The 56,690-nt window shown below is 62.5% G+C and carries 55 protein-coding genes (2 of these 55 running past the window's edge); 33 read left to right on the top strand and 22 right to left on the bottom strand.

The window, feature by feature from the left end; translation table 11 throughout:
• Positions 1 to 288, top strand: the 3' end of a protein-coding gene (locus tag ACOGXH_RS09015) for an amidohydrolase family protein (protein WP_419928776.1). 864 nt of this gene lie to the left of the window's left edge; the window shows 288 of its 1,152 coding nt (coding positions 865–1,152); its start codon lies beyond the left edge, outside the window; it ends in the stop codon at positions 286 to 288.
• Positions 289 to 362: 74 nt separating this feature from the next.
• Here ACOGXH_RS09015 and ACOGXH_RS09010 read toward each other — a convergent pair whose 3' ends face one another.
• On the bottom strand, positions 363 to 992 hold the full coding sequence (locus tag ACOGXH_RS09010; RefSeq protein ID WP_419928775.1) for a TetR/AcrR family transcriptional regulator: 630 nt from the start codon (positions 990 to 992) through the stop codon (positions 363 to 365).
• Positions 993 to 1,183: 191 nt separating this feature from the next.
• On the opposite strand from ACOGXH_RS09010, the gene ACOGXH_RS09005 reads away from it, so the two are divergent.
• The 3 genes from ACOGXH_RS09005 to ACOGXH_RS08995 are packed head-to-tail and all read left to right on the top strand — an operon-like array spanning position 1,184 to position 4,753.
• Positions 1,184 to 2,656 carry a family 20 glycosylhydrolase gene (locus ACOGXH_RS09005; RefSeq protein ID WP_419928774.1) on the top strand — a complete coding sequence of 491 codons (1,473 nt, stop codon included), beginning with the start codon at positions 1,184 to 1,186 and terminating at the stop codon, positions 2,654 to 2,656.
• A gap of 36 nt (positions 2,657 to 2,692) precedes the next feature.
• Positions 2,693 to 3,955, top strand: a complete 1,263-nt coding sequence (locus ACOGXH_RS09000) for a cytochrome P450 (RefSeq protein ID WP_419928773.1) — start codon at positions 2,693 to 2,695, stop codon at positions 3,953 to 3,955.
• A 12-nt stretch (positions 3,956 to 3,967) separates the two neighbouring features.
• Positions 3,968 to 4,753, top strand: coding sequence for a TauD/TfdA dioxygenase family protein (locus ACOGXH_RS08995; protein WP_419928772.1), 786 nt, complete (start codon positions 3,968 to 3,970; stop codon positions 4,751 to 4,753).
• Between the two features lies 1 nt (position 4,754).
• On the opposite strand, the gene ACOGXH_RS08990 is transcribed toward ACOGXH_RS08995, so the two are convergent.
• Positions 4,755 to 6,332, bottom strand: coding sequence for an acyl-CoA dehydrogenase family protein (locus ACOGXH_RS08990; protein ID WP_419928771.1), 1,578 nt, complete (start codon positions 6,330 to 6,332; stop codon positions 4,755 to 4,757).
• 24 nt (positions 6,333 to 6,356) lie between these two features.
• Positions 6,357 to 6,827: a Fur family transcriptional regulator gene (locus ACOGXH_RS08985; RefSeq protein ID WP_419928770.1), complete on the bottom strand. Its 471-nt coding sequence runs from the start codon at positions 6,825 to 6,827 to the stop codon at positions 6,357 to 6,359.
• A 317-nt stretch (positions 6,828 to 7,144) separates the two neighbouring features.
• Between ACOGXH_RS08985 and ACOGXH_RS08980 the strand changes: the two genes are divergently transcribed.
• Both ACOGXH_RS08980 and ACOGXH_RS08975 read left to right on the top strand, forming a co-directional pair.
• A complete protein-coding gene (locus ACOGXH_RS08980) occupies positions 7,145 to 8,404 on the top strand; it encodes a metal ABC transporter substrate-binding protein (protein ID WP_419928769.1) in 1,260 nt (419 codons plus the stop codon).
• A 24-nt stretch (positions 8,405 to 8,428) separates the two neighbouring features.
• Positions 8,429 to 9,292, top strand: a complete 864-nt coding sequence (locus ACOGXH_RS08975; protein WP_419928768.1) for a metal ABC transporter permease — start codon at positions 8,429 to 8,431, stop codon at positions 9,290 to 9,292.
• Positions 9,293 to 9,299: 7 nt separating this feature from the next.
• On the opposite strand, the gene ACOGXH_RS08970 is transcribed toward ACOGXH_RS08975, so the two are convergent.
• The 3 genes from ACOGXH_RS08970 to ACOGXH_RS08960 are packed head-to-tail and all read right to left on the bottom strand — an operon-like array spanning position 9,300 to position 11,372.
• Positions 9,300 to 9,710 (bottom strand): MaoC/PaaZ C-terminal domain-containing protein, encoded by a 411-nt coding sequence (locus ACOGXH_RS08970; protein ID WP_419928767.1) that lies wholly within the window; start codon positions 9,708 to 9,710, stop codon positions 9,300 to 9,302.
• On the bottom strand, positions 9,710 to 10,165 hold the full coding sequence (locus ACOGXH_RS08965) for a hypothetical protein (protein ID WP_419928766.1): 456 nt from the start codon (positions 10,163 to 10,165) through the stop codon (positions 9,710 to 9,712). Before ACOGXH_RS08965 ends, ACOGXH_RS08970 begins: the two co-directional genes overlap by 1 nt.
• A gap of 4 nt (positions 10,166 to 10,169) precedes the next feature.
• Positions 10,170 to 11,372 (bottom strand): LLM class flavin-dependent oxidoreductase, encoded by a 1,203-nt coding sequence (locus ACOGXH_RS08960; protein ID WP_419928765.1) that lies wholly within the window; start codon positions 11,370 to 11,372, stop codon positions 10,170 to 10,172.
• On the opposite strand from ACOGXH_RS08960, the gene ACOGXH_RS08955 reads away from it, so the two are divergent.
• The gene (locus ACOGXH_RS08955) at positions 11,365 to 12,132 is read left to right on the top strand and encodes an enoyl-CoA hydratase family protein (RefSeq protein WP_419928764.1); all 768 of its coding nucleotides are present in this window, start codon (positions 11,365 to 11,367) and stop codon (positions 12,130 to 12,132) included. The two genes, ACOGXH_RS08960 and ACOGXH_RS08955, sit on opposite strands and share 8 nt — an antisense overlap.
• Complete coding sequence (locus ACOGXH_RS08950) at positions 12,132 to 13,634, top strand: GMC family oxidoreductase (RefSeq protein WP_419928763.1); 1,503 nt, start codon at positions 12,132 to 12,134, stop codon at positions 13,632 to 13,634. Before ACOGXH_RS08955 ends, ACOGXH_RS08950 begins: the two co-directional genes overlap by 1 nt.
• A 13-nt stretch (positions 13,635 to 13,647) precedes the next feature.
• Here ACOGXH_RS08950 and ald read toward each other — a convergent pair whose 3' ends face one another.
• Positions 13,648 to 14,781: an alanine dehydrogenase gene (gene ald, locus ACOGXH_RS08945; RefSeq protein ID WP_419928762.1), complete on the bottom strand. Its 1,134-nt coding sequence runs from the start codon at positions 14,779 to 14,781 to the stop codon at positions 13,648 to 13,650.
• 185 nt (positions 14,782 to 14,966) lie between these two features.
• Here ald and ACOGXH_RS08940 point away from each other — a divergent pair, with 185 nt between their 5' ends.
• The 3 genes from ACOGXH_RS08940 to ACOGXH_RS08930 are packed head-to-tail and all read left to right on the top strand — an operon-like array spanning position 14,967 to position 16,994.
• The gene (locus tag ACOGXH_RS08940; RefSeq protein ID WP_419928761.1) at positions 14,967 to 15,428 is read left to right on the top strand and encodes an Lrp/AsnC family transcriptional regulator; all 462 of its coding nucleotides are present in this window, start codon (positions 14,967 to 14,969) and stop codon (positions 15,426 to 15,428) included.
• 9 nt (positions 15,429 to 15,437) lie between these two features.
• The gene (locus ACOGXH_RS08935) at positions 15,438 to 16,421 is read left to right on the top strand and encodes a hypothetical protein (RefSeq protein WP_419928760.1); all 984 of its coding nucleotides are present in this window, start codon (positions 15,438 to 15,440) and stop codon (positions 16,419 to 16,421) included.
• Between the two features lie 24 nt (positions 16,422 to 16,445).
• Entirely contained in the window at positions 16,446 to 16,994 is a 549-nt protein-coding gene (locus ACOGXH_RS08930; RefSeq protein WP_419928759.1) for a UGSC family (seleno)protein, read from the top strand.
• 12 nt (positions 16,995 to 17,006) lie between these two features.
• Here the strand turns inward: ACOGXH_RS08930 and ACOGXH_RS08925 are convergent, their stop codons facing one another.
• Together ACOGXH_RS08925 and ACOGXH_RS08920 are read right to left on the bottom strand one after the other, a co-directional pair.
• A complete protein-coding gene (locus ACOGXH_RS08925; protein ID WP_419928758.1) occupies positions 17,007 to 18,314 on the bottom strand; it encodes an MFS transporter in 1,308 nt (435 codons plus the stop codon).
• A 56-nt stretch (positions 18,315 to 18,370) separates the two neighbouring features.
• A complete protein-coding gene (locus tag ACOGXH_RS08920; RefSeq protein WP_419928757.1) occupies positions 18,371 to 18,691 on the bottom strand; it encodes a hypothetical protein in 321 nt (106 codons plus the stop codon).
• 22 nt (positions 18,692 to 18,713) lie between these two features.
• Between ACOGXH_RS08920 and ACOGXH_RS08915 the strand changes: the two genes are divergently transcribed.
• Entirely contained in the window at positions 18,714 to 19,493 is a 780-nt protein-coding gene (locus ACOGXH_RS08915) for a class I SAM-dependent methyltransferase (RefSeq protein WP_419928756.1), read from the top strand.
• Positions 19,494 to 19,513: 20 nt separating this feature from the next.
• Positions 19,514 to 20,872: a phosphotransferase family protein gene (locus ACOGXH_RS08910; RefSeq protein ID WP_419928755.1), complete on the top strand. Its 1,359-nt coding sequence runs from the start codon at positions 19,514 to 19,516 to the stop codon at positions 20,870 to 20,872.
• Here ACOGXH_RS08910 and ACOGXH_RS08905 read toward each other — a convergent pair.
• The 3 genes from ACOGXH_RS08905 to ACOGXH_RS08895 are packed head-to-tail and all read right to left on the bottom strand — an operon-like array spanning position 20,869 to position 23,290.
• Positions 20,869 to 21,666: an SDR family NAD(P)-dependent oxidoreductase gene (locus ACOGXH_RS08905; protein WP_419928754.1), complete on the bottom strand. Its 798-nt coding sequence runs from the start codon at positions 21,664 to 21,666 to the stop codon at positions 20,869 to 20,871. The genes ACOGXH_RS08910 and ACOGXH_RS08905 overlap by 4 nt on opposite strands.
• Complete coding sequence (locus tag ACOGXH_RS08900) at positions 21,663 to 22,409, bottom strand: SDR family NAD(P)-dependent oxidoreductase (protein ID WP_419928753.1); 747 nt, start codon at positions 22,407 to 22,409, stop codon at positions 21,663 to 21,665. The genes ACOGXH_RS08905 and ACOGXH_RS08900 overlap by 4 nt, the downstream gene beginning before the upstream one ends.
• A 29-nt stretch (positions 22,410 to 22,438) precedes the next feature.
• Entirely contained in the window at positions 22,439 to 23,290 is an 852-nt protein-coding gene (locus ACOGXH_RS08895; protein ID WP_419928752.1) for an SMP-30/gluconolactonase/LRE family protein, read from the bottom strand.
• Positions 23,291 to 23,310: 20 nt separating this feature from the next.
• On the opposite strand from ACOGXH_RS08895, the gene ACOGXH_RS08890 reads away from it, so the two are divergent.
• Together ACOGXH_RS08890 and ACOGXH_RS08885 are read left to right on the top strand one after the other, a co-directional pair.
• Positions 23,311 to 24,492, top strand: coding sequence for a cytochrome P450 (locus tag ACOGXH_RS08890; protein ID WP_419928751.1), 1,182 nt, complete (start codon positions 23,311 to 23,313; stop codon positions 24,490 to 24,492).
• Positions 24,493 to 24,529: 37 nt separating this feature from the next.
• The gene (locus ACOGXH_RS08885; RefSeq protein WP_419928750.1) at positions 24,530 to 25,417 is read left to right on the top strand and encodes an oxygenase MpaB family protein; all 888 of its coding nucleotides are present in this window, start codon (positions 24,530 to 24,532) and stop codon (positions 25,415 to 25,417) included.
• A 31-nt stretch (positions 25,418 to 25,448) separates the two neighbouring features.
• Here ACOGXH_RS08885 and ACOGXH_RS08880 read toward each other — a convergent pair whose 3' ends face one another.
• Positions 25,449 to 26,639, bottom strand: coding sequence for an amidohydrolase family protein (locus ACOGXH_RS08880; RefSeq protein WP_419928749.1), 1,191 nt, complete (start codon positions 26,637 to 26,639; stop codon positions 25,449 to 25,451).
• An 82-nt stretch (positions 26,640 to 26,721) separates the two neighbouring features.
• On the opposite strand from ACOGXH_RS08880, the gene ACOGXH_RS08875 reads away from it, so the two are divergent.
• Genes ACOGXH_RS08875 through ACOGXH_RS08865 form a run of 3 tightly spaced genes read left to right on the top strand, consistent with a single transcriptional unit; the run spans position 26,722 to position 29,327 of the window.
• A complete protein-coding gene (locus ACOGXH_RS08875) occupies positions 26,722 to 27,519 on the top strand; it encodes a glucose 1-dehydrogenase (RefSeq protein WP_419928748.1) in 798 nt (265 codons plus the stop codon).
• Positions 27,520 to 27,540: 21 nt separating this feature from the next.
• A complete protein-coding gene (locus ACOGXH_RS08870) occupies positions 27,541 to 28,248 on the top strand; it encodes a PaaI family thioesterase (RefSeq protein WP_419928747.1) in 708 nt (235 codons plus the stop codon).
• Positions 28,245 to 29,327, top strand: a complete 1,083-nt coding sequence (locus tag ACOGXH_RS08865; protein WP_419928746.1) for a DUF1214 domain-containing protein — start codon at positions 28,245 to 28,247, stop codon at positions 29,325 to 29,327. Before ACOGXH_RS08870 ends, ACOGXH_RS08865 begins: the two co-directional genes overlap by 4 nt.
• Here ACOGXH_RS08865 and ACOGXH_RS08860 read toward each other — a convergent pair.
• Positions 29,324 to 30,583, bottom strand: a complete 1,260-nt coding sequence (locus tag ACOGXH_RS08860) for a sulfotransferase family protein (protein ID WP_419928745.1) — start codon at positions 30,581 to 30,583, stop codon at positions 29,324 to 29,326. The two genes, ACOGXH_RS08865 and ACOGXH_RS08860, sit on opposite strands and share 4 nt — an antisense overlap.
• 23 nt (positions 30,584 to 30,606) lie before the next feature.
• Here ACOGXH_RS08860 and ACOGXH_RS08855 point away from each other — a divergent pair, with 23 nt between their 5' ends.
• Positions 30,607 to 31,332, top strand: coding sequence for a hypothetical protein (locus tag ACOGXH_RS08855; protein ID WP_419928744.1), 726 nt, complete (start codon positions 30,607 to 30,609; stop codon positions 31,330 to 31,332).
• Positions 31,333 to 31,799: 467 nt separating this feature from the next.
• Complete coding sequence (locus ACOGXH_RS08850) at positions 31,800 to 34,142, top strand: DUF2339 domain-containing protein (RefSeq protein WP_419928743.1); 2,343 nt, start codon at positions 31,800 to 31,802, stop codon at positions 34,140 to 34,142.
• Between the two features lie 36 nt (positions 34,143 to 34,178).
• Here the strand turns inward: ACOGXH_RS08850 and ACOGXH_RS08845 are convergent, their stop codons facing one another.
• A complete protein-coding gene (locus ACOGXH_RS08845; protein WP_419930349.1) occupies positions 34,179 to 36,344 on the bottom strand; it encodes a malate synthase G in 2,166 nt (721 codons plus the stop codon).
• Positions 36,345 to 36,470: 126 nt separating this feature from the next.
• Between ACOGXH_RS08845 and ACOGXH_RS08840 the strand changes: the two genes are divergently transcribed.
• The gene (locus tag ACOGXH_RS08840; protein WP_419930348.1) at positions 36,471 to 38,756 is read left to right on the top strand and encodes an isocitrate lyase/phosphoenolpyruvate mutase family protein; all 2,286 of its coding nucleotides are present in this window, start codon (positions 36,471 to 36,473) and stop codon (positions 38,754 to 38,756) included.
• Positions 38,757 to 38,759: 3 nt separating this feature from the next.
• Here the strand turns inward: ACOGXH_RS08840 and ACOGXH_RS08835 are convergent, their stop codons facing one another.
• Positions 38,760 to 39,986 carry a CynX/NimT family MFS transporter gene (locus ACOGXH_RS08835; protein WP_419928742.1) on the bottom strand — a complete coding sequence of 409 codons (1,227 nt, stop codon included), beginning with the start codon at positions 39,984 to 39,986 and terminating at the stop codon, positions 38,760 to 38,762.
• Between the two features lie 47 nt (positions 39,987 to 40,033).
• Here ACOGXH_RS08835 and ACOGXH_RS08830 point away from each other — a divergent pair, with 47 nt between their 5' ends.
• On the top strand, positions 40,034 to 40,747 hold the full coding sequence (locus ACOGXH_RS08830) for an SDR family NAD(P)-dependent oxidoreductase (protein ID WP_419928741.1): 714 nt from the start codon (positions 40,034 to 40,036) through the stop codon (positions 40,745 to 40,747).
• Positions 40,748 to 40,767: 20 nt separating this feature from the next.
• Here the strand turns inward: ACOGXH_RS08830 and ACOGXH_RS08825 are convergent, their stop codons facing one another.
• From ACOGXH_RS08825 to ACOGXH_RS08815, 3 genes are all read right to left on the bottom strand, one after another.
• Complete coding sequence (locus ACOGXH_RS08825; protein WP_419928740.1) at positions 40,768 to 43,251, bottom strand: efflux RND transporter permease subunit; 2,484 nt, start codon at positions 43,249 to 43,251, stop codon at positions 40,768 to 40,770.
• 38 nt (positions 43,252 to 43,289) lie between these two features.
• Positions 43,290 to 44,405 (bottom strand): oxygenase MpaB family protein, encoded by a 1,116-nt coding sequence (locus tag ACOGXH_RS08820; RefSeq protein ID WP_419928739.1) that lies wholly within the window; start codon positions 44,403 to 44,405, stop codon positions 43,290 to 43,292.
• Between the two features lie 207 nt (positions 44,406 to 44,612).
• Positions 44,613 to 45,521 (bottom strand): MBL fold metallo-hydrolase, encoded by a 909-nt coding sequence (locus ACOGXH_RS08815; protein ID WP_419928738.1) that lies wholly within the window; start codon positions 45,519 to 45,521, stop codon positions 44,613 to 44,615.
• A 664-nt stretch (positions 45,522 to 46,185) separates the two neighbouring features.
• On the opposite strand from ACOGXH_RS08815, the gene ACOGXH_RS08810 reads away from it, so the two are divergent.
• The 11 genes from ACOGXH_RS08810 (at position 46,186) to ACOGXH_RS08760 (ending at position 55,138) form a co-directional block, all read left to right on the top strand.
• Entirely contained in the window at positions 46,186 to 46,971 is a 786-nt protein-coding gene (locus ACOGXH_RS08810; RefSeq protein ID WP_419928737.1) for a hypothetical protein, read from the top strand.
• A 650-nt stretch (positions 46,972 to 47,621) separates the two neighbouring features.
• Positions 47,622 to 48,350: a hypothetical protein gene (locus tag ACOGXH_RS08805; RefSeq protein WP_419928736.1), complete on the top strand. Its 729-nt coding sequence runs from the start codon at positions 47,622 to 47,624 to the stop codon at positions 48,348 to 48,350.
• A gap of 41 nt (positions 48,351 to 48,391) precedes the next feature.
• Entirely contained in the window at positions 48,392 to 49,006 is a 615-nt protein-coding gene (locus ACOGXH_RS08800) for an SAF domain-containing protein (RefSeq protein WP_419928735.1), read from the top strand.
• Positions 49,006 to 50,550, top strand: coding sequence for an ATPase, T2SS/T4P/T4SS family (locus ACOGXH_RS08795; protein ID WP_419928734.1), 1,545 nt, complete (start codon positions 49,006 to 49,008; stop codon positions 50,548 to 50,550). Before ACOGXH_RS08800 ends, ACOGXH_RS08795 begins: the two co-directional genes overlap by 1 nt.
• Entirely contained in the window at positions 50,547 to 51,362 is an 816-nt protein-coding gene (locus tag ACOGXH_RS08790) for a hypothetical protein (protein WP_419928733.1), read from the top strand. Before ACOGXH_RS08795 ends, ACOGXH_RS08790 begins: the two co-directional genes overlap by 4 nt.
• A 182-nt stretch (positions 51,363 to 51,544) precedes the next feature.
• A complete protein-coding gene (locus ACOGXH_RS08785) occupies positions 51,545 to 52,072 on the top strand; it encodes a type II secretion system F family protein (protein ID WP_419928732.1) in 528 nt (175 codons plus the stop codon).
• A gap of 36 nt (positions 52,073 to 52,108) precedes the next feature.
• Positions 52,109 to 52,318 (top strand): hypothetical protein, encoded by a 210-nt coding sequence (locus ACOGXH_RS08780; RefSeq protein WP_419928731.1) that lies wholly within the window; start codon positions 52,109 to 52,111, stop codon positions 52,316 to 52,318.
• Between the two features lie 6 nt (positions 52,319 to 52,324).
• Positions 52,325 to 52,726 (top strand): hypothetical protein, encoded by a 402-nt coding sequence (locus ACOGXH_RS08775; protein ID WP_419928730.1) that lies wholly within the window; start codon positions 52,325 to 52,327, stop codon positions 52,724 to 52,726.
• Between the two features lie 10 nt (positions 52,727 to 52,736).
• Positions 52,737 to 53,156 (top strand): hypothetical protein, encoded by a 420-nt coding sequence (locus ACOGXH_RS08770; protein WP_419928729.1) that lies wholly within the window; start codon positions 52,737 to 52,739, stop codon positions 53,154 to 53,156.
• Positions 53,157 to 53,160: 4 nt separating this feature from the next.
• Positions 53,161 to 53,532: a hypothetical protein gene (locus tag ACOGXH_RS08765; protein WP_419928728.1), complete on the top strand. Its 372-nt coding sequence runs from the start codon at positions 53,161 to 53,163 to the stop codon at positions 53,530 to 53,532.
• A 79-nt stretch (positions 53,533 to 53,611) separates the two neighbouring features.
• A complete protein-coding gene (locus tag ACOGXH_RS08760) occupies positions 53,612 to 55,138 on the top strand; it encodes a hypothetical protein (protein ID WP_419928727.1) in 1,527 nt (508 codons plus the stop codon).
• Here ACOGXH_RS08760 and ACOGXH_RS08755 read toward each other — a convergent pair.
• The 3 genes from ACOGXH_RS08755 to ACOGXH_RS08745 all read right to left on the bottom strand — a co-directional run.
• Positions 55,135 to 55,536 carry an NUDIX hydrolase gene (locus ACOGXH_RS08755; RefSeq protein ID WP_419928726.1) on the bottom strand — a complete coding sequence of 134 codons (402 nt, stop codon included), beginning with the start codon at positions 55,534 to 55,536 and terminating at the stop codon, positions 55,135 to 55,137. The genes ACOGXH_RS08760 and ACOGXH_RS08755 overlap by 4 nt on opposite strands.
• Positions 55,533 to 56,033, bottom strand: coding sequence for an N-acetyltransferase family protein (locus ACOGXH_RS08750; protein ID WP_419928725.1), 501 nt, complete (start codon positions 56,031 to 56,033; stop codon positions 55,533 to 55,535). Before ACOGXH_RS08750 ends, ACOGXH_RS08755 begins: the two co-directional genes overlap by 4 nt.
• Before the next feature lie 233 nt (positions 56,034 to 56,266).
• Positions 56,267 to 56,690: the 3' portion of a hypothetical protein gene (locus ACOGXH_RS08745; protein ID WP_419928724.1), read on the bottom strand. 68 nt of this gene lie beyond the right edge of the window; the window shows 424 of its 492 coding nt (coding positions 69–492); the start codon falls outside the window, past its right edge; it ends in the stop codon at positions 56,267 to 56,269.

Raw genomic sequence — 56,690 nt, 5'->3', positions numbered from 1 at the left:
GAATGCGGGGGGCTCGAAAGGGCAGCGAATTTTGAAATGATGCCCAGCGAGTACTTCCGCCGCCAGGTGTACGCGTGCTACTGGTTCGAGGAGACTGCGCCTCAGCGGCTGCTCGACAAGATCGGCGTTGACAACGTGTTGTTTGAGACCGACTTTCCTCATCCGACTTGTCTCTATGGAAACGTTCGCGAGCGGATTGAAGTTTCGCTTGCCGGTCAATCGGAAGGTACTCGCCGAAAGCTGCTGTGGGACAACGCCGCCGCTCTCTACCGGATCGAAGGCCCTTGACTGTCGCCCCAGGCCCTTAGGCCGCCTGTCTTGCCTGCCCGGCCTAGGCCACGGAGAACGGCGTCGTGCTTTGGCTAGGCGTCCAGGATTCCGACGAGGAAGTCCTTGAGATTGTTCAACCGACCTTGAGCCTCGGCCTTGCTGAGCGAATGAGTGCTGACTGCCAGACTGCACAATCCGCTTGCCGCCGCGTCGGTGACCGCCATCAGGCGACTTGAAGTCTCCGGATCAATTTGAGCACCGAAGAACTGGGCACAAGCATCAGAGAGTCCACGGAACTCCCGAGCGGCGTACCACTCCGCCAGCTCATCGGATCGCTCTTCGGTTGCATAGTAGGTACTGAAGGCGGCGCAGAATCGAAAGGCGGCTTCCTGTTCGGGATAAGCCCCAAAAAGAGCATTCAGACAGTGCTGGGCTGCATCAAGGCCTCTGACGCCCGCAGGCACCTCGACACGGGTTGCCTCGAGTATCGACTCGAGCATCCGGTTGTATACCTCGAACGCAATGGCACCACACTCGGGGAAATGCCGGTACACGGTGACTCGGCTGACTCCTGCCTGCTCAGCGATTTCTCCCATAGTCGTGGAAGCGATTCCCTGCTCCAAGAACAAGATCTGCCCCGCCTCGATGATTGCAGAGCGGCTGTGGGTATTCAGGTCTTCATGGTCGGAGCGGTATTTTCTGAGCTTGCTGGACTCTCCCATCAGACCAAGTTTACCCATGGAGAATCAGCTTGTCGCTTTCTGAGTAGGCTATTTCCACCCACTAATCCAATATCAGGAGCGATACTGCTTAGGTTTTTGCATGAACTAACTGTGGTCTAGTCGACAAGAGATCATGCCAAATTGTTTCTGATATAACCTCGACTGTTGGCTTCAAAAGTTGTAGGAGAAATATGTTCGAACGACGAGCCTATATGTTGGATGTCTCAAGGGATCGCGTTCCAACCCTGGAAACCCTGGAGTGGTTGGTGGACGTGTTGGCAATGCTGGGATTCAATGAACTCCAACTATACGTTGAACATACATTTGCCTACTCGGGGCATGAAGAGGCATGGAGAGAGTCCTCTGCGTTCACTGCTGAGGACATGCAATGGCTTAACCACATATGCCATATGAAGGGCATCGAACTTGTCGGCAACATGAATTGTTTCGGCCATATGGAAAGGTGGTTGGCCCACGAGCGATATCGGGAGATGGCCGAATGCCCTGATGGCGCGCCGAGCCCATTCGGCGAAGGGAACATGGAGCCGACGTGTCTAGCGCCCACCGCCGAGAACGCCCGCTTCGGGGTTTCGCTCGCCCGAGAGATGGCCAAGGCGATCCCACACCCGAGAATCCATATCGGCGGGGACGAACCGTTCGAACTCGGGGACGGTGTCTCGTCAGACCTCGTTGCCGAAAGGGGGCGCCAGTCCGTCTATGTGGAGCACTTGAACAGAATCATCGAGCCCCTCGTGGCCGACGGGCATGACGTGATGTTCTGGGCGGACCAGTTCCGCCGAGACCGATCCCTGCTGGACAAGATTCCCGCGGCGGTTACGCCGGTGGTGTGGAACTACGAGGCCCCTTCTGATCAAAGCTGGGGATCCTTCCTTCCCGCGAACTTGCTGGATCGGCTTGGGCTTCCCGATGACGCCCATTTGGGATTTGAGTCCCATGCCCGCTTGTTCATAGAAGCCGAAAGATCGTTTTGGGTAGCCCCTGGCACCGGCACCTGGAACACCCTCATTGGCCGCAACCGAAATGCCGCGGGCAACATCATGGATGCAGCGGAAGTGGGACGAGCCCACCAAGCTCCCGGATTCCTGCTGACCGATTGGGGAGACAACGGTCACTTCCAGCCGCTGCCGGTGTCGCTCCCATCCATGGTGCGCGCCGGTGCAGCAGCCACCAGGCGACCTGTTCCCGACCACCCTGAGGTGGGAGAGCAAATCGACGAAATTCTCGGCTGCCAAGTGGGTATCGGCGCGTTAATCGACCGCCTCGGCGACATTGGTGAGAGCCTTGGGCTGATCTCAATCAACGGAAGCCCGATCTTCTACGCGCTTTGCGCTACCGCATTTCGGAGCTTCGGCGAACTCGATCAAGGGAGCGTCACAAGAGGACTGGGTGTTCTGGCTGAGGCTGATGAGCGGTTCTCCGAGCCGATAGGAGGTGCACGAGGAGCCGTAGTCGCCGAGGAAATGCGCTCGGCCTGCCGATTGGCAGAGTTAGGTCTGCGCCGGCTCGCCGCTGAACACGAACTCGACGTGCAAGCACCGACACCTGATGAAGTGGCCGAGGCTGCAGATGCCCAACGCGCCGCCTGGCTGCTCTCCAGCCGTCCTGGCGGCCTCGACGACTCCATCAGCAAGCTGATCCTCTAGCCCATTGAGCGGGATACGCTGGCCTAAGGAGGGCTGATGGCGACTCTCGAAATTCCCGACCTCAGCAGCTACCAGACCTTTGTCCACGGGTTTCCCCACGAAGCCTTTATCCAGCTGCGCGAGCATGCCCCGGTTTGGTGGCATGAGCCCACCGACCGCACCCCCGACGGCGAGGGCTTCTGGTGTGTGAGCACGCACGAACTGGTGCTGGAAGTGTTCCGCAATCCCAAGGTCTATTCCAGCCATACCGGAGGGAACCGCCCCTTCGGTGGCACCACCATCAACGACATGGAGATGAGCGGGAAGCTCCTAAACATGATGGACGATCCCCGGCACCAGCGGATCCGACAGCTGGTGAACAAGGGCTTCACCCCCAAGATGATCGGCCGGATTCGCGACGACCTTGTAAGTCGAGCCCACCACATCCTCGACAGCGTGGCTCCCGCTCCCGGCGGACGGGGAGCTTGCGATTTGGTCATCGACGTTGCCGCGGAGCTTCCCCTCCAAGCCATCTGCATGCTGCTGGGAGTGCCCAACGATGACCGGCGCATGCTGTGCGAATGGGTGGACATAACCTCCGAAACTTTCACCATGGAGGAGATGCCCGACGGTCCCAGCGATGCCAGCATCAACATGTTCCTGTACGGACAGCGCCTCATCCAAGAGCGCACCGACAACCCAGGCGATGATCTCCTCTCGGTAGTCATCCACGGCGAGCTGCCCGACCAGGTACCCCCTCGCCTTGATGGCGACGAGGTGGCAATGTTCTGGGCGCTGCTGTTCACTGCCGGATCGGAGACCACCAGAAAGGCCATAGCCGGCGGGCTGTGGGAGCTGGTGAAGTCCTCCGATCAGATGGCCCGCCTCTGCGCTGATCGTTCTTTGATGGGACCGGCCATCGAGGAGATTGTTCGGTGGACGACGCCCTCTGTCTACAAGCGGCGCACGGCCACGGTGGACACCACGTTGGGCAACCAAGCCATCGGCGCGGGGGAAAAGGTGGTGGTCTGGGAGATGTCGGCCAACCGGGACACGGCGGTGTTCGACGACCCGTTCGAATTCCGCATCGATCGGAGCCCCAACAACCACATGGGGTTCGGCCACGGCCCCCATTTCTGTCTGGGCGCCAACTTGGCCCGGCTAGAGATCGATGTGATGCTAAACGCCATTCTGGATCGCTGGTTCGACATCGAGATCGTCGGCGACGCCACCTGGACTCGGACCAACCGATTGAGCGGTCTCAAGACGCTGCCCATTGAATTCAATGACCGGGCAGTTCGCCTGGGATCGACTGATTAGAGTTTCCCAGCCATGGAGATTCGGCAGCTGGCCGGGGCACTCGGCGCTGAAGTCATCGGGCTCGATCTGACCAGGGGAATCGAGGGATCTGAGTTCTCAGCGGTACGCGACGCTCTCCACAAGAGCGGTGTGATCTGCATTCGCGACCAGGGGGCCATGACCCCAGAAGACCAACTGGCCTTTGCCGGGAACTGGGGGGAGATTTCCATCCACCCTTACGTGCCCTCAATCGAGGGCTATCCGGGGATCATGAAGATCTACGACCCGAACCCCATCACCCAGACCTGGCATTCCGACTCCACCCATATGCGGCACCCCCATGCCTACACTCTGCTGTTGGCTCGGGTATTGCCCAAGGTGGGCGGGGACACCATGTTCGCTTCTGCCGTCAAGTCATTCGAATCGCTGTCCCCGGGGCTTCAGGAGGCACTCCGGGCGCTCTCCGCTGTGCATGAGGGAACCACCCTGGCCGCTGAAGCCGGGCTGGAGCACGAGGCGGTCGTCGCCGTCCACCCGGTGGTGCGGGCTCATCCTGACACCGGGGGAGAGGCGCTGTTCGTCAACGACAACTATGTGACCCGGATCGATGGGTGGACCCCTGAGGAGAGCCGCCCGCTTCTGGAGTTCCTCTATGGGGTAATCGGCCGCTACGAGAACACCTACCGACATCGCTGGCGCCACGGCGACCTGGTGATATGGGACAACCGATCTACCCAGCACGCCGTCGTGGGGGATGTCAGCGGCGAAGAGCGAGTCCTCCACCGGGTGACGATTGCCAGCAGCGCTGCTGATGGATGAGCTAGGCCGTCAGCCTGGCCAAGCGCTCTGAATGTTCGGCTGTGGTGCCGCCCCGGGATTGGGCAGACCATGCTCGAAGGGCGAAGGGCGCGAGGAAATGGTCCTCGTAGTACCCGTCGGCCCCGTGCAGTTGGTGAGCCCCCGCTATGACGTCCAATAGGGCTTCGTTCCCGGTCACTTTGGCTGCGGACACCAGATAGTCGCGGGCAACACCGGTAGGGGAGTGGGCGGCCTCGGCGGCGGTGAGCTCCATCGCCTCGACTGCGATGGCCATGTCCACGAAGCGATGGCGGGCGACCTGGAAGTCTTGTACTTGTCGGCCGTACAGCGGACGGCGCAGAGCGTGATGAGCGGTTCTGGCCAAGAGCTGGCGCGCATCAGCGGCCATTTCGACGCAGGCAGCGAGAACAGGATCGTCGGCGACATTTGGCAGGGGCGGGGACAAGGACAGATCGCTGTCCAGCAGGGCAGTGGCGATCATGTCCCGATGGGTCTCGTTGGCACCGACTGAGATGGAGGGATGGATAGCCTCGAGTGCGTCATAGGTGTACGTGGGCCCCTGCTCAAACATGGCAGTCCAGTCGGCTTCTTCTGGTCCCGCCCAAGATCGGGCTGTTCGGGCGATTCTTTGGAGAAGTTCGGTGGAAGCCACCTTCACTACCGAGGCCTGGTAGTCCACTGCCTGGCCCGTCTCCTCGTAGTCAATTAGCCGCTGGCAAAAGGCTCGGACTCGAGCCGCCGCGGCGTGCAGTCGAGCTCGTTCCCACGAGGGAACCCCGGCAGGCAGTCGTTGCAACCACAGCTCGGCCCATCCGTAGTGGGCCAGCGACCCCCGCTCCGCGGCCACCGCGGCCATCACCTGCGACCACCCTTGCCCCACCTCGCCCAATACGCTGTTTTCGCCCAGGCGAACCTGACCGAGGTTTATGTCACAGAGGGTCCAACGATTGATGGTGGGCCTGCGTTTCACCTCTACTCCGGGAGCATCTAGGGGAACGAGGAACATGGTCATCGAAGAACGAGCGCTCTTTTCTGGGTCGGTTACCGCCAACACCACGGCCAGGTCAGCCTTGTGAACCCCCGTAATGTGCGACTTGGTTCCCGACAGCTCCCAGCTATCAGAGCTGCGAACCCCAGTGGTGGTGATGGCTGCCAAGCTGTTGCCCGCGCCGGTCTCGCTATACGCGATTGCACCAAGCATCTCGCCGGAGACCATCGGGGCCAACCACCGGGACTTTTGGGCGGGCGTGCCGAATTGAGAGAGCACATAGCCGCACAGGGTCACTCCGGTGTCGATGGAAGGCGCACCGTGATAGGCAGCCTCCAAGTCGTACACGTGTTTCCAAGCCCGAGAGCGGCCGCCGCCCCCGTCGGCTCTCGGAAGTGAAACAGCCAGGAAGCCCCGACGAGCTGCCTCCCTCTGGTGTCGCAGCTCGAATTCCAGGTCGAGACCGGTTAGATCGGTGGGGTCGACATGGCCAGCCACCTGTTCGGGAGCCATATCCGCATCCAAGAATTCCCGGACCTCTTGGCGCCACTGTGACAGCTCGCCGACAAGCCGTAGTTCAGTTAGACGCACTTCCAACCTAGGCCGGATGCTGGGTCAGCAGTCGGCGCAATGTCCGTGGAGGTCGAGACTGTGGGTGGTGGGAGTGAATCCGGTTCGGGCTGATATTTCATTTAAACTTTTGTCCACCAGGCGTTCAATTTCACTGTCGAATTGAACGTCTTCAATGCTGCCACAGCTCAGGCATATGAGGTGGTGGTGGTGACCGAGTAGCGGTTCCGCCAACTCGAAGTAGGTGTGATCGCCCCCCGCGTTAATCCGCCGGATGACTTCGCAGCGAACCAAGACGTCCAAATTGCGATAGGCAGAACTCTGAGCCAACTTCGGATCTGCCTCCACGATGTCAGGCAGAATCATCGGTTGTCCGGAGACGACTAGGACCTCCACCAGTTTCCGTCGGCCGCTGGTGTACCGGTGGCCTTGCTGGGCCAGCCTGCCACCGATTTGAGCATGCAACTCGGAGAGGAACTCCCTGTCTTCAGCGCTCTGTCGTAGCTGCTCAGTCATTCCTGTTCTTTATCTTAGGGGCTCATTTCGGATGTACACCGCTCACGGCGGGCGCACCGTCGCTTCCAGCAGTACCGACAGCAATCGCACACCAACAGAGGGACAACGAAAACCACCCCCATGATCGCAAAGAGCTGGCCAATGATGTACAGCGCATGGACTATTGCCGTCATGGTCTTCCCTTCTTGCCCGAACGTCTCTCCGCAAAGTAAGCGTTGTCTGTTTGTCATCGACGCAGGTCGCAGAATACGTTTGCAGGAATGAGACTCATTATCAATTTAAAGCGAGTGATATTTGGTGCAGGGTGCTTGCTGGCTGTGTTGGCACTGGTCGCTGCCGGTTGCGGGAACGACGATGATGATGACGGAACTGGTGTACCGACAGTCATAGCCACGACGTCGATATGGGCTGATGTTGTGGCCAACGTGGCCTGCGACGGGTTGGCGGAAGTGGTAACCGTCATTCCCCCCGGTGGCGACCCTCATGCCTTTCAGCCCTCGTTGAGTGATCGCGAGAACATGGAAAACGCGGCGTTGATAGTGGCGAACGGCTTGTTCCTGGAGGAAGGCCTAGAGGACACCATTGATGCGGTCGAAGATGCGGGCACTCCAGTGTTTCGCGTGGCTGACCATGTCTCGGTAATCGAATTCGGCTCGGCGATGGGCCACGACGACCACGACGACCACGAGGGTCATGACCACGACGAGGACGACCACGACGAGGACGACCACGACGACCACGAGGGCCATGACCACGACGAGGACGAGCACGAGGACGACCACGACGAGGACGACCACGACGACCACGAGGGCCATGACCACGACGAGGACGAGCACGAAGACGACCACGAGGGCCATGACCACGACGAGGACGAGCACGAGGACGACCACGACGACCACGAGGGCCATGACCACGACGAGGACGAGCACGAAGACGACCACGAGGGTCATGACCACGACGAGGACGACCACGACGAGGACGACCACGACGAGGACGACCACGACGACCACGCCGAAGACGACGGCCACGGCCATGCGCATGCGCACGGAAGTGATGACCCCCATGTGTGGTTCGATCCCATTCGAGTTGCCGATGCGTTGCCCGCGCTCAGCCAAGCTCTGGCCACCCAGGCAGGACTCGATGCCGCGGCCCTAGACGAGTGTGTTGCGGCATATCGCGGCGAGCTCATTGCTTTGGACGCTGAGGTCGATGCCATCTTGTCCCCGCTGCATCCTGAGGATCGCCTGTTGGTCACCAACCACGATGCCCTTGGCTATTTCGCCGATCGCTACGGGTTCCAGGTGATCGGAACGGTCATTCCCAGCGGCTCCACTCTGGCCGCGGCTAGCCCCGCGGGGCTCCAGGAACTGGTTGAGCTGATCGACGAAACCGGTGTGGCCGCCATCTTCTCGGAGACGACACACAGTTCCGATGACACTGAAGCCTTGGGCCGAGAGGCCGGTGTCCAGGTAGTTTCCTTGAATACTGGATCGCTGGGTCCCGCTGATAGCAGTTCGGGCACCTACGTCGGGTTCATACGTACCAACGCACAGAAGATCGCCGAAGGCCTCGGTTGATGTTCCGCTAGCTAAATTGGACTAGTGGACTTTCTGACCAGTCCGTTCGACTGGTGGATCGAGCCCTTTTACGACAACGTCTTCATGCGGAATGCCCTGTGGTCAGGGCTGCTAGCGGTGCTGGCCACTTCTACGGTGGGAACGTGGGTGGTACTTCGGGGGATGAGCTTCTTCGGGGAGGCCTTAGGCCATGGGGTGTTGCCCGGAATAGCCATCGCCTTCATCCTCGGGGGCGACACCATGGTGGGCGCGGTCATAGCCGCTCTGGTCATGGTTTTCGGCGTCAACCTCATTCGGGCCCATTCGCCGTTGCCCGAAGACAGTTCGATCGGGCTGCTCTATGTGGGTTTCTTGGCCTTAGCGGTGGTAATTCTGTCCAGCAGTTCTGGGGCCTATTCCGGAGACATCACCCGATTCCTCTTCGGATCCATCACTGGGGTGACCGACAGCGACCTCCTTCGTCAGCTCATTATCGCCGGAATCACTTTGTTGGGAATAGTGGTGCTCCATCGGGCATTTCTGGTCATGACCTTCGACGAAGTGCAAGCCGAGCTGTTGGGGCTTCGGCCCCGAGTGGCCCATGCCGCATTGCTGGCGCTGTTGGCTATCGCCATTGTGGCGTCATTTCAGGCGGTCGGAAACTTGCTGGTATTTGCATTCTTGGTAGCCCCGCCGTCTACTGCGGCCATGTGCGTGCGGCGGGTCCCTGCCATCATGATCACCGCAGTCATGCTCGGTGCTGTCGCCGTTGTCGTTGGCCTGCTCATCAGCTACCACCACGACACCGCCGCCGGTGCCACTATGGCGCTGGGCACGGTCATCCTGTTCTTGATCGCTCTGCTGATTCGGTCTCTTTCTGGCACCTACAACGTGCGGCTCATCACCTAGTGGTCCGTCAACTCAACAGCAGGGTTGCGGTTCCGGCGAGCACCGGATGGGTGCCGTCGCGGGCCAGCCAAACATCGCATTCGACGGCACCATCATCGCCGACCGCGGTGACTGAGCCGCCGGCCTCCAACCGGTCGCCAGCGAAGACGTTGTCCAGAAAACGCACGCGGATCTTCTGGATGTGTTCGGCACCACCGGCCCAGTCGCCCAGCATGTTCATAACATAACCCAGATTGTTGGGACCTTGATTCACCGGCTGATCTCCCATGCCCAGTTCTCTCACGGTGTCGACATCCCAGTGGATGGGATTGGAATCGGCCAGCAGGGCAGCCATCGTCTTCATCTTTTCGGCGTCCACCGATTCGATGGCCATCCGAGGCAGCTCGTCACCTACTGATGGAATTGGCTTCTCGCTCACTAGGGCCTCCTGGGAAAGATGAACGAATTGGACACCACAGACGACACTTCGCCATCGGGGGCAACGACCTCCAGTTGGAACGCCACAATGTCAAAGGTCCCCGTGCGGGCCCCTTCTTTGCGGACCGCGCTGGTGATCTCCCCCCGCACGGTGTAGGTGGCACCGATCTCCAAAGGGCGCAGCTGCTGGATATCGCACTCGCCGAACATCGGGCCATCGTCGGCTGACCCATAGCAGAGGGTGAACATCTCGTCGATGGAGATGCCCAATCCGGCCATTGCCGCGTAGTAGCAGAACATGGGATGGGCGATGCCGTCGGTTCGCTGGGGCGCGCCGAGGACGTCGTTGGTCAGCCAGACCCTCCACGGTTCCACGGCGTAAGTTCCACCGGGGAATTGCCTTCCCACCAGGGATTCCAATTCCTCGATGGTCGGAGTCTCTGTCGCCGAAGTCATTGCCTCACCACCGGCAGGCCTCTGGTATGGCCGGATGGTCGGGAGCGGGATACTTGCGGTGCAATGGCTGCACCACCTCCTCGCCGAAGCGCTGGATCTGCTCGCGGGTCGCCTCGAAAGACGGACCGGTGACCATGCGGAATTGCACGGTGAAGTACTGCACGCCTAATTCCTCGTGATACTGCTCCAACCGTTCCCGGCATTGGGCGGGGGAGCCAACCACGATGTGCTCGCGGGCCGACTCGGTGGTGATCTTTTCCGGAGAGTCGAATTCGGGGTGGTGGGCCAGGATTCCCTGCTCGCAGTAGAACCGCATCTCGGGCACATAGTGGGACCCGTACTGCTCGGCGGCCTGTTCGAAGGTGTCGGCCACCCATGCTTTACGCATCAGGACGATAAAGGGCTCCTTGCCGTGTTCGATGGCCCTGGCCCGGTAGGCGCCTGCCTGTTGGTCCCAAACTTCCTTGAGGATGGGGAAGTCATCGCAAGTCCAAGACTCCGCGTAAACCCCACACCGCTCGATGGCCGCGGGCAGCTGTCCGCCGCCCCAGAATGGGAACCGGGGCTGCTGATAGGAATTGGGCGACAACAAGCCGTCGTTTACCTGGTAGAAATCTCCGTCCCAGCTGAATCGCTCCCCCTTGGATTGCAGGGCCTTGTCGATGATGGCCACATTCTCCAAGTAGCGGCCCAGCATCCGCTCATGCGGAACGCCGAACTGGCCCCAATAGCCGGCGTGGAAACCCCGACCCCAGGTCATGTACAGCCGACCCTTTGAGATGTTGTCGATGATGGCGCACTGCTCGGCCACCTCCATGGGGTGGTAGAGGGTGTTGACCAGGCAGTAGGAGCCAATAGCCACCCTGCTGGTCTCCCGGGCCAAGATCATCAACAGATTTAGCGGTGACCCGAAGTACGACTCGGTGCGGCCATGGCGGTCGGGGACTTGAATGGAGTGGAATCCCGATTGTTCAGCCAGGATGCCCTCTTCGATCATGGCATCAAGGACGTCGGCTGCGTTGGCGGGCTCGGGCAGGGGCTGGTCGTAGTAGCCATGGTTGGTGTCGATCAGATAACCGATGCGCAAGGTGGACTCGCTTTCTGAGATCGGGAAGTCTGTTTGGATAGAAGCTAGTAGCCGCCGCTGGGTAGGCGTACGCTGAGCCGCCGGGAACCAGCATCGGGCAAAGGAGCGCACTGTGGCCATTCACACCGAGATCGACGAGCAAGGCATTGCCGTCGTCACCATGGACAATCCGCCGGTGAACGCCCTCAACATCGCCGACACCTATCGGCTGGCTGAGATCTTCCGCGGCTACAAGCACGACTCTGATGTGAGAGTCGTTATCCTCACCGCCGTAGGTCGGGGATTCAACGCTGGCGTGGACATCAAGGAGATGCAGGCCATGGAGGGCTTCGAAGGGGTCTTGGGCACTGGAGATGCCTGCTATGAGGCCTTCGGGGCGGTGTACGACTGCGCGGTGCCGGTGGTCGCCGCGGTACAGGACTTTTGCCTAGGCTTGGGGATTGGCCTCGCAGGGAACTGCGACTTGGTGGTGGCTGCCGAAGGGGTCAAGTTCTCCATGCCCGAGGTGGACAACGGGGCCCTGGGGGCAGCCACTCACACCGCTCGGCTGGTTCCGGAGAAGGTGATGCGCTGGATGATGTACAGCTGCGAGCCGGTAGCCGCCGAAGACCTCCAGCGGTGGGGGACAGTGCTCAGCGTCGTACCGGGCGATCAGTTGATGGACGAGGCCCGCAGGGTGGCCGGGGTGATCGCATCCAAGCCACCGGGGGTGATTCGCAAAGCCAAGTGGTCGATCAATGGGATAGACCCGGTGGACGTCCACCGCAGTTATCGATTCGAGCAGGGGTTCACCTACGAGTTGAACCTCATGGGCGAAGGCGAAAAGGCCCGAGACGCCTTCATCCGAGGCGAGCGGGAGTCGAACAAAGCCGCCCAGTAGTGGTTGACACCGTCATTGTTGGGGGAGGTTCGGCGGGATCGGTCTTGGCGTCCCGGTTGTCGGAGGATCCAGCCCGCAGAATTCTGCTGTTGGAAGCCGGCCCAGACCATGGGGACCGCCTGCCCCCAGAATTGGCCGACATCACGGTCTCTTCTCATCCCCAGCATGACTGGGGCGATGCAGTGCGGCTACCCGGTGGGAGGACTCAGCACTATCCCCGGGGGCGAGTGCTGGGTGGTAGCTCGGCCGTCAACGGCGGGATAGCCGTGCGGGCCATGCCCGAAGATTTCGACTCCTGGGGCTTCTCCGAATGGCGATGGGAGGCGATGCTGGACAGCTTCAAACGACTGGAGGCCGACCTTGATGGAGAAGAGCAGTGGCACGGCCGCGATGGCCCTTTGCCCATTGTGCGCACTCCCGAGTCTGAGCTCAACCCGGTCCACGCGGTGTTCTACGAAGCGTGCGAAGCAGCTGGCTACCAGTACCTCGCCGACCACAACGCCCCAAATTCCTCCGGCTCTGGTCCTCTGCCCCGCAATCGACGAGGGCTGCAACGGGTATCGGCTGCTGATGCCTACTTGACCCCTGAAGTCCGAAGCCGCCCCAATCTGGAGGTACGAGGACAATGCGTGGCCACAGCAGTGCGATGGCGGGGCAACCGGGCCATCGGAGTGGACGTACTGTGCGACGGCCGAAATGAGTCCATCCCCGCCCGTGAGGTGATCGTGGCCGCCGGTGTGGTCCAATCGCCGATGTTGCTATGGCGTTCCGGTATCGGTCCGGCATCAGAGCTGACCGGATTGGGAGTCGAGATCGTGGCCGATCGCCCCGGGGTAGGGGGCAACTTCTCCGACCATCCGGCCATCTACTTGTTCGCGGCGCCCAAGCCGGGGATGGTGTCTTCTGACGATGTCACCATCCAGACCCTGCTGCGATTCACCAGTTCATCGGGACCGGCCAATGATCTCCAGCTGTTTCCCGTCGGGGTAATCGATCTCTCTTCCAGTCCCCGGCGTCGAGCCGAAGCCAGAGGTTTGGATGTGGTTTTTGCCTTCAACGCGGCTCTGCAACGGGTGGAGATCAGGGGATCAGTTCACCCAATGTCGCTTGATCCGTCCGAACCTCCGACAATCACCTATCCGTTCCTAGCTCACAAGCCCGATCTGGACCGGCTGGTCGAAGCCTTTGAGCTGGGTTTGGAGCTGTTGCTGTCACCCTCGTACCAGAAAGTGGCCGATGGCCCGCTGTTTATCCCGAATCGCCTGGCTCGCGATGATCTGCTGGCCCACGTATTCGCCCACCATGTGGCCTTCTACCACGGCGCGGGTACCTGCGCCATGGGCCCGTCTGACGATCCCGCCGCAGTAGTCGGCCCCGATGGCCGGGTTTGGGAGACCGAAGGGTTGAGGGTTTGCGATGCCTCGATCATGCCGGAAACCCCCAGAGCCAACACCAACCTGAATGTCATCGCCATGGCCGAGCGAATGGCTGAACTGATCTAACGGAGAATCGCCGTCACGCCGCGGTAAGGGCTAACCCCAGGATCTGTTCGGGAGACGTGAAGTCGAGGCCCAGTGATTGGGCTACCGCCGGCTCGGTTACCTGCCCCTGGCACACTGAGAGGCCGGCCCGGAGTCCGGCATCGACTCTCATGGCCTCCCTCGGGCCGAGATCGGCCAGCATGGTCATGTAGGGGAGAGTGGCGTGCTCTAGGGCGAATGTGGATGTGCGAGGGACGGCGCCGGGCATGTTGGCCACGCAGTAGTGGACCACGTCGTAGGCAAGATACGTGGGATTGGCGTGGGTCGTGGGCCGTGAGGTCTCAATGCAGCCACCTTGATCGATGGCCACGTCCACCACTGCCGACCGGGGCCGCATGTGCTTGACCATCTCCGTGGTGACCAGGTGCGGGGCGCGGGCGCCTCGAACCAAGACTGCCCCAATGACCAAATCGGCCCCCAGGACCGCTTCCTCGAGAGCGCCTCCGCTGGAGTGCAGAGTGTGCAGGGCCGAGCCGTATCGCGAGCTCAAGTCCTCCAAGACCACAACGTCCCGATCGATCACCGTCACGTCGGCGCCCAACCCGATGGCCATTTGCGTTGCGTTCCGGCCGACCACGCCCCCGCCAAGGATGACCACCTTGGCGGGGGCAACGCCGGGCACACCACCGAGAAGCACCCCACGTCCGCCTTGTGATGACTCCAGGCAATGGGCTCCAGCCTGGATCGACATCCGCCCGGCTACCTGGGACATTGGGGCCAGCAGCGGAAGTCCGCCGTTGGGGCCCACTACTGATTCGTAAGCGATGGCGGTCACACCCTGGTCAACCAGCTCGGCAGTCTGGACTGCGTCTGCGGCCAGATGCAGATAGGTGAAAAGAACTTGGTTCTCGTCGAGACGGGCCCGCTCCTCGGCCTGGGGTTCCTTCACCTTCACGATCATCTCGGCCCCGCTGAACACCTCTTCAGCGGAATCAGCGATGACCGCGCCGTGGGAGGAGTACTCCTCGTCGGTAAACCCCGCCCCTGAACCGCAGCCCCGCTCAACGAGGACTTGGTGACCGCGATTGACAAGTTCAGTGGCACCACCGGGCGTCAACGCCACTCTTCGCTCTTCGTTCTTGATTTCCTTGGGAACCCCGATGCGCATTGAATGCCTCCACCACAAATCGATGGTTACGAGGATATTTTACCCGCGATGGTGGTGAATAAATCTTGAATCTTTGCTGCGAAAGCGCCATGAGGCGAAACTTTTATTCGCAATAGCGCTTAAAGTCGCGTATTTTGTGTGTTACCTCATTTTGATTCACACGTAGCTTCTGAGGAGTAAGACCAGTGACGGAATTGGATCCAATCGATCGATCGATCCTCAACGAACTCCAGACCGATGCTCGCATGTCCAATGTCGAACTCGCGGAACGGGTGGGCCTATCGCCTTCGGCCTGCTATCGGAGGGTTCGCCGACTAGAAGCAAACGGGGTGATTGCCGGCTACGTGATGATCGTCAACCCTGAAGCCATCAACCGCTCTCTGGACGTATTCGTCGAGATCTCCTTGGTAAGCCAGAGCGAAACCAATCTGCGTCAATTCGAGAAGGAGGTCGTGGAATGCCCGGAGGTTATGTCCTGCCATCTGATGGCTGGCGATGCCGACTACCTCCTCCACCTGGCCGTGGCCGATCAGCGGGACTTTGAGCGGATCCACAACCAATACCTGTCGCGCTTCAGCGGAGTGGGACGTCTCCGGTCCAGCTTTGCCATCCGCTCTGTGTGGGAGACCACCCGCCACGAGCTCTAGCTTTGGGTCATGACGACGGCCGCCCAGCACACCTACGACTCCTACGAAGATTTGGTGGAGGACTACCTCGAGAGGGGCTGGACCGATGGGTTGCCCGTTATGCCCCCCACGCCCGACAAGGTGGCCGCATTTCTCGATAGCGCCGGGCTCTCCGGGGACGAAGTGCTGGGCACAGTTCCCACCCGGGAGGTGACATGCACCGCGGAGCAGGCGGCAGTGAATGCGGTTATGGCTGGCTGCCTCCCCGAGTATTTCCCAACAGTGGTGGCCGCAGTTCGGGCCCATCTCCATCCCAAGGGCAACTGCCACTCGACCACCGGGACGCTGTCAGGCGCCGCTCAGGCGGTCATCATTAACGGACCCGTCCGAAACGAGCTGGGCGTAGCCTCTGGAGCTGGCTGCTTCGGACCCGGATTCAGGGCCAATGCCACCATCGGTCGGGCGCTGCGCCTGGTGATCCGCAACGTGTGCCGGGGCATTCCCGGTTTCTTGGATCGGGCCAGTTTTTCCACCCCGGCTCGCTACACCTTCTGCTTCGGGGAGAACGAAGAGGTCTCCGACTGGGAGCCACTGCACGTTCAGCGGGGCCTGTCTCCCGAGCAAAGTGCGGTAACCGTCCACTCCCTGATGAAGATGGTCGAGGCCACCGATTTCACCAGCCGCACCGCCGAGGCAGTGTGCGAGACCCTGGTGCGCGACATCCGGGCCAATGGAGTCGCGGGCGATTCTTGGCTAGGAGAGGACGGCAACTTAGTCATCGTGATCGGCCATGAGCATCATCGGTTCTTTCTCGAAGAGGGATGGTCGAAGGCCGACATACAGCAATACCTATGGCCCCGGCTCAATGCCCCCGCCACCAGCGCCACCGACCGCATGGCCCGAATCGGCAAACCCGAGGGCATCCTCATCGTGGCTGCCGGTGGGGCCGGCATGGGGGCAAGCTGGCTCTTGCTACCCCACCTGGCCCTCGCCATCACCGAACCAATTCTGTGAAGAAGAACAGGCTAGGGTAAAGACATGACTGCCCTTATCGGCCTCGACCCCACTTCGGGCCCGTTCGACCGTACTGACGATCACGAATTCTCTCCCCGGCCAGCCAGTCTGGACGGAGCAGTGGTCGCTTTGGTAGCCAATGGCCTCGGCGAGGGGGAGATCTTCCTGGATGCCCTCTACGACGAGTTGACCAAGCTGAGCAATCCTCTAGCCCCGCTCAAGGTGGTCAAGAGCTCGGTCTCGATACCCCCTGATCCGGGTGATTGGAGCAGGCTCACCGAGGAGGCGACTGTTGCCATAACCGGCTTTGGCGGTTGAGGCAGCTGTAGTGCCCGCAGTTTGCGGGACGCAGTGGAGTTGGAATGGGCTGGCGTCCCCAGTGTCGCCATCGTCCACGAGGAGATGAGGGGCTCAGCCCAGGCAATCGCTCGAGTGAGCGGATGCCCAGACTATGAGTTCCTTGCTGCCGATTACCCGTGGACCCCAACCGCCATCTGGTCGAAAGAGGAGTGCCTCGAACTGGCCGAGATCATGGCCCCCAAGGTCCTGGCCGCATTGACCGGCCAGAGCTAGCCGCTACTCCGCTTAAGCGGAGTTCGCCGAGGAAATAGCAGCAGCACCAAATACACCGACGGCAGCAACAGCCGCGCCCAGCCAAAATGCGCTGGCAAAGGCAGCACCAGAGACGTTCTCTCCCACTGCCAACACCAGTACTTGGACGCCAGCAGCAGTACCCAGGCTGGTGAGTGTCTGGAACATTCCAGTTGCTGCTCCTAGGCGATCCATCGGCACTGCTCCCACGACCGAAACCTGATAGGCCGGCCCGGCCACCCCAAGTCCCCCGCCGGCCAGTGCTAGCCCCAGGATCACCAGCACTACGGCGTCGACCAGCGATCCCGCCGCAAAGGACACCATGGCCAAGACCACCAACGTGCTGCCCAAACAGGAAGTCCAACGTTCGCCCCGGGTCGCGGTTAGACGACCACCCACCGGCGAGCTGAGGCTGAAAAAGATCAGGCGGACTACCAGAAACACGGTGGCCGCAGTCAGGGTGTACCCGTAGCGCTCCTGCAATAGTTGGGGGGCGAGGATGAACCCGCCCATATAAGCCGCGTTGGCCGTGGCAGAGGCCACAACCGGCCCGGCATAGTTCCGGCGGCGGAACCACTCAAGCGGGACCATCGGGTGAGCCGTGCGTCGTTCGATGGTCACGAATGTCCAGATGGTTGCCGGCACGAGGGCCAATAACGCCAATGCCACCGGGTGCTCGAAACCCAAGTTTGCCCCTCGGTCTAGAGCCACCATCAATACAATTACCGCAGCCACCAAGCTGAGCGCCCCCGCCACGTCAACCGGCTTGGCTTCGCCCGCACGGGTTGGCCGGACTACGAAGATCGAGGCAATCAGGCCGATCGCGGCAATTGGGGTGTAGATGGCGAAGATGGCCCGCCAGCCCAGCGCGTCCACCAAGGCGCCACCGGTAACCAAGCCGATAGCCGGCCCTCCAACGGCCGCGAATTGGAACCAGCCCATGGCCCTAGCACGTTGATTGACCGGGAACGCAGCCATCATGATGGCCATCCCGTTGGGAATCATCATGGCCCCGCCCAGCCCTACCAACGCCCGGAACCCGATAAAGCTAAGGGCATCCCAGGCCAGCCCGCACACCCCGGTGGCCGCCGTGAACACCGTCAATCCGAGGATCAGCATCCGCCGGTGACCCCATAAGTCGCCCAGAGTGCCGAATACCGTCGTCCCTGCAGCTAAGCCGAGAAACGGGGCGGATACCGCCCACGACAGGGTGGCATTGGTGGTGCCCAGATTCTCCGAGATGTCTGACAGAGAGGCTCCGATGATGGTCATGGTGGAGCCGAACACCACCTGCCCGGCCAACAGGGTTACCAGCAGCCTCCAGGCGTAGGCCGCATCATGCGGAGTTGTTGAAGTGCTCAGTCTTTCAGCTCAATCAGGACTTCGTAATAAGGCTCGGTGCCGGTGTTTACTGCGGTCTCGATGCCGCCCTTGGATATGAACATGGACTGACCGGGAATCACGTCGCCCTCCACAAGACCGGAGAACTCACCCGTGGTGTCGGGTTCGAAGTCTCCCGCGACCTTGTCGCCGGTCACCTGGACCAGCACATAGTCGAGATCGTGCCGGTGAAGGTCAGACCGCTCGCCAGGGTCCAGGCGCATTTCCCAGATCCGAACCCGGTCGTTCTCCATCAGCAGTTTGGTAGCCACGTCTCCGAATACCCGTTCTTCGCTCATACCCGCATCGTAGGCTCACGACATGCCCAGTGCAGAGCCGCCTGGAGTGCGGTACGCCATGTCGGAGATCGACGCGGACGGAGAAGGACCGCGACTGGCCATGCTGGAGGCCATTCTCGACGGACCCACCTTTGCCAGGTTGGAACGAATCGGGGTGGGGAACGGCTGGCGGTGTGCCGATGTGGGGGCTGGTCGAGGATCAGTGTCGAAGTGGCTGCGAGATCGGGGGGCTGAAGTGATTTCGGCTGACATCATGCCCCGGTTCTTGAGCGGTCCCCATGTTCGCACTCACGACATCTGCGACGGCCCGGTCGAGGACTCAGCCTTCGACTTGGTGCACTGCCGGGCCCTGCTGGCCCACGTTGCCGACTTCGATGGCGCCGTCGACAATTTGGTGGCCTCGGCCCGCCCAGGAGGATGGGTCATGGTCGCTGAACCCGACTACGGGACCATGATGGAGTGCGAACCCGACCATCCCCGAGCCGAGGTGTTCCGCCGCTTCCGGGAACGGTCGACTGCTGGCACCAGGATGGACGCTTTTGTAGGCCGCCGCGTCCACGAGGTGCTCGGCGCCCGTTTGCAAGATGTGTCCTCAGAGGGGCTGACCGACTTTGTGTGTGGTGGATCATTGCGGGCCCGCTATCGCCGCTTCACCATGGAGGTCGCTCGGCCGCTCAGCGCTCGCCGTGACGACTACGACGAAGCTGAGTACAACGAACTGCTGGCCTGCTTCGATGATCCCAGCTTTCGCTACATCGACTGCCTCTGGGTTGCTGTTTGGGGAAAGCGACCTGAGGGTTAGTGGCGTGCTAAGCCATCGGGATGACTGAGGAGTTCAAACACGACCTGCCCGACGGTATGACGGACTGGATTGCCGAGGCAGGGGGCGGGGCCATCACTCGCTTAGAGCGCCACATCGCGCGACGGGAAGCGTGGGTGGTCGATGTGACCCGACCCGATGAGTCGGTGGCCGAGTACTTCTTGCGCTTGGATCGGGAAGGGGACGGCAGTGGGACGCACTCGGTGAAGAGCGAAGCCAAGGTTCAGACCGCGCTGGTCGAGACCGGCATGAAGGTTCCCGCCATTAGCGCGTGGAACGATGATCTTCAGGCTGCTTTGCACGAGAGGATGCCGGGACGGGCCGACTTGGATAACGCCGAACCCGAAGAGCAAGCCGCGGTGCTCGAGGACTTCATCCAGCAGTTGGTCCTGCTTCATTCGCTGGATCCCGACTCGCTGGGGCTCGACCACATGCCCATTCCCGCCACATCGGACGAGTGCGCGTTGGGCGAGATCGACTTCGTGGAGCAGTTCCTCGGCGGCATGGTGACTGACCCGCTGTATACGTATTCGCTTCAATGGATTCGGAACCATGTTCCCGAGCGCCTTGACCGAGTGAGCCTCTTGCAGGGCGATACCGGGCCAGCCAATTTCATGTTCCACGAAGGGCGGGTGAGCGCCATAGTCGACTGGGAGTGGGCCCACTTCGGAGATCCCATGGAGGACTTTGGCAATATCTGCACCCGGGAGTTCTACTGCCCTTCGACTCCCGATGAAGGTCTCGCTCCAATGTTTCGCCGGTACGAGGAGTTGTCCGGGTTTCCCGTTCACCTCGACTCGGTTCGCTACTACCGGGTGCAGCAGTTTGTACGGTCCATCGTGTCGCTGGCCCGCATTACCGCCATCAACGACCCCCAAATGCCCAATGCCATGAATTGGGCCTATCGCTACATCTGCGAGCGGGCTACCTGTGAAGCGCTGGCCGACGCCATGGGCATCGAGTTGGAGCGTCCCGAACTGCCCGAGAGCGCGACGGCCAGTTCTCTTGAAGGGGTGGTCATCCAAAACCTGCGCGATGAGGTGCTGCCCGCCGTCGACGGCGACTACCCCCGCCATCGGCTGGAGCACGCCACGCTGTTGGTGGAGTGCTTAGACCGCCAGAGGCAGTTCGGCGCCGAACTTGCCAACATCGAATTGGACGAGATCGCCGCGCTGACCGGCCGACGGGCCGGCAGCCTTGATGACGGATTGATGGGGCTAGACCACGCAATCCAGGGTTGGGGTAGAGAAAAGGAGTCTGAGGTGCTCCGCTATCTGGCTCGGCGGGCGTGGCGGCTGGAGTACTTGTGGAAGCCGGTGGTGGACCTGTTCCCCGACCGCAAATTCTCAAGAATCGACTAGCGCTGCCGCAGGCCCATCATCTTGATGGCTTCCACCAGATAGCCATTGGGGTCGGCTCGCTTGGCTTGGGCGGTCTCCTTCAGGGCAGGTGCGGCAAAACCCTCAAAGTCGTCATTTCCCAATTTGGCTATAAGCGCCTTGGCCACGTCGACCGGGTCCATGAACGCGCCAGGGGGCTGGGGGAATGGGTCGTCGTTTCCCGGCTTGGGGGTGGAGAATTCGGTGTCAGTGGAACCAGGGGTGAACAGATGGGCCCGAACGCCGGTTCCCACCAGATCAAAATAGAGTCCTTCGGTGAACAAGTTGAGCGCAGCCTTGGCCGCCCCATAGGCCCCGGTGCGAAAGGCCATCGACTGGGTTCCCATTGACGACACGTTGACGATTGCCCCCGAGTCCCGGTCCAGCATGTAGGGCAGTAGGGCCAAGGACAACCGAGCTGATCCGGTGAAGTTCACCGCCATGGTCTCGTCCAATTCCTCGGGGGTGAGTCGTTTCATCGACCGCCGACGGGGAGCGCCGGCGTTGTTCACCAGTACGTCGATGGGCCCCATTTCGGCCCAGGCTCGCTCCGCAAACGGGGCCACGCTTTCGAGGTCAGCCAGATCCAGCATCCACCAGCAGCCGTCTCCCCCGACATCTCGCACTTCGCCCAACACCTGTTCGAGGCGGTCGCCACGCCGGGCGGCTAGGCCAACAAAGGCCCCACCCCGCCCCAGCTCTACCGCCAACGCCGCGCCGATGCCCGATGAGGCACCGGTTACCAGCACTCGTTGGCCAGCCGGATCCCAGCTCATCCTGCGGTCAACCCGGCGTCGATACTCAACACTGCTCCATGTATTCGATGGGCTTCATCAGAGGCCAGATAGGCCACCGCGGAAGCGATGTCATCGGCCTGGGCCATGCCCCGCATACCCATGTATCGCCCCATCAGCTCCAAGTCGGGTTCGCTGGGAAAGCCGAAGGATGCCGCCAGATTGGTCTCCACTCCACCGGGTGCGATGGCGTTGATCCTTATGCCGGTCCTTGTCGTCTCCATGGCCATGGCCTTGGTGATCTGAATCACGGCCCCCTTGCTGGCGCAATAGGGCACGGTATAGGCCTGTCCCATCAGTCCAGCATTGGAGGCCATGTTCACGATGCAGCCGCTCGAAACCTCCAAGTGGGGGAGTGCGGCCTGGGACATCCAGAACACCCCTTCAACGTTCACGCCAAAGATCAAATCCCACACTTCCTGGTCGACGTCGCCCACCCGATGGCCCCGGGCCACTCCGGCGATGTTGCACAGCACATCGAGGCGACCGTGGTCGGCCACTACCGAGGCCACCAGTTCATGGCAAGCGTCCCGGGAGCGCACATCGGACACAACCGGGTGGAATACCGCCCCTTCGCCAACCATCGCTGCGGTTTTCTCCAGCCCGTCAGAACTGATATCGCTGCCCACCACGACGGCCCCTTCGTCGGCCAGACGTACCGATGTGGCCTGGCCGATGCCCGATCCCGCGCCGGTGACCACAGCCACCTTTCCCGAAAGTCTCACGAATTCTCTCCTCGCTAGCTCTATTGCTGCTAGGGCAATCCCGCGCCGGGGACTTCCACTGGTATGGCCTCAATCCGCCCCTGCCCGAGACCTTGCACCTCGTCCGGATGCGAGCCCGGAGCGGTGACGAGGAAGAGGGTACGGCGGTCATCGCCCCCCAACATCACCGCAAAGCAGTTGAGCTCCGTTTCGACTCGGTGGGTGATCTCGCCCCCCTCAACCACTCGTAGAGCGGCCCGGCCAATGGCATCGGCATACCAAATGCCCCCTTCAGCGTCGTAGCAGCAGCCGTCAGGGATGGTGCCGGGCACAGCGGCCCAAAGCCGGCGGTTCTCCAGCCGGCCCTCGGGCCCGAAATCGAACGCAGTGAACTGGCTGGCAAAGCTCTCGCCCACGATAAGCGTGGACCCATCAGGGGTGATCACCGCCCCGTTGGGGAACGCCAGCCCATCGGCCCCCGCTTCTGCCTTGCCGTCGGGTTGCACCAATCCCAGGGTGGCTGGGGCGAAGTCCTCTCCGCTGTGAAGGTCGAACCCAAAGTTGCCCACATAGGCCCGACCCTCGGCATCCACCGTCATGTCGTTGCAGAGCGAGGTAGCAATTCCCGAAAGGTCGGCATGCTCGTGGAGCGCCACCCCGTCATAGCGCATCACCCGGCGGTCCCTCATCGACACCACCAGCAGGTCGCCGTTGGGCATCCATCCCAGACCTGACGGTTGGCCGGGAACCTCAACAATCACCTCAACGGTGCCGTCCAACGAAGCGGCATTCACGGTGTACTGGTAGAAGTCCGAATACCAGAGTCGGCGGTCATGCCACCGGGGACCCTCGCCGAAATCGATTCCCCCTACGAAGGTCTCAGGGCTGGGAAGTATCTCCATGCCGGGGGACAATAGCGACTGTGGACGAACTCCCTGTTGTAGACCTGACCGATCCGGCGTTTTGGTCGAACCCCTATCCGGATCTCTCCGAGGCACTCAGCCGGCATCCTCTGGGGCGGGGGGCCGACGGAGGCCTGATCGCCTTGAGCTTCGACGCGGCTGAGATGGTGCTGCGAGATCCCCGGTTCTTGACCACCGACCTCTTGGCCCCCCGAGGCATCACCGAAGGTCCCATCGCCGAATGGTGGGGTCAGGTCATGTTCTCCGCCAACCCACCGGTCCACACCCGGCTGCGCCGTCTGGTCAGCCGGGCGTTTACCCCTCGAGCAGTGGAATCGCTGCGCCCCCGCGTGATTGAGATCACCGAGGAGTTGCTGGACGATTTCCACGGCGACACCGTGGATTTGGTGGCCGGATTTGCCCATGAGCTGCCCATCAGGGTGATGGGGGCCATGCTGGAGGTGCCTGCTGGTGACCACCACCACTTTGCCGCCTGGACCGCAGATCTCGGACTCGTCTTCTCCTCAATTCACACGCCCGAATTGCTGGATCGACTGGAATCGGCCATTACCGGCCTCAATGGCTATGTGGCCGAACTCATAGCCGACCGGCGGCGGCACCCTGGCGATGACCTTCTCAGCAAACTGATCGCTGCTGAATCCGACGGAGATGTTCTCACCGAACCCGAACTGATCGCCATGGTGGAAAACCTGCTCTTTGCCGGACACGACACCACCCGTTCGATGCTGATGATCGGCGCGGCGCTGCTGCTGTCCCATGCAGACCAACGAGCATTGCTGAACGGCAATCCTGGTTTGGCCGCCCAGGCGGTCGATGAGATCCTCCGCTTCGAAGCCCCGGTGCTGGGGTCGGGTAGAGATGCCGCTGAGCCCTTGGATTTGTTCGGTGTTCCGGTGGGGGCCGGGGAAACAGTCACGACAATGTCCCTGGCCGCAAACCGGGACTCGGCCGCCTTTGATGATCCCAACCGATTCAACATCCGCCGCCCGGGAGGCAAGCTGATGAGCTTCGGCCAGGGAATCCACTACTGCCTCGGAGCGGCCCTGGCCCGTCTAGAGGGTCAAGTGGCCTTCCCCATGCTCTTGGAACGCTTTCCCCGCATGGAGCTGGCCGCGGAACCCGCATGGGTGCCCTATGCCTCCATCCGCCGATTCGAAGAACTGCTGGTGACGACCTCCTGACCAGGTTCCACTCCGCCGAGGATAGGGTGATCGAGCCATGCTTCACTGGGCTAAGACTCGGGTGATCAACTCGGTGAGCGGAATGTTCGCCCACGCGGAGATGCCGTTGAAGCACACCGGAGACTTTCCGGGAGATCCAGGATTGTGCGGTCCTGATTCGATCAGCTGGCGGGTGATTAGCGATGTGAGTGTGTTCATTGGTGGAATCCGGGCACTGCTGATCCAAGCGGCCCATCCGGAAGTGGTCGCCGGAGTGGACGAGCACAGCCGTTATCGAGATGATCCCCTTGGCCGGCTCAGCCGGACATCCTTCTATGTCACCTCGGCCACCTTCGGCGCAATGCCCGAAGTGAAGGAGGCCGTAAACCTGGTCAATTCCGCCCATCAAGGAGTAAGCGGCACCTCCCACCGCGGCCAGGCGTATAGCGCCTCAACACCAGATCTGGCGGCGTGGGTCCACAACTCACTGACTGATTCCTTTCTGGAGGCTTATCAGCGCTTCGGCGGGCGCCTGAGCCATGCCCATGCTGACCAATTTGTGGTTGAGCAATCCAGGGTGGGGGAGATGCTGGGCGCCTCGCCTCTGCCCACAACCGCCGGCGAGCTGAGGGAGTGGATAACCGGGCATCCTGCGTTGGCACCGAGCCCGGGGATGCGAGCTGCCGTCAGGTTCCTTCAGAACCCTCCGATTCCTGCGGCCCAGAAAGCGGGGTACCAAATCCTGATGAACGGGGCCATCACCACGATCCCCCGAGAGATCACGTCGGTCCTAGGGCTGACCCCGATGCCGGGCGCCAAAGTCAGCAGCACGGGGATGGTTTTGGGTCTGCGGCGCATCATGAAGAACAGCCCTGCCTGGCAGGCCGCCCTTGAACGGTGCGGCGTGTCCTACGACCCGCGGCTGTTTCGCGAACAGCGGAGTTAGCCAGGACCCTGCCTGTCCCTGATAGGCGGAATTAGCTCGCCAACAGACCGGCCAGATTGTCTCGCATGATGAGACGAGTTTCGGTGGGGGAGAGGCTCGATAGGCCCTCCTCGAATTCCAGCGGCTCAGCGAGGCCCTCGGCATGGGGCCAGTCGGAACCGAACAGCACCTGGGAAACTCCGATGGTCCGGGCCAATTCGGCTACCGGCTCCTCATGATGGGGGGATACGAACACGTGGCGGCGGAACACGTCACTGGGCTTCTCGTTTAGCGGTCCTCTAAACCACGGTCCGTTGCGGCCCATTCGGTTCATCTTGTTCATAGCCGCCATCAGGTAATCCACCCAGAGGCTGCCGTTCTCCACGCTCATGACCCGAACGTTGGGAAAGGCCTCGAACAGGTTGGCGTAGATCAGCGCAGCCACTGTCTCCATGATCGGGCGGTCGCCGTAGAAGCATGTCCACTGCAATGCCGACTGCCGGTGCGACGGCGGATTGGGCTCTTCGCCCCAGTGCACCGACATCGACTGGTTGTAACCCGACTCGCCGATGTGGAATCCGACCACCGCGCCGGCCTCATTGATCCGAGCCCAAAAGGGATCGAAGACCGGGTCGGCGATGTTGCGGCCGGCCGCGGGCCCCGGACGAACCGACACCACCCGAGCCCCCCGCCCCAGAGCCCATTCCAACTCGTCCACGGCCTTGTCGGGATCGACCAGCGACAACAGGGGAGGGGCATGGATGCGGCCATCCCGGTTGAGGCCCCACTCGTCGTCCAGCCAGCGGTTGAAGGCAGACAGGTTGGCGTAGAGCAGATCGGGATCGTCAACCATGAAGTGCTCCACGCACACCGCCAGAGTGGGGAACAGCACCGCGCTCTCTATGCCTTGGTAGTCGAGCACCTTGACTCGGGCTGACCGCTCCACGTACTCGGGCCGGTGGGGCTCAGAAACCCGGGTGCCCTTGATGTTCCCCCCGTCGTCGCCCCGCTTCATGGCCTTCAACATCTCCCGCAGCATTCCCGGGCGAGGGGCGGTGTCGTAGTTGCGGTGCTCCAAAAAGGTGAATCGTCGGTTGCCGATGTATACCTCTTCAGTGCCGTTGGCTTCGGTAACCGGTCGCACCGCCTGATCGGCGTAGGCGGGATCGATGTAGCGGGTAAAGGCGTCTCGGGGCTCGTAGTAGTGGTTGTCGGCGTCGAACGCCCGATATCCCAGATCCATGCGCACAGGTTAGGGCCGCATACACAGGACGGGTAGTGTGACCCCCGCAAGTACCGCCTGATCGAAGAAGGAGCGCCGAAAAATGGGACGGCTGGACGGCAAGGTAGCGATCATCACTGGAGCAGCCCGAGGGCAAGGGGAGGCCGAAGCCCGGCTTTTTGCCTCCGAGGGAGCCAAAGTGGTGCTGGGAGACGTCCTTGACGCCGACGGTGAGCAGGTAGCCGCCAGTATCGGCGAAAACGCCCGCTACGTACACCTTGACGTGTCCCAAGAAGCCGACTGGGCCGCGGCAGTTGAGGCGGCTTCGGGGATGGGGTCGCTAAGGGCCCTCGTCAACAATGCCGCCATCATCAGGCCGGCAGCCATTGAGGAGACCTCTTTGGACGACTACATGGAGGTCATAAACGTCAATCAGGTAGGCACGTTCCTGGGTATGAAGGCCGTGCTCGAGCCCATGAAGATGGCCGGTGGGGGTTCCATCGTGAACATCAGCTCCATTGACGGCCTTCAGTCAAAGAACGGCCTCATCAGCTATTCTGCCTCCAAGTTCGCCATCCGGGGCATGACCAAGACTGCGGCCATTGAGTGGGGCCGGTTCGACATCAGGGTCAACTCCATCCATCCCGGTGGAGTCAACACGCCGATGGGCAACCCGACGAGCGATCCCCGCGCTGAGAAGGAGCCCTACACCTACCAGGCCATTCCCCGAATCGGTGAACCCATCGAGATTGCCTATGCCGCTCTCTTCCTGGCCAGCGACGAGGCCTCCTACATCTCCGGTGCCGAGCTGAGCGTTGACGGTGGCTGGAGAGCCGGCCTGATCACCCCCGGCCTTCCCGGTACCGATCACGTCGTCGAATACGGGTACACCCCAGGATGAGGCTCTGAACGCCTCACTCACTTGAGAGAACCACCACTCTGGGATGCCCCCAGCGCTGCCCCCAGCCCCGACTACGGTGCTGGCGTCGAACGGCTGGCCGTAGCCAGCGCCGCGCGCCGACTGCTGAACGCGGTGCGGGTAACCGCGGCAAGCGATGATGCCGTGTCCGAGGCCACCGAATTGCTCGAACAAGCAGCTGGACTGCTCGAAGCCGAGCAAATGAAGGGGCTCCAACGCCAAGGGGTGATGGGCGAACTCGAAACCGTATTCGAGTCCCGCGACCCGATGGCGTTCTTCCCCTACAGCCCAATCATCGGACGGCTGAACCCGGCATCGCCCCCTGCGGAGTTCTGGGCTGAGGGTATCGAGGTCCACGGCCGGATGAACCTGTCGGCGATTTATGCCGGGCCACCGGGGCTGGTACACGGCGGAATCATCGCAATGGTGTTCGACGAGCTCTTGGGCGTGGTCAACGTGGTCAACGGCAGAGGCGGCTACACGGGGACACTCAACGTGAAGTACCACCGACCGACCCCGCTGATGGAGGAGATCGCCCTGCGGGCGTGGCCATCGGGCAGCGAGGGCCGCAAGCTGTATGCCGCTGGGGAGATGGTCTACGACGGAACTGTTACGGCAACCGCCGAGGGTGTCTTTATTCGGGCCAATCGCCAGCTTGTTGACGACCTGAAGAAGCCATCGGAAACAGCAAGCTCAAAGGAGACCCCATGACGGACACCGGATTCGCAACCAGCGCCGCGGTTTACCAGCTGCTCGACACCATGAAGGGCATCGATCAGGAATTTCTCTCGGGACCCAAAGCCCTGGCCGACGACCAGGCAGTGCTAGAGGGCTACCGATGGATCTTCTCCATTACCCAGGTGGCACTGGAGGTGTACGTGTGGGCCGACACCAACCGACCTCGGTTTACCGAGATCGTGGGCCCGTACAAGAAATGGGGCGGCGACAACTCTGATGCCTTCTACTTCATAGCCCGGGTCGATCCCACCCGCACCTACCGGGTAACCGTGGACCCCGGCGATGCGGTGTATCTGTCGCTCACTGTGTACGGGGGCCCGGATGACGGCCGTTACTCCGAGCGCATCGTCGGAACGCTCAACACCACTCAGATGACTCCCAATCCCGACGGGACTTACGAGATGATCGTCAGCCCGAACGACCACGACGGCAACTTCCTGAAGCTTGCGCCCGATGCCGTGGTGGCCTGCACCCGCGACTACATGAACGACCCAGTAAACGGGGAGAAGGCGCGCTGGCGCATCGAGTGCCTAGACCCGGCGCCGCCCTGGAGCGAGGTGCATACCGATTCTGAGGTGGCCCAGCGCTTTCAGCATGCGACGACTTGGGTGAAGGAGCAGGCCGCCTTGGTACCCATACCACTGGGCACGCTCAACCACGTTGATGACCCCTTTCCGGTTCCCACCGAGACATTCGGCTGGGCCGCGGGCGACGCCTCCTACGCGATGGGAGCCTTCGAATTGGCCGATGACGAGGCGTTGGTGCTGAATGGGAGCTCACCGGAGTGCGCCTTCTGGAATATGTGCCTGTGGAATCAGTTCCTGCACTGCTTCAACTACGACTACGACGATGTCACCACCAACGGCTCCAAGGTGGAGCTCAATGACGACGGCTCGTGGACCATCGTTGTCGCGGCAACCGACCCTGGTGTGCCCAACTGGGTTTCTACCCAGGGGAGGCTCCACGGGCGCATCTGGTTCCGCTGGTTCTTGCCCGAGCGGACCCCCGACCCCATCAGCGCTGAGGTGATGAAGCTGGCTGAAGTTCGCTAGTGCTCTAGCTCCACCGCGAAGCGGTCGGTGTAGAAACTGAGTGCCTGACGGCGCTCCTCTGGAGTCATGCCGAAATCAGCCAGGTTGTAGATCACTCGGCCGTGCTTGCCGCGGGGATGTTCAGCCATGTAGTTGTCCATGGCACCCCTGACTTCTGCGGTGAACGGCTGGTCGGCCAGCCTGTAGATGCGCTCCACCATGGCCACGTCATCGGCCATGAACTCGTGGAACAGCACGTCGATGGACTGTTCAGGAGGCACCAGGTCGCGGTCGTCGGTACACGACTGGAGCATGTCCTGGATGAGCTGGGCCCACCATTGGCCAATGCCGTGAACATCAACCGGGTGGGGGGCGCTCATGCGGGCCGAGTAGCAGATCATGGTGGCGAACGAGGCGGTGATCGACACCGGGTCTCGGTGGGTGAACACCACCGTGGCGTCACCGAACACGTTCATGAGCGGCCCAATCTGCTCCAGATGCTGGGGCGACTTGAGGACCCAGCGCTCGCGAGGCGGGCGCTGATGAGCAAGAACCTTGAGGATCCGCTTGAGATACTGGTAATGCGGGGTTTGGTCGTGCTCCTTGTAGTACGACCGCCAGGAGGGCATAACGGCTGAGCAGTCGAACAGCATCGTGGAGAAGTCGATGGCCAGCAGGTGGATTTCCTCGTGGACGTGGTCCCAGGTCATTTCGTGCATTCGGTCGTAATGGGGCACGGCCTTGTTCATGATCACCAGCCCGTCTCTGGCCCGCTGAACGCGGCCCTCAATGGTGCCGGCCTCTTCGGTAGGGGGCACCGGCTCCAGAGATTCCCACCAGGGCAGCGAGCGCAACGCCGGATCGGCAGATATGAGGTTGTGCAAATGCGTGGTGCCGGTACGAGGCAGCCCGGCGATCACTATGGGACGATCGACAGGAACATCCAGGGCGTCGGGATGTTCCTTGATGTACTGCTCGATGCGCAGCCGATTGACCGCGAAGGCGGTGAGCTGGCTGAACTGGCTCAACTTTCCCATGGGGGAGAAGTCGGCCTCTGTGTCCATCGCCCGACACAGCACCTCCAATGGTTCCCGAAATTCGTCGGAGCCGAAATCGTTGAGGCCCGTCTGGGCGGTAGCCGCTCCCAGTACTGCCTCAGGACTCAGGTCGATCTGATCGGCCAGCGGCGCAGTCTGCTCCATCATTTCGATGATCTCCGGCGCAAGCACCGGATCGACGAGGTCCTCTATGCGGATGGGGGCAGGGCGGTCGCTCACGCCCGGCAGGATAATGTCACGCCATGCCCCAGCATGTACCCGAGATTCAGTGGACCGAGGACGCCCTTGAACTGCGGCAGTTCGTCTTCGACTACTGGGCGGACAACAAGCGAGCCCCCAATCTGGCCGCCATGCACGCGGGGACCGGCATCGAGCGGCGTCGCTTGCTGGAGGCGCTCAAGCTCCTACAACTGGGGATCGTGTTCGTGATTGACGAGACGTCGCCCAACTGCGACATCTTGAAGGCCCCGCCGTTCTCGGCGTTCCCCAGCCAGGTGGAGATGTACATCGACGGGGAGTTCCACAGCTATATCGGCTGCGCCCACGAGGGGATCGGGGTGTCGTGGACTCCGTACTTCCGGGACAAGGAGGTGGAGCTGCGGACCTACGACGCTCACACGCTGGAACCCATCACCCTCGTCTCCAAGGACTTCAAGCTCTTATCCGCGGAGCCCTCTGAGCCATTGATCCTGAGTACGGAGGTGATCTGGGACTGGGTGAACACCGACATGAAGCACATGTGCGACCACACCAACTTCGTGTTGAACCGCGAGAACGGGGCCGCCTACGAGGCGTCCATCGGCCGTCGGGGCATTTATTTCACCGTTGACCAGGTAGCTGAGTACATCGCGTTTGTGCTTAACATCCGCATCTACGACTACCACTGGCCGGCCATGACCATGGATCCACCCACAATCATCAACCGCCTCCGGGAATTGGACGTGGACCTAACCCCCTGGGGGATGTAACTGCATTACCCTCAATGCGGATGCCAGAGCCCCCGCAGCAGCCCACTGGGGACTCTATTCCGCCTCTGCCCCCGAGGGCGACCGAGTGGACCATTCTGCTGACCATCGTTGGAGCTGCGGTCGGCGCGCTGTTGGACCAACTAGCAGGCTTCTTCTTCGGCGGCCTTGTCGGCTACCTCTTGGGTCGGGATATTGAGTACCGGCGGCGGCTGGGAGCAGTGGAGAAAGCCCAAGCCAGAAGGGAACGAGCAGCCGCGCCCGATCCGACGCTTCCTCCGCCTCCGGTTGCACCACCAGCCCCGACGCTTCCTCCGCCTCCGGTTGCACCACCAGCCCCGACGCTTCCTCCGCCTCCGGTTGCACCACCAGCCCCGACGCTTCCTCCGCCTCCGGTTGCACCACCAGCCTCGACGCTTCCTCCGCCTCCGGTTGCACAACCAGCCTTGCCTGTGTACCGAGGGGCGAGGATGGCGACCGCCCTTAAGACTTGGGTGATCACCGGCAACTTGCCGGTGAAGGTCGGCGTGTTGGTGTCGATGGTTGGACTGGGACTACTGATCAGCGAGGCAAATCGGCGCGGCCTCATCACCGTGACGGTGGAGATGGTGTTGATTGCCGTGGCGGCCTTCGGCGCAGCGTTGCTAGTCGTGGGCTGGCATTTCCGGTACAAGCGGCCCATCTACGGATTAAGCCTCCTCGGCGGCGGTATCGCCGTGGAGTATCTGGCCATCTACGCCGCTTTCGCCGGATACGATGTCCTGGCCGCACCGCTGGCGTTTGTCTTTGTAGTGGCCATCACCGTGGGTGCGGGCGCCCTCGCTGTTACCCAGGATTCACGGTCGTTGGCAGTTCTTGGAATCATCGGCGGCTTTCTCGCTCCGGTGCTTTCGTATACCCAGCCCGAAGACCATGTGCTGGTGTTCACGTTCTACGCGATCTTGAACGCCGCGATTGTCGCGGTGGCCTGGTTCAAGGTCTGGCCAGAACTCACCCTTCTCGGCTTCGGATTCACGTTTGGGGTCACGTCATTCTGGCTTGCTGCTCGCCATCTGGAGGACGACTGGACCACCACAGTGCCGTTCGTCGCCTTGTTCCTTGTTGTCTACACAGCCATTCCCGTGCTCTTTGCCGCCAGAAGACCGCTGAGCGCCAGGAGCCTTGCAGACGGGGCATGGCTTATCCCTTTGGTGCTCGGCACGCCGATCGTCGGCTTGGTCATGCATCAGATCTTGTTGGGGCACACAGAGCACGGATCGGCGATCAGCACAACAGGAACGGCGCTGCTCTATGGCGGCGCTGCCGTCGCTACCCGCAAATTCAGCCGCCAAAACGTCGAGTTGGTGATCGCGTATGCGGCCCTCGGGGTGGTCTTCGCGGCGATTGCCATTCCGCTCGCTTTTGATGCCTATTACACCTCGATTGCCTGGACCGGTCAGGGCCTTCTGCTGCTCTGGGTTGGATGCCGCAAAGCAAAGTGGTTGGCGGTCGCCGCAGGAGGCGCCCTTCAGGTGCTTGGGGGGTTCAGCTTGGCTGTTTACTTGGAAGACTCGCTTCCCTATCCCGCCGGCGAGCATCCCATCGCCAACAAGTTCCTCTTGGGCACCGCGCTGCTTGCCGCCGCAGGCATCGTGTCTGGCCTGCTGCTTCATAAGGCGAGAAAGGACGCTGAGGTTGACTCCATCGCGGCATGGCTGGCGATGGCATGGGGTGCTGGCTGGTGGCTTGTCGCCGGCAGCTTGGAGATCGAATACCACGTCCCCTCGGCCCAGCTTTCTGCTTCCTTTGTGTTTGCGGCATTCTCGTTTTGGCTTGTCGCCTTCTCGGCTCAGAAGTTGCGGTGGCTGAACCTCGCCGGATGGGGAGCGCTGATTTTCCCCACCATGGCCGTGGTTCTGGCCGTTTCCCTGAGCACGCAGTCGTATCCGTTCGAGCACTACGGGTGGGCGGCATGGCCGCTAGTCATGGCCGCCAACTACTCCCTGCTGCACCGGTACTCGGGTTATCGCCCCCGATTCGAGCAGGCGCTTCATGCCGGGAGTGTCTGGGTGCTGACGGTACTAGTCAGCGCAGTGGTCCACTGGCAAGCTGACCAGGCGGCTAATGGGGTGTGGCCCATCGTCTCGGCTTGCCTGGCCGCACTGGTGCTGGTGGGCGCGATCCTCTGGGGATCAGGAGTGTTGAAGTGGCCGCTTCGACCGCATCGAACGGCGTACCTGGCGTTGGGCGCCGGGCCGGTGTTGGCGGCGGTGGCGATTGCGGTCGCGGTCTTGCTGTTCATCTCTGATGGCGATCCCACGCCCCTGCGCTATGTGCCGGTGCTCAACCCGCTGGAATTGACCGCAATAGTGCTGGCGGCGGTGGCGTTTATGTGGCGGCGAGAGGTTGCCGTCGAGGGGATCGGCAGGCTCAATGAGTGGGTTGACAGACTGTGGGTGCCATCGCTGGCCGCAGCTGGTGTTGCGTTTGCAACCATGGCGACGGTCAGGACCGTTCACCATTGGGGGGATGTGTCTTTCGATACCGACTCGATGTTCGACTCCACTGCCCTCCAGACCTCGCTGTCGATTCTCTGGACCCTGATCGGGCTGGCAACCATGGTCGAGGGGGTGCGCCGGGTGAACCGGTCGGCGTGGATGACCGGCGCCTCATTTATGGGCGCAGTGGTGCTCAAGTTGTTCCTCGTCGATCTCCGAAATCAGGCCACCGTGGGCCGGGTGGTGGCGTTTATCGCCGTCGGCATTCTCTTGTTGATCGTCGGCTACTTCGCCCCCGTCCCTCCATCGCAACCCGCCAACGGCACTCAGGATTGATCGGTAGAGGTCACCCGCCTTGCTGCCGAGGTGTATCTAGGTTGACTTTTTGCGGCGGCGGTGGGCTGTGAGGATCGGCTCGGTGTAGCCGTTGGGCTGATCGCGGCCTTCCAGCACCAAGGCCAGAGCCGCGCTGAACGGAATACTGGTCGCCAAGTCACTGCTCATGGGCTTGTAGGCAGGATCGGCGGCGTTCTGGCTGTCCACCACTGAGGCCATGCGCTGCATGGTCTCCACCACCTGCTCTTCCGACAGCAGCCCGTGGTGGAGCCAGTTGGCGATGTGCTGGGACGAGATCCGAAGGGTGGCCCGATCCTCCATTAGGGCGACATCGTCTATGTCTGGCACCTTGGAGCAGCCCACCCCCTGTCCAACCCACCGGGTGACGTAACCCAAGATGCCCTGGGCGTTGTTGTCCAGCTCCCGTTGGATTTCGGCGGGGGAGAGCTCTCGGTCCGGGGGCAGGACTGCGGGGGCGAGCATGGCTTGAACGGCCTTGGCGCGGTCTGGCGGCGAGATCGCAATCTCGGTCTGTCGAGCGGCAACGTCGGTTTCCAGATAGTGCAGTGCGTGCAAAGTGGCTGCGGTGGGGGAGGGGACCCACGCAGTGGTTGCTCCCGCTTGAGGATGGCCAATCTTCTCGTCCAGCATGGCAGCCATGTCGTCGGGCCGAGCCCACATTCCCTTGCCTATCTGGGCATGCCCCGGCAGACCCATAGCCAGCCCGACGGCCACATTGGCCTCCTCATAGGCGTTCAGCCAGCCCGACGCCTTGATCTCCGCTTTGGGGACCATGGCGCCGGCCTCCATGTTTGTATGGATGTCATCGCCGGTTCGGTCCAGAAAGCCGGTGTTGATGAACACCACCCGCTCTGAGGCCTCGGCAATGCAGGCGGCCAAATTGAGAGACGTCCGGCGCTCTTCGTCCATGATCCCCATTTTCAGCGTGTTGGGAGACAGGCCCAAGATGCCCTCAATCTCGGTGAACAATTCACGAACCAGAGCTGTTTCGCGGGGACCGTGCAGCTTGGGCATCACGATGTACACCGATCCGGTTTGGCTGTTGCGATGGGGGCCAGAGCCGGTCAGATTGTGGAGGGCACCCCAAGCTGCCACCGCCACGTCGACGATGGTCTCGGGAATCGGCTGGCCATTCAGGCGAACCATGTCGGTTTCCATGTGCAAACCCACACTGCGGATCAGCATTACGCTGCGCCGCCTGACCGTCATGGGTTTCCCCAACCGGTCGATCACGGTGGAGTCGGCATTGAGGCTGCGGGTTATGGCCTGGCCGCTCTTGGTGAATGAGGCAGTGAGGGTGCCCTGCATCAGCCCGAGCCAATTGGTATAGGCCCGTGTCTTGTCCTCCGCGTCCACCGCGGCCACCGAGTCCTCCAGGTCCATGATGGCTGTCAGAGCCGATTCCATCATCACATCGGCCACCCCGGCGGGGTCATCTCGGCCGATGGCGTGATCGCGGTCGATCAGCAGCTCGATGTGGAGGCCGTGCTTGCGCAACAGCACCGATTCCGGAGCCGAAGCCATGCCGGTGAAACCGGCGAACTGCTCAGGTTCGACCAACTGAGTACTTGAGCCGTCGGACAGGTCAACCCGCAGGCCATCGGCAGCTGCCGTGTAGGCCACCGCGTCTGCATGGGAGCCGGAGGACAACGGAACATGGTCGTCCAGCAGAGCCCGAACTCGATCGATTACCCGCTGGCCCCGCACCGGGTTGTATGGCCCACTCCGCTCGGCGCCCTCCGCCTCGTCGATTGCGTCGGTGCCGTAGAAGGCGTCGTACAGGCTGCCCCAGCGAGCGTTGGCTGCGTTAAGGGCATAGCGGGCGTTGTCCAGCGGGACGACAAGCTGCGGCCCGGCCAGCGATGCGATTTCGGGATCCACTCCCGCGGTGGTTACCGGCACTGGTCCGGGATCGTCGACCAGATACCCGATGGAGCGCAGAAAGTCGGCCGCCTCCTTGGGTTCCGAACCCCGGTCGAGGTACCAGGAGTCGATTCGAGCCTGTAGGTCGTCGCGCTCATCCAAGCTGGCTCGCACCCGCGGCGTGAAGCGTTCGACGACTTGCTCCAAGGACGACCAGAATTCTTCGACCCCCACAGCAGTGCCAGGAGCAAGCTGGTTGCGGACGAAGTCGGCCAGCGGGCTGGCCACTTCGAGCTTTCCAAGGGTCTCGCAGGTCATGGGCACGGCCACAGGGTAGAAGTTGTTTTGGCCGGTTTCTCAAGCAAGGTCATGTTTCCTGGAAATAAAGGTGCAGTTAGGCCTAGCGCGGTTGCTATCGTCGCCGGACAACCACCCTCACCAGACCTGAGAGGTATCAGCATGGCCGCCAACGTTGCCGGTTCATTCGATGCCGAGGTCCGATCCACACAGTCGTGGATGGCCTCGCCCCGCTTCGAAGGGATTACCCGCCTGTACTCGGCCCGGCAAGTAGTGGAGCAACGGGGGGCTCTCAATCAGGATCACACCGTGGCTCGATTGGCGTCCGAGCGGTTTTATGCCCGCTTGCGGGAGCTGTTTGAGCAAGATAGGTGCATCTCAACCTTCGGCCCCTACTCGCCGGGCCAGGCTGTGGCAATGAAGCGAGCCGGGATCGAGGGGATCTACCTGGGCGGATGGGCCACCTCCGCGAAGGGTTCTCTGCACGAGGATCCCGGTCCCGACTTGGCCAGCTACCCGCTGGGCATGGTTCCCGACGAGGCGGCGGGTTTGGTCCGAGCGCTGTTGACAGCCGATCGCAATCAGCGGTTTGCCCGGTCGCGGATGAGCATTGAAGAGCGCATGCGCACCCCGGAGGTGGACTTCACTCCGTCGATCATTGCCGATGCCGATACCGGCCACGGCGGTGACGCCCACGTCAGAAATCTGATCCGCCGATTCGTTGAGGCCGGAGTGCCGGGGTACCACATCGAGGACCAAAAGCCCGGCGTTAAGAAGTGCGGGCATCAGGGCGGCAAGGTGTTGGTGCCGTGCGACGAACAGATCAAGCGGCTCAATGCGGCCCGATTCCAGTTGGACGTGATGGGCGTTCCCGGCATCATCGTGGCCCGAACCGACGCCGAGGCGGCAAACCTGCTGGACGGCGGCACCGACGAGCGCGACCAGCCATTCATCATGGGGGCCACCCAGCAATCAGTCCCGTCGTACAAGGATGCCTATCTGGCGGTCTTGCGCCTGCTTGCCGAAGCTGGCGTGGAAGGGGTGAACGGTCATCTGCTGTATGCCGTGCCCGAGAACCGCTACAAGCGGGCCATCGCCTGGCTCGATCAAACCGGGGTCAACCAGATCATCGAGAAGGCCGCGGTCACCTACCACTCCTCACCCGACCCCCGGGCCGACGACGCAGTGGACAGAGCCTCCGATGCGCTGGCTGAAGCGTGGCACCGGGCGTCGGGGCTGGCCACGTATGCCCAGGCCGTGGCCGACCAGCTGTCGCTGCGGGCATCGGAGGGAGAGAGCTTCGGAATGGAAGTGGGGGAGTGGCTCGGCTTCGCTCGCACGGTCGACACCACAACCGCCCGAGGCCGGGCCGCAGAGATGGGCCTTGACGTGGCTTGGAACGCAGAGGTGGCCCGAACCACCGAGGGTTACTACCAGGTGCAGGGGGGCATCCCTTACGCAGTGGCCAAGTCATTGGCCGTGGCCCCGTACTGTGACCTGCTGTGGATGGAAACCAAGACTGCCGACCTCGACGACGCCCGGGAATTCGCCGAGGCTGTCCATGCCGTGCACCCCGAGAAGATGCTGGCCTACAACCTGTCGCCCTCCTTCAACTGGGACACCACCGGCATGACCGAAGACGAGATGCGCGAGTTTCCCGCCGAACTGGGTCGACTGGGATTCGTGTTCAACTTCATCACCTACGGGGGCCACCAGATCGACGGCATGGCCGGCGAGGAGTTCGCTGCCTCCCTTCAACAGGACGGCATGCTGGCTCTGGCGCGGCTTCAAAGGAAATTCCGCCTCGTCGACTCCCCGTACAAGACCCCTCAAACCCTGGTGGGGGGACCCCGGCTGGATGCCGCTCTCATGGCCAGCTCCGGCCGCACCGCCACCACCAGGGCCATGGGCAAGGGCTCGACCCAGTTTCAACACCTCGTCCAGACCGAGGTGCCCACACGGGAGCTCGAATGCTGGTTGGAGCGGTGGGCGTTGCACAACAACGTCGATGCCGAATTGAAAGTGCAATTGCGCCCCTACACCGCAGGGTCCGAGATCCTCGAACTCCTGGTTCGCAGCGGTGACAACGACCTGGCCAACGTGGTGTTCGGGGTGCTCCACGACCGGCGGCGTCGGGCCATACTTTCGGTACGCGACCAGAACACCCACAGTCCGGCACTGCGCCGCAAGCGGCTTATGACCTTGATGCACCTCTACCTGATCCGGCGCTACAACGCGGTATCGGTCCAGTATCTGACCCCGACCGAAGACAATTTCCGACAGGCCGCGGGTATGCGAGGAATGGGGTTCTACTCCTCGGTATCTGACGAGGTGGGGCAGATCACTGTGGCCGATGTCGACGAAGAAGTGGTTGTCAACTTGGTTACCGACGATGACTCCCTCCAGCAGCTCATCACCGGACGGGAGACGTAGCCCTCATTTCTTACCCGATTGCTGGGGGGCGCGGGGCATTTCCGTTCGGAGCAGGAGGGCGAGCAGTGCGGTGGTCGCTGCCACACCGGTTAGGAGCGTCAGCCCCGCAGTCGATCCGCCCACATCGGAGAGCACGCCGAAGAGAATCGGGCCTACCACCCCTCCAGCTTCCCCCGCCGTGAAGAACAATCCGCCAGCGGCGCCCATATTGCGGTGGGTGACGCCCGGCAACTGCATCATGACCACTAGCGATAGAGGGACAGCCAAACCTCTGATCGATCCCATGATGGCAAGCCCGACGAAAGCAGACGGCCTGCCTTCCACGTTGAGCAGAATCGTTGTCAACCCGAACAAGGCAAATACCACCGCCATGGTTGCGATGCGGTGCTTCTCAGGAATGAATCTGGGCCCAACCAAGGCACCTAGGATGCTCATGGCGGTGACCGAACCGGCCAGATAGCCCGCCGCCGAACTGGAAAATCCCCGGTCTTCAATGATGGTGGGCAGCCACCCGTTGAGGGCGTGGTTGAAGAAGAACATCCCCACTGCCATCGCCAGCATGGCCTGCACGGCGCGGTGGCCAAGGAGTTCCCAGGCGCCAGAGAAGCCCGGGGCAGAGTCGCTATCGCGGTCAACACCGGGCGCGACTCGCTCGGCTGCCGCTGCGGCAACCAGCCAAATTGCGATAATTGCCACACTGATTAGGGCGTACACAAATAGCGTCGCCCGCCAGCTCTGGTCGAATGCCGGCATCAGCACGCTATTGGCAGTGGCCAATGGAAGTACGCCGCCGATGGCCGGAGCGGTCATGGTGATTCCCATGGCCATTGCCCTCTCATCGTCGTCGAACCAGACGCTCACCAACTTGGGGGCGCCCACCGACACCAAGGGCCCGCCCAAGCCAAATACCGCTACCGCCCCGAACATGGCGATGAAACTTCCGGCCACTGGGCGCAAAAGTGCAGAGACCGAGATGAGGACGGTGGCGATGCCCAGCGAACGGCGCAGTCCTAGCCGGTCGACCAGCGCGCCGGATGGGAGCGCGGCCACCAAATACACCAACGGCCAAGCACCGAGCACCGTGCCCATGGCACCTTTGCTCATGTCGAGGTCTTCCCGGATGGTCTCCACCAGTGGCGCCATGGAGAACACCGCCAGCCCGAAGGAGAAGTACACCATCCACAGCGCGCCGAGTAGCACCCAGCGAAACTGATGGCGTTGATGGTGCACGCCGGGACCGTAGCAACCGACTCCCTTTCACTTATCATGCTGGCCCTATGGGTACAGCAGTAGTAACCGGTGCGGGACAGGGTCTCGGGCGGGCGATCTCGAAGCGGCTGGCCGCTGACGGTCATCACATTGTGGCCGTTGACCTGAACCCCGAGTCCGCGGCGGCCACCGGGGACATGCTCGGTGGTCAGTGGCGACAGTGCGATGTCTCCAACCCGGAATCGGTGGCCGCTCTGGCCGCTTCGCTGGATCGAGTGGACGTGCTCGTGAACAACGCCGGCATCTGGATTTTCGCCGGTATGGACGACATGACCCCAGAGGATGTGCGCCGGGTGCTGGAAGTGAACGTGATGGGCGTGTTCTATTGCACCCAGGCGTTGGCTCCGCTCATGGGGCCGGGGGCGGCCATCGTGAACCTGTCGTCCAATGCCGCTTATTCCAATTCGCCGGGGGTGGGCATCTACCCGGCGTCCAAAGCCGCGGTGGAGAGCTTCACCAAGCAGTCCGCCCTTGAGTTGGCCCGTCGGGGCATCAGGGCCAATGCCGTCGGCCCGGGGATGATCCAAACCGAGGGCACCCAGGTCAACTACGAGGGCGAGCTAGGCCGGCGCCGGGCTAAGGCCGTGCCCCTAGGCCGAAACGGCCAGCCCGACGACATCGCCGATGTGGTGGGTTTTTTGGCCTCGCACGACGCCCGCTACGTGACGGGACAGGTCATCTACGTAGACGGCGGCCTCAGCGCCGGGCGGGCCGCGCTGTAGCCGCTGCTAGCCAGACTGGCCTAGTGGGCTCGCCAGCGGTGGTAGCGGGCCCAGAGCACCAGTAGCGACGGGAGCACAGTGAACGTGGCGATCAAACCGAACAGGATGGCCACCGCGGCCAGTATCCCCAGTTCTTGCATCGGCACGAGTGGTGAGAAGAGTAGCGCCAACAACCCGAGGGCGGTGGTGAGCGCGCTGGCCAGGAGAGCCCCGCCAGTGGTGGTCATTGCATGCCGTATGCCGTCAACGACCTGCTCTGCCTCCTCGTGCTCCTCCAAGAAGCGATGCGTCAGGTGGATCGTGTAGTCAACGCCGATCCCGATCGTGAGCACCACCATGAGCGCGGTGCCCATGTTGTAGGAGATCCCGAACACCCACATGGCCCCCAGCAGCCAGGCAAGGGTTATCGCTATGGGAATGATGGTGATCAACCCGAGCGCTGGGCGGGATCGGCTGATTGCGAAGTACGCCACGAGGATTGCCAGCGCGGCGGCGATCACAAGACCCACACTTAGCGCTTGGCTGGCGGCCAGTTCCTCGGTGATCAGGGCGATTAGGGCGTCGCCTCCAGTGACGGTGATCTCTCCGACGGCGCCTCCCCAAAGCGACTCGAGCTCGTCGATCAACTCTTGGAGCGCCTCGTTGTCCTCCACCGCGACGGGTATCTGAATGATGGTGCGGTCGAGGCCGTCGGCACGGAGGTCGATCACCTCCGCAAATCCCTCTGGGTCTGCCCTTCTCAACTGTTCCCAGGCCCGACGGACCTCTTCGTCGGTGGCCACACTGCCAGCGGCCAGGTTGTCGAAGGCGGCCGCGACGTCGGCGTCGTAGCTGTCGTCGGGTTGTCCGCTCCGGCCCGTCCAGTCGTCAAGCAACGTCCCGGCTGAGGCCAACGGAGGCCCCACGATGCCGTTTGGTCGGAGTTCGGAGTCAACCAGGGTGGAGTGAAGGCCGGTCAGGTCCCCTACGGCTCGATTGCTGTCGAGGTCGGTCTCGATGAGCACCGTCATGAGCGTTGCGCTGCCGTCGAAGTTCTCCTCCAGGAAGTCGAAGCTCTTGAACGTGTCAGAGTCCTTGGGCAAGAAGTCCTTGACGGCGAAAGTAGTGCTGAGGTTGCTGGCCGCCACGACAGCCAGCACAGTTAGGACAACGGCTGCGCCCAAGACCGGAATCGGGCGGCGCACTACGGCAGTAGCAACGCGGGGCAGAACGGCGGCCGCACCGGGAATGGTGTCGGCCACGGGGCGGGTTGTCGGCTTCTTTCCTTTGGCGGCCAGTCGCCGGTCCAGCGCCAGTCGAGCGGAGGGCACGAAACTGGTCATCACGATCCAGCCCGAGATGACCCCGATGCTGGCGATGATGCCGAAGTCAGCTATGGGCTCGAAGCGGCTGCTCAAGTTGGCCAGCAGACTGACTGCGGTTGTGCCCGCGGCCAGCAAGACCGGCACGCCGCACAGTCGCACAGAGTGGGCAATGGCCCGCCCGGAGGCGTCGCCGCCCTCGTTGGTCTCTTCGCCCTTCTCTGCATTGTCGTCCCCCTCGTCGCCTTCACGCAGCGCCTCGCGGTAGCGCCCGACGATCTGAAGCGCGTAGTCCACCGACAGGCTGATGAGCAGGACGGGAACGAGTGTCAGGAGGATGTTGTCGGGATCGACGATGCCAACACCGCCGGGGGAGAGCCAGGAGAGGGCGCCGAACGTCCAGAGGATCGTCATGCCGAGGCCCAGCATGGTGATGTGGACGTCAGACTGGTTCCGGTAGAACAGGGCCAGTAAAACCACGATCACTGCCAGAGCGATCACGGTGAGGATCAGCAGGTTCTCTTCTCGGGCATCCTTGCCCTCGGCATCGCTCTTGGCCAGCGTGATGATGGTGACGTCAAGGGATGCAGTATCGAATGAATCGGCAATCTCATGGGCCCGCAATTGAGCCGCCTCTTGGCCGAGAGCGTCGCCGACATCGTCGAGAATGACCAGCGAGAGTCCGGCAATGGGAGCGCCGCCGGAGTCGCGGGCCACAAAGCGTTCCAGTAAATCGTTCAACTCGGCCCGTTCGGGGTCCTGGGCCAGTTGGGCCAAGCCGAGGGAGACTTGGGCATCGGTAAGGGCGTCCATGCTTAGCCCCACGTCGGCTGCCGCCAGTTCTATGAGCTGGACGTATCCATAGAGGGGCTCGTCAACCAAGAATGGTGCTATCTCTGGATCGCTGATTATGGCGGTTTGCAGGCCCTCGACGGTCCGAAGGGAATCAGCGCTGAGTACGTCGCCCTTGGCCAGTATCTGGACCACGCGCAAGTCGGCCGCGGCGGGGAAGCTCTCCCTGATCGCATCGGTGGCTTCGGCCAGGTCGCTGTCCGCCGGTAGGAAGATCCCGGTGGAGTCGATTGGCCCTTCAGGCCGGTCCCGAACCAGGAAGCCGGCCAAGAGGGCCAGCGTCACCGCCCCCAAAACCAGAAGAACGAGTTGTGGCGATCTCTGGATTGTTCGGGCCTGCCAGCGGAACATGCCTTGGCCTCAGAGAGTTGCCTGCCGGTAAGAGAGGCTCACCACTTGCTGGACTCCTCGGCGTAGACGTGGTCAGGCAGGTCGTAGGTGATTCCCTCGTCGTGATACCAAGACCCCGACATAAGGGTTGTGAAATTGGAAGCGTTGCTCTTGCGGGCCATCTTGGGAAGGACCCGCGACGTGAATCGGTCGTACCTGGCCTGGACGCGGAACCAGGGCAGCACGCCGAACGTGGACTGCTTGGGATAGTTCAGCTGGTTGGCCAGCAAGTCGCCGATGAGCGCTCGCGAAACCTTGTAGACGTATTGCGACAACTTCTTGCCTTCGACTGGGTCGTCGATGCCAACCACTAGGGGTGCCGAATTGACCAGCGAATTAGCCAGTACGACAGAAGAGGCGCTGGGCTCTGGCTCGCACATGGTGCCGATGTCATACAGCTTCAAAGCATCGTCTTCGCCCTCGAAGAGGATCGACTCGGGAATCCCCATGAGCAGTCCCGAATAGCGCCACGTGGCCATGAAGCTGGCCGCCTCCTCTTCGCTGAACGCTGCCCCCAGACTCCTCATGTGCTTGAGCAGCCGGGCGGAGAACGCGGTGATCGCGTAGCCACAATGTGCGGCGCTCAACGGGACACCCAAAGCACCCACGTCCCAGTCCTCAGAATTGTTTAGCAAGTACCGGACCTGGGCATGGACAAGGCGGATCCGGAAGGAGAGCCTCCACCCATCGCCGTAGGGATCCATCCCGCCCGGAAAGAAAATCTCCACCATATGACGGTTGTTCTGCTGGAGCCGTCGCACACCCTGATAGCGCAAACGACCCGTAATAAAAAAAGATTCGCTGATGTTGGTGGAGAATCCCTCTACAAGAACTCCGGCCAGCATCCCGGCCACCACCATCTTCCGGTTCCGATGGAACATGTGAATGCCAGCATTCAAAGCGGGAAGGTCGAGCCAGTCTGGTGGGGACATGACATCGTCAAAGAGGGCGCGGACCTCAGATGGGGCATCAGGAAGCTCATTCCCGTCAGGAGGGCTCATGTAGGCCGAGATGAGCCGGTTTGATTCCGAGCGCTTCAGCGTGGAGAGAGCCTCAACGGCGGCATCGGCCAACGGATCACCGATCATCGTGTGGGCCACGTAGTTCTCCGCCATCTCCGAATCGAGCGCGCAAGCCTGCGCGTACCCGGGAATATCGTAATCAGTGGGGGTATTCATCAGTTTTCGATGAGGGTTCTGCCAAATCTAAGACGGTCGATAATGTTCGTGCCAGATAATAGTCCCGGTTGAACCGAAAGGGGCTCTCCAGAGGAGAACCTTTGGAAACCAATTGGTGGGGGAGCCGGGGGCGGAAGCTCTGGTCTACTCGTCCCAGATGAACGGCGTGTGAGCTCGCTGACTCCACTGGCGCTGTCCGATTTCGCGCATGGCTGGGCCGAGTCTGGCCATTTGATGGGAAAAGTGATCGACGCCGATCTGGTGCCATTTTCCGTGGGCGGGGAACACCCATTCGACATTGAGCTCGGCGATTGAATCCATGCTGTCGGCAAGGGCTCCCCAGGAGTACCAGGTTTGCTTTGGAGTTATGTCAAGTTCTTGGCGACGATGGTTCCAGAACAGGGAATCTCCGGTGAAAAGCCAACGGTTGTCCACGTGGTAGGCAACGTGTCCCTTGGTGTGGCCGGGTATCGGGATGGTGACAACGCCAGTGTCAACCACTTCCTCTGATCTCGTGATGTCGGTGGCAAAGGGGGCGGCATCGGCATCGTCTTGGTGGATCCACACGCGGGCGTGGTAGCGGCTCGCCCACCTGGCAGCATCGGCCACTTCATCGCGGTGCGAGAGCAGCACATGCTTGACCCCACCGAGGCGATCCACCGCCTCCGTGAGACCGCGGGCGTAGCGCGGCGAGTCAACCATGAGATTGCCCGCTGGCCTGAGCACAAGATAGGAGTGTCCGCCAAACGAACTGGGAGCGTTGTATCCCAAGGCATGAACCCCAACCGTGAGCTCATAGGGAAAGACACCGGCTGGCGGCCGCACCACCTCGCGGTTGCCGATCGACTGTGTCGGACACGCCACCGCCGCCCGCCACAGCGCCGCCGTGTCTGCCTCGGTATGCGGCTGTCGGGAAAGAAAGGACCGGCCCTTGTCGTCCATACCAATGAGCCCCGGAGCCCAATGTCGAGCTACGTCACACCCAATGCAGCGGGTATCCACAAACCACGGGCCGTCCGCATTGTCGGCGTGAACTTGATCTCTTCGGGCCATCAGAGTCTTGATTGACGAAACAAACCTATCGCATTGGATCAGTTCTTCCCGCAGCTTGAAATAAAGGGGTCGCCCCAGGTGCCCAGGGGAACCACACGACTCTACATAAAGGGGTCACCCCCAGATGCCCCGGGGAACCACATAACTTTACATAACATATATTCTCAACGTTTGACATTGAATCTTGGGATAGAAATAAATGAAATTGCCTATAGACATCTGAAACTCCGCACGTTAGGGTAACCCCCGCTGGTTTGGACCAGTGCTATCGGCCTCGCAGGCCCCCATCGAGAAGCGTCGAACGGAGGGCCGAATGGGTACGGTATGGCAATCCAGGAGCCTCGTTCTCCTATTTGCACTGGTGGCCGCGGGATGTGGATCGGGCGATGCTGGCGCACCCGGACCTTCCCCAGCAGGTTTCGAGGAGACCGCTACCGGTCCAACTCCTGAGGTGCGCGATGCCTATTCGTCATCCTCTCTTTCGGCAGGTGGTACCCCATCTGTCTCCGAGGCGACTGCACGACCGGATCGGCCTGCCGGTGCAGTTCGTCCTTTGGGTGACCCTCCCGATTCGGACATTTCTTCTAGCCCCACCCCGCAGGCGTCTGTCGCCCGAAGTTCATCACCAGATCCGACAGCCGACGCGATCTCCGGTCCGGTACCCGTGGGCGTCGTTCATTCCCCGCCGGTGACTCAGCACTTCAGGGGGTTGCACCGCGCCTCGCAAAGCAGTCCTTTTCATGAGTTCGGCGACGATGTGTACGCCTGGGACGACCACCGGCGCATCGTGTTGCTGGAAATCCCCATCGACCACCCTTCCTTGGATGAGGTCCGGGATGTGGCTGGCCACTGGGACGGGACGATTGAAGACACTGCCGGCACACGGGCATGGGTTCAGCAGTGTGCCCGCCGTTACGCCGATGATGCATTGAACGCTCCTGACGCGGTGTACGGAGCGGTCTCCGCCCAAGCCGTCCACGCCTGCCTGGGAGGCTTGACCCACCTTGCTGAATTATTTGCCCGCTATTGGTGGACGGAGGCGGGCGTCGTTTGTCTCTCTGGCGCGGTCACGGCTCGTTCCCTCCACGGCGACAACCGTCCGAGGCCGCTGGCAGTGTGCCCGTCCATCGGCTATGACCCGACCGCGCCCCGGCCCCCCGATTGGTTGGCACAGCGCTGTGCGGACATTGCGGCTGCCCATCCCAATACGAGATATCCGTCAGGTCCCGCTCAGCCCGGGGAATCCCTCCCCTCCTGTTGGGAGCCTCTCCTGGCCATCATCGAAGCCCACGCTGAAGAGGGCGCCGAGATCGGCCTTCCTGACAGCCCCCACGATTGCTACCACGCTTACTTGGGCTATGTATGGGCTCGGCAGACAGACCGAGAGAGCCGCCCTCCCAGCGATCTGGCCATCGGCTGCCACTACCGGGCCTTCAAGGCCATCCCATGACCGCGCCTCCGAACACAGCGATGTTGCGGGCACTGTTGCCCGTGGCTGTGCTTGCCGCTGGCCTGGCGCTGGTGTTCTCCACCACTCCGCCGGTACACGCCCATGAGCAAACTGCTCTCACCGCGACCAGCGGGACCGGTTGGTGCCCATCCGGGGTGCTCAATTGCACGGTGACCTGGACCCACGTCAATTCGTGGACTCATTACACCGCTCAGGTACCCCCCAATTGCACCATAGAGATCATCGACCAGTGCGGGATCCGAGTGACTTCCCGAGCTGCCTCTAGCTCGTGCCGGAACTCCTCCAACTGTGGACACGGCCCCCACAGCAGCACTCCCCGACCCACCGGCCCCGGCACATGGACCACCTGGAACGGACACCGCAATACCAACTACCGATGGTCGGGACAAAGGCGGGAACCCGTCGAACACGAACATGAAACTCCGGCCCCACCGCCGGCCCCCTCGCCATCCGAGCCAGACCCGGGCCCAGAACCGGCCCCCTCGCCATCCGAGCCAGACCCGGGCCCAGAACCGGCCCCCTCGCCATCCGAGCCAGACCCGGGCCCTGAACCGCCATTATTCGACCCATCTGACATCGATTGGGGCGATTTCAACCCTTGTGCCAACGGGGGCTGCCTGCCCCCCTGTATGACTGATGAAGTTCCAGGCAGTTGCCCGTCGGAGACTCCACCGCCCAAAGACTGCACAACGGTGTGGAGCAATGCCCAGCAAGCATCTTTGCGCGGCAAGCTGCGATGGGAGTCAATCGTTCCGTATGACCCGGGATTCGCCGGCCACCACCCAGAGGTTCCCGGCGGCCATCTGTTCTTGACGGCCGCATCCAGCCCCAACAACACGGGCCGCCATTGGACGGCATTGCAATCGGGAACATCGCTCGACGTATGGGATGCCCCGACTAATGGCTGCCTGTGGACCGCGAATGCCGTCGGGGTGTCCTTGCGGGAGCTGATCCCCCACGTGGCCGCTGATCTGACCAGGCTTAGATCTACGGGTGCCGTGGCCGCCGCCGACGAAGCCCTCCAAGCTGCGGAATTGTGGGACCGTCTGAGCCTTCAGCGCCGCCAGTGGTACCAGGCGGCATTTCCCCGGAACGACCCCTCAATCGTCTGGTGCTCCCCCGCTGAATTGCCCCCTTGGACGGTGCCGACCAGCGGCGTGCTTTCCCTCTCATCCGACTGGGAAAATCGCTATAAGAAGTGCCGTTGGTCTATCCCCCGCCGCGGCTTTTGGGAGTGGAAGCTCCAGGTTAGATATACCTCCGAACAGGGCGACAATCACACCGAAGTTTTGGCCTCAGATTTGTCCTGGTTCCGCGAGCCAACCGGCTACGTAGGCCAACAGGTGACCCTGTGGTAAGCGGACCCAGCCGCGAGCAGTGGTCGCCTACCTCTTGGCCGGTGAGCCTTCGATGGCGACTGCTGACCGCGGGAATCGTCTTGGCCGCCACCATTGCGACGATTGCGGCCCTGTCCCGCGATGGCGAAGCCATTCCAGAGATCCCGGTGGTGGTCGCCAGCCAGCGATGGACCGCGGGCCACCCGCCCGGTGACCTCCTGATCATCGACATGCCTGCCGATAGGGCTGCCTTCTTCGTTCATCCATCAGAGCTGGCTGGTGTCATTGCCGCCGTGGATGTGCCCGAGGGAACTCTGGTGTCGCCCCAGATGTTGCGTCCTCGCCAGAGCGGTGACGACACGAGGAGAACAACTCTGATGCGGTTCATGGTAAGCGACGAGATGTGGCCCCATCCCGGCCCGGTACCCGGAAGCCGAGCCGTGTTTTCTGCGTCGCCGGGTGGGTGTGCCGCGGCCTTGGTGACTTTGGTCTCGGTTGGCGACGGCGGCGCGGCGGAATCCAGTGTGACCGTGGAAGCGGATCCCGAACTATCCGCGGTGCTTTCTGATGGTCAGTGGTGGATTTGGGAATCTCCTCCCGGCCGCTGGCCCCTGTGCCAGCCATCGGCCGCCAATGGCTCTTCCGCCCCCACTTCAGAGCCCGAGGCGGTGCGCTGATGCTCTTGGCCGTAGGAGATCGATGGCTTGACTCCGAGGCATCGGAGCGGGTGCTGGACGCGGTTCTGGAGGGCATGGCCAGCACTGCCCCCGGCGCAGCTTTGGCCACTTCGCCGGCCGAAGTCGACCAGGCATCGGCCGCCGGCCACCCCACGGTTTTGCTCATGCGGGATGACGAACCGGAGATCCGCCTCGAGTCAGCAGTGGCATCAGCGGCCGCAGTTCTGTGGATCACCACCGCGGACAGCTCCGACGTGCGCTCGTTGCTGCGGTTGGACTCGGGATCGCGCCGTACTACCCCCATCGTCTCGGTTGTGGTGTCTGACGATCAGCCTGACCGGGAGAGAATCCGCCGCCAAAGGGTTGTCAGCCTCTGGATACCCCCCAATCCCACGCGGCGCGACCAACGCCGACTGAATCGCCTAGGACGCCGCTTGGCGTGGAGCGCAGTGGCGCCTCGCCGACTCGACCCACTCGATCGCGAGACTCACTTGTGGGCCGCTTCTCAGGCCGCTCAGACCCGTCTGGCCGATCTCCTCGAGGAGACCGGCGTTGAGGAGTTTCAGATCAGGGGTGGCGAGTGCATGATCGTGCACCGAGCCGAGGGACAGCGGGAGCGGCGGAATTCGCCCTTTGCGTCCAACGAGGAGCTGATCGAGACCACCCGCCACTTGGCCAGCTTCTCTGGCAGCCAGCCCCAGCGTTTCGACGTGCTCGACAACCGATTGGACATACGCCTGGGTGACCGTTGGAGGCTCCATGCCGAGGCATTCATGTGCCATCCCCCCACAATGGTGCTGCGGTCGAATATGGCCGGGAAGGCCGCTCTGGAAGACCTCAATGTTGCGGCAGCGCCGCTCCAGAGGATCCTGGTTGGGGCAGTATCCGGGACGGCCAGGGCCAACATCGTGATCGCGGCCGCCATGGGCGGCGGCAAGACCACTCTTTGCCAGGCGCTGCTGGCTACCGTCGACGGCTCCGAGAGGATCGACACCATCGAAGACACTCCCGAGCTCCGATTGGCCCAATACGGAATTCATCCCAACAGCTATGAGCGCCTGACCCGGGATGCCAACAACGATGGAGTCGGAAAGCTGGCCATGAGCGACCACATCCGCGACGCCAAGCGGGCCAACTCGTCCAAGCTGGTGATCGGCGAGACCCGAGGCGAGGGCACGCTGGCTTTGCTGGACGCCATGAGCAGCGGGCTCAGCGGCTGTCTGGTCACCTTGCACAGCCAACCCGGTGCGGGAGTGCTGGCCAAGCTGCTGTCCTACGCATGCAGCGAAGGGGCGGACCCTCGATTCGCCCGCCAACAGATAGCCATCGCCGTTCACCTGCTGGTGTGGATGGGCCGCAACGAGCTTGGAGAGCGGGTGATCTCCGACGTTTCCCAGATCGTCAGCTACGACGAGCGCCACGACACCATTGAAACCCGGTGCTTGTGGTCCCTTCGCCCCGGCCAGCGGTGGGCCGCCCCGGAGGGACGCCCCCACGGACACATCGAGCGGCTGTACCAATCCGTGGGGATCAACGTCCAATGACCGGGTCTGCCGCTGTTGTCCTGATTGCTGGAATCGCGCTGCTGGCCATCGTCTGGTGGCCGAGTTCTGTGAGAAGCCCCACCACTCTGTTGTTGGGAAGCGTGATGTTGTTCCCTCGTCGCTCCCTTCGAGTCGGGCCGGTGGCGGCGGCAGCGGCCGTTGGTCTCGGCCTTGTCCTCGGACTGGTGTTGGTTGGAGCGACTAGCGGTTTGGCCGCCATGTTTCTGACCGCGGTCGGGGTCTGGGCAGTCGCAGTGCAGATCCGCTCGCACCGGAGTCTGAGAGAGTCCGATGAGCTGGCCCAGCTGACCAACGGCTTGGCCAACCAGGCATTGGTGGCCCCCACGGTGGTGGAGGCCGTTCGCCAGACCGCTCCGCTGATCCCTGGCCGAGTCGGGTCGGCTGCCCAGCGAATGGCCGCAGAATGCGAGACCGGAGGCCTGGTGGAGGCCGCCAACCGCTTTGCCACCGCCATTCGCCGTCCAATTGCCGAGATGCTGGCCACGGTGCTTACCGAGGCTTTCCGGGGTGGGTCGCAGTGGGTGGGCTTGGCCGGGGTTTTGGCTGAAGAGGCCAACGAGGCGGCCGACACCGCGCGGCACTTCCACCGGCAGGTGGCCGCACTCATGCCCCAGATTGCTGTGACAGTGGTTATGGCCGTCGCCATGTTGGTCATAACTGGCTTCGCCGCCAGAGACGTAGGCCGTTGGCTTACCTCTCCTATAGGGCAGCAGTTCCTTTTGCTCCTGGCCATTCTGACCACGGCCCTTTGCGCCCGAGTACTGGCCCCGGCTTGGAGGTTGAGCCGATGATTCTGTTGGCCGGATCCTCGGGGGTGGTCGCTGTCGCCGCCTTGCTTCTTTCCCCCCCAAGCACAGGTAGCCGGGCCGCAGTTCAGGCCGCGGCAATGGGATGGCCTCCCAATCGGATCTCAACTGCTGGTTGGACTCTGGCGGTTGCCGGGGCGGCGGCAGGAGCACTGTTAGGACAGGCCATGTCCGGATGGGCCGAGGGGCTGGCTTTGGCTGTATTCGTCGGAACGTGGCTGCCTCGATTGGTGCCGGCTGGTGTCCGAGCTTTTGCCGCCGCGGCCTACCGCAGCGAGCGGGACCAGAAGATGCTCGAGTGGATGCGGAAGCTGCGGCTCTTGACATCAGCGGGCCAACCCATCAACGCAGCCGCGGTAAACGCTGCTCTGACAGTCTCCGGCCGGGCATTCACTGTGGCCCAAGGGGCCATAGGGGCAGCCCTGGACGCCGGGCGTGACCCGCTGCCCGCGGTCTCCTCAGCCATCACCGGCTCCCCCGCAGAGTCCCTGCTGGCCTCGGTGGTGGCCGCCGAGCGGGCCGGCGCAGCCTCTTCGGACTTGCTGGACAAGTCCTTGTCCCGATCCGTACGGACCCTCGAGTCCGAGCGGCGCCTGGCGATCGACCAGCTCAGCCGGGCCATCGGAACCACGGTCACCCTGGTGGCCGCCATCGCTGGTCTTGTGGTCATGGCCGCCGTGATCTTCGTGCTCTAAAGCCCGCCGATCGCCCAACCTCAGGAGAACCCCGTCATGCAATCAGCCATCGTCCAAATGATCTTGATCGTGGTCGGCATCGCCGCCGCCGCCATCGTGTCGATCATTGTCTACGCCCAGCTCAGCTCGAACGCGCCAGATACAGATATGGACGACAACATCGACAAGACGCGGATCACGACTGAATCGCTCTGCAAGGCGGTCGGAGGGACGTGGACTGCTGGAACCCCGGGTACATGCGCATAGCGGGCCATGGATTCATCACTGGTCGTCCTGCGCACCTCACTGCTGCTGATGCTGCTGCTGGTTACGTTCACCGGGCTGCACGTGCGCCACGTCACTCGGCTGTCGGCCGATGCCGCTGCCCAGTCGGCGGCCAGCGCGGCCTCCTTGGCCGCTACCGCCGTCGGATGGCAGTGCCAACCCACTCCCCCGCCCGAGGCGGTCACCGCCGCGGCCCGAGCGGCCTGGGGGCAAATGGACCATCTTGCCGTGCAGCCGGTGGGCGTGGAGGTACTGGCAGACGGCTGCAACCTGATCGCCGCGGTCACCGCCGCGCCGCTGGACACCCGAGTGTCATCGCTGCACACCACCGCCACCGCCTGCCGGTCGGCGACACAGGCTGCGACCCTGAGCGTCCCTGGGTCGTGTTGAGGCCAATCCCATGAGCGACGCCATTGCCTTCCTATTGATCCTCCCCTCCCTGGTGCTGGGAATTGTGTTGCTCGATGCCGCGGGAACGCTGGGCACCGCCCGCTATCGAACCTCGACCTTCGCCGAGGCGGCCGCCGTCCACGCCGCTGACACCTTGGCTCGCTCCCCCGCAGCGGGCGCCGAGCCCTCGGCCCGGTCTCGCTGGAACGAGGTGGTCGCCACCGTGGAGCAGTCCGGAGTGGCGGCTACTGCCGGGGTGTGCAACCAAACCGATACTGCTTTCAACATCAGTCTGATCTCACAACCCCGACCCTCCGGCAGTGCCGGCACACTCCCGTCAGTGGCCTCCGTCGTCAACTGCCCAATCGAGCTGGGTGGACTGTTCAAGACCAACACGGTCATCGCTACCAGCGTCGAGCCGGTCAGATAAAGCTATGCACACCTCAATAGTGCTCTTGTCCCTGGGCATGGCGGTGGCGGTGATCACCGGTTCGCTGTCCGACCATGCGGAGCTGATCGCCAACCGCAACATGGCCGCCGCCCGAGCCGAACGGGCATTGGCGGCCTTCGTCGACGGCTGTGGTAGCACCGGGTGCAACTCCGCCACCGTGAACACCACTCGCCTCGACGGCACCGTCCTGTCGGGTTGCATAAGCCATTCCCCCGGCGGAACCATCCTCCGAGTGAAGGCCCGAGTCCCCTGGAGTCCCACAGTGTTCACCGGACTATCGCCGTCTACTGCGACCAGCGCGGTCGAACTCCATGGGCTAGGGGCGGCGGCTGCCATTGCGCTAGCTCCCTGCTGATCCCATGCCCATAGCCCGACTCAATCGTCTACCGCCAGCAGTTCTGAATGCCGGCGCTCATGCGGTAGCGTGACCGCCGGTGTCTCGAAGGATTGAGATTGAGCTGACCAGCCAGCGACCCGATGGGTCCTGGACTTGGCGGGCCGCGGGGGCCCGCGAGCCTAAAGGGGAGCTGGCCGGTGATCTGATCGCCTTTGCTGCCCATGTGGGTGACGAGTTGACCGTAGAAGCCGAGTTCCACATGGACGGCATCGAGATCATCGAGGCATTCGAGTCCAAGAAAAAGCGGCCCATGCCCGAGACACTCGAGATTCTGGGCTCTGGTCGGGATCAGCCCCTAGTTACCACCCAGCTGGTGTCCAGCCGCAAAGGCCGGGACCGCGATCGACCGGGTGGTGATCGCCGGGGCCGCCAGGACCGACGCGGCCGGGGCGACCGAAAAGAGCGAGACCGCCAAGAATCACGCCGCCAGGATGATCGCCCCAAGGCCAAACGACTCCGCCCGGGCCGAGTTCACCGCCAGGCGCTTATAGAAGGGTTGTCCGATGAGGAGCAGCCGGTGGCGGAGCAAATGGTGCGTGAGGGCATCACTTCGATAGAGCAGGCCCTGCGCGACCAGCGCAAGAAGGCCCGCGATGCTGCCAAGGCCAAGAAGGAGGCGGCCGCAAATGCCGCTAAGGAAGCCGCAGAACTAACCAAACAGCAGGCAGCCGAAGCAGCCGCCGAAGCCCCAGGGGAAACCGCGGACGCTGAAGCAGCGACCGAAGCAGCCGCCGAAGCCCCAGGGGAAACCGCGGACGCTGAAGCAGCGACCGAAGCAGCCGCCCAAACCCCGGAGGAAACCGCAGACGCCGAAGCAGCAACCGAAGCCCCAAGGGCAACCGCAGCCACCGAACCAACCGCCGACACCCCTAGAGAAACCGCAAACGCCGAAGCAGCCGCCCAAACCCCAAAGGACTCTGCGGATGCGAAATCACCGGTCGAATCTCCGAAACCAGAGGCCGCCGACGATTTCTTGAGCGTGGCCGGCAAGCTGTTGTCCCGCATGCGGGCCGCGGAGTGGCGTGACCGCGCCGACGCCGCTCTGGCCGGTATCGACGACATCGACCTGCGTGATCTCCGGTCGGTGGTGGTAGCCGCCGAGGCCGGAGCGGCCGACGACGAAGCTAAAGCGATGGCGGAAGAACTGCGCACCAAGCTCACCGAGCGGGTCGACCGGGAGCACGCCGAATGGCTGGCTGAGGTGGCCGCCACGCTGGCCGACGGCCGCATGGTCCGAGCCCTGCGGCTCAGCTCCCGTCCCCCCAAGGCCGGGGTACCCCTCCCCCAGGACATGGTCACCCGCCTAACGGAGGCAGCCAGCGCCGCTTTGGCTGGCGACACACCCACCAAGCGCTGGACCACCGTGCTCAATGCGGTGGCCTTCTCACCGGTACGCCGGACTGTGCAGCCCCAGGGCATCCCGGAGAAGCCCGACAAGGAGTTGCTTGACGAGGTAACCAAGCTCTCCGAGCGGGTTCCCCACATTGCTGCCTTGTTCGGCATAGAGCCGACTCCGCCTCCCAGGCGCGGCCGCCGGGGCGCCTCAGCCCGGGCCTCTGCTTAGGGGCCAGATATCACCTGGTGGTCAGTCAGAAACTGGAGCAGGCCGTCCACCAAATCCCACCGCCCTAGGTCTTGGAACGCCACCCAAGCGGCGTCCGAGGCATCCGTTCCGGCCACGGGCTTCGCGTTGGAGTCCACCGTCACCCAGAAGTCCACCACCACATAGTGCCGACGACGGCCGATCAGCTCGGTCCAGCCCACGGCGTCACCCACCTCACAGTCCAGGCCTGTTTCCTCTCTCAATTCCCTACGGACGGCTTCGACCAAGGTCTCTCTTCGCTGCACACGACCACCGGGTACTGACCACAGCCCCTCGCCCGGCGGGGTGCCTCGACGAATAAGCAAAATGGAGCCGTCGCGCACCGCTACAGCGCCTACGCAAAGCTCCGGCCCGCTCATGCTTCTTGGTCTGGCTCAAGGCGGGTGTGGACGATCAGCGCGTGGGCAGTCATCTTGAACGTCTCGAAAAAGTTCTTGGCCTCGCGGTGGCCTGGCAGCACAAAGGCATCCATTGCGGACAACCCCTGCTCTCGGGCCCATTGCGCCAGAGCATTGAAGAGCGACTCCCCCACACCCACCGATCGGGCTTCGGAGGTGACGAACAGTTCCTCAATGCGGGCAATAGCCGACCCGTCTTGTCGGGCAATCCGACGGGCCCATCCATAACCCACTACAGCGTCCTCCCAGACGCCGGCAACCACAACAGCGCTGGGGTCGGACAACAACCGTTCCAAATGGTCCTCCAACGGCTCAGGAGCCGCTTCGGTGGCCATCCAGCGATCCCCTCCCCGATAGGACAGGGCCTCGCGCCGGGCTTCCCGGGCCAACTCGGCCATAGGGCCTATGTCCCCCTGTTGGGCGAGCCGGGACGACCCCTGCTTTGGCCGCTCGCTCACCGCTCAGCCCGGCTTCGGATCAGTTGAGCTGTCGTCCGACTCGGAGGGCGATGAGGCATGACCCAACGCCATGCGACCAAGCAGACGCGCCGCCTCCACTTGCCGCCGACCTCGCGCCGCCAACTCCGAGGGCGACGTGCCCGCTGAGAGGAACAGCCCTACAGGGGCATAGAAAACGGCATCAAGCAGTTGGTCCAGAGCCTCCCTGGAAGATTCGGTGCTATCGGTCGTGCTCACAACCGGACCAGCGATGGGCAGGGCTCCTCCCCCGACGGGCACCGGGGGTTGTCGCGGGGTCCGAATTGGCTCGAACTGACGATCAGAAAGCACCCCTCGCAGGTCCACTCGTTATCACGTTTGGGTGCCACTTGGCCTGAGACCTCCGGTGATGGATCTGGTGTTTCCTCATCCTCGTCCTCGTCGTCTCCAGCCGCCAGCCGATCCTTCAGAATGGTGTCGAGGTCGGCCTCCACATTGTCAGGGTCTATGTCCTCCCCGTCGCTGTCCTCGTCCTCCGACATGGCAGCGTTTCGAACCGGCCCGTTGTTGCCGTCTTCTTCCTCTTCCTCGATTTCCTCGTCGAGATCCTCATCGAGGTCCCCGTCCTCCAGGACATCATTGAATTCCTCATCGAGGTCGTCGCCGATCTCGTCGCCG

Source organism: Candidatus Poriferisocius sp. (assembly GCF_965208355.1).
Taxonomy (GTDB): Bacteria; Actinomycetota; Acidimicrobiia; order Acidimicrobiales; family Bin134; genus Poriferisocius.
The sequence above is the reverse complement of the archived record's forward strand: the minus strand, read 5'-3'. Positions and strand labels throughout refer to the sequence as shown.

What these genes read in the sequence shown, in the direction of transcription:
- ACOGXH_RS09010 (WP_419928775.1), bottom strand. Translation starts at nt 992, where the DNA reads ATGGGAGAGTCCAGCAAGCTCAGAAAATACCGCTCCGACCATGAAGAC.
- ACOGXH_RS09005 (WP_419928774.1), top strand. Translation starts at nt 1,184, where the DNA reads ATGTTCGAACGACGAGCCTATATGTTGGATGTCTCAAGGGATCGCGTT.
- ACOGXH_RS09000 (WP_419928773.1), top strand. Translation starts at nt 2,693, where the DNA reads ATGGCGACTCTCGAAATTCCCGACCTCAGCAGCTACCAGACCTTTGTC.
- ACOGXH_RS08995 (WP_419928772.1), top strand. Translation starts at nt 3,968, where the DNA reads ATGGAGATTCGGCAGCTGGCCGGGGCACTCGGCGCTGAAGTCATCGGG.
- ACOGXH_RS08985 (WP_419928770.1), bottom strand. Translation starts at nt 6,827, where the DNA reads ATGACTGAGCAGCTACGACAGAGCGCTGAAGACAGGGAGTTCCTCTCC.
- ACOGXH_RS08965 (WP_419928766.1), bottom strand. Translation starts at nt 10,165, where the DNA reads ATGACTTCGGCGACAGAGACTCCGACCATCGAGGAATTGGAATCCCTG.
- ACOGXH_RS08960 (WP_419928765.1), bottom strand. Translation starts at nt 11,372, where the DNA reads ATGGCCACAGTGCGCTCCTTTGCCCGATGCTGGTTCCCGGCGGCTCAG.
- ald (WP_419928762.1), bottom strand. Translation starts at nt 14,781, where the DNA reads ATGCGCATCGGGGTTCCCAAGGAAATCAAGAACGAAGAGCGAAGAGTG.
- ACOGXH_RS08935 (WP_419928760.1), top strand. Translation starts at nt 15,438, where the DNA reads ATGACGACGGCCGCCCAGCACACCTACGACTCCTACGAAGATTTGGTG.
- ACOGXH_RS08920 (WP_419928757.1), bottom strand. Translation starts at nt 18,691, where the DNA reads ATGAGCGAAGAACGGGTATTCGGAGACGTGGCTACCAAACTGCTGATG.
- ACOGXH_RS08915 (WP_419928756.1), top strand. Translation starts at nt 18,714, where the DNA reads ATGCCCAGTGCAGAGCCGCCTGGAGTGCGGTACGCCATGTCGGAGATC.
- ACOGXH_RS08910 (WP_419928755.1), top strand. Translation starts at nt 19,514, where the DNA reads ATGACTGAGGAGTTCAAACACGACCTGCCCGACGGTATGACGGACTGG.
- ACOGXH_RS08905 (WP_419928754.1), bottom strand. Translation starts at nt 21,666, where the DNA reads ATGAGCTGGGATCCGGCTGGCCAACGAGTGCTGGTAACCGGTGCCTCA.
- ACOGXH_RS08895 (WP_419928752.1), bottom strand. Translation starts at nt 23,290, where the DNA reads ATGGAGATACTTCCCAGCCCTGAGACCTTCGTAGGGGGAATCGATTTC.
- ACOGXH_RS08885 (WP_419928750.1), top strand. Translation starts at nt 24,530, where the DNA reads ATGCTTCACTGGGCTAAGACTCGGGTGATCAACTCGGTGAGCGGAATG.
- ACOGXH_RS08880 (WP_419928749.1), bottom strand. Translation starts at nt 26,639, where the DNA reads ATGGATCTGGGATATCGGGCGTTCGACGCCGACAACCACTACTACGAG.
- ACOGXH_RS08875 (WP_419928748.1), top strand. Translation starts at nt 26,722, where the DNA reads ATGGGACGGCTGGACGGCAAGGTAGCGATCATCACTGGAGCAGCCCGA.
- ACOGXH_RS08865 (WP_419928746.1), top strand. Translation starts at nt 28,245, where the DNA reads ATGACGGACACCGGATTCGCAACCAGCGCCGCGGTTTACCAGCTGCTC.
- ACOGXH_RS08855 (WP_419928744.1), top strand. Translation starts at nt 30,607, where the DNA reads ATGCCCCAGCATGTACCCGAGATTCAGTGGACCGAGGACGCCCTTGAA.
- ACOGXH_RS08850 (WP_419928743.1), top strand. Translation starts at nt 31,800, where the DNA reads ATGGCGACCGCCCTTAAGACTTGGGTGATCACCGGCAACTTGCCGGTG.
- ACOGXH_RS08845 (WP_419930349.1), bottom strand. Translation starts at nt 36,344, where the DNA reads ATGACCTGCGAGACCCTTGGAAAGCTCGAAGTGGCCAGCCCGCTGGCC.
- ACOGXH_RS08830 (WP_419928741.1), top strand. Translation starts at nt 40,034, where the DNA reads ATGGGTACAGCAGTAGTAACCGGTGCGGGACAGGGTCTCGGGCGGGCG.
- ACOGXH_RS08825 (WP_419928740.1), bottom strand. Translation starts at nt 43,251, where the DNA reads ATGTTCCGCTGGCAGGCCCGAACAATCCAGAGATCGCCACAACTCGTT.
- ACOGXH_RS08820 (WP_419928739.1), bottom strand. Translation starts at nt 44,405, where the DNA reads ATGGCGGAGAACTACGTGGCCCACACGATGATCGGTGATCCGTTGGCC.
- ACOGXH_RS08815 (WP_419928738.1), bottom strand. Translation starts at nt 45,521, where the DNA reads ATGGCCCGAAGAGATCAAGTTCACGCCGACAATGCGGACGGCCCGTGG.
- ACOGXH_RS08805 (WP_419928736.1), top strand. Translation starts at nt 47,622, where the DNA reads ATGACTGATGAAGTTCCAGGCAGTTGCCCGTCGGAGACTCCACCGCCC.
- ACOGXH_RS08795 (WP_419928734.1), top strand. Translation starts at nt 49,006, where the DNA reads ATGCTCTTGGCCGTAGGAGATCGATGGCTTGACTCCGAGGCATCGGAG.
- ACOGXH_RS08790 (WP_419928733.1), top strand. Translation starts at nt 50,547, where the DNA reads ATGACCGGGTCTGCCGCTGTTGTCCTGATTGCTGGAATCGCGCTGCTG.
- ACOGXH_RS08785 (WP_419928732.1), top strand. Translation starts at nt 51,545, where the DNA reads ATGTCCGGATGGGCCGAGGGGCTGGCTTTGGCTGTATTCGTCGGAACG.
- ACOGXH_RS08780 (WP_419928731.1), top strand. Translation starts at nt 52,109, where the DNA reads ATGCAATCAGCCATCGTCCAAATGATCTTGATCGTGGTCGGCATCGCC.
- ACOGXH_RS08775 (WP_419928730.1), top strand. Translation starts at nt 52,325, where the DNA reads ATGGATTCATCACTGGTCGTCCTGCGCACCTCACTGCTGCTGATGCTG.
- ACOGXH_RS08770 (WP_419928729.1), top strand. Translation starts at nt 52,737, where the DNA reads ATGAGCGACGCCATTGCCTTCCTATTGATCCTCCCCTCCCTGGTGCTG.
- ACOGXH_RS08765 (WP_419928728.1), top strand. Translation starts at nt 53,161, where the DNA reads ATGCACACCTCAATAGTGCTCTTGTCCCTGGGCATGGCGGTGGCGGTG.
- ACOGXH_RS08755 (WP_419928726.1), bottom strand. Translation starts at nt 55,536, where the DNA reads ATGAGCGGGCCGGAGCTTTGCGTAGGCGCTGTAGCGGTGCGCGACGGC.